Below are 56,186 nucleotides of genomic sequence, written 5' to 3'. Positions count from 1 at the left end.
GACCAGGAGCAGGGCGGCGAAGACGAGGAAGCCGGCGGTGCCGAGCGCGACCCACTGGAGCATGTTGATCGAGCCGATGATCGGCGCGATCACCTGTCTCATGTCACGCACCTGCGAGACGCCGTCGAGCCCCTCCACCGCGCTGGTGATGCCGCGGTACTCCTCGGGGTCCTCGAGCTCGATCCACATCGACTCCGGCAGGTCCTCGGCGGTGGCCGCCGGGTTGGGGCCCTCGAAGCGCTCGGGCCCGAGCAGCTCCTTGACCTTCTCGAACGCCACCTCCTTGCTCTCGAAGTGGTAGTCCGCGACCTCGGGGTTCTCCTGGACGACCGTCTCGATCTCGCTGCGCTGGGCGTCGGTGACCTCGCCGGCGCACGCCGGGTTGCCGTCGTCGGCCCGGCACAGGAAGACCGTGATCTGGAGCTGGCTGCCCCAGTGCTCGGCCGCCTTGGTGGCCTGCTGGTTGAACAGCACGCCGAGGCCGACCAGGGTCAGCGAGACGAAGAGCGTCAGCACCACCGCGAGGTGCATGGACAGGTTGCGCCGCAACCCCTGGCCGAGCTCGGAGAAGACGTAGCGAAGCTGCATTGCTCTCTTTCAGACGTTCAGACGGGCGCGCGGTGCGCGCGGGGATCAGTTCTGGATGCCGTAGACGCCCTGGACCTGGTCGCGCACCACGCGACCGTCCTCGAGCTCGATGACGCGCTTGCGCATCTGGTCGACGATCCCGGCATCGTGGGTGGCCATGATCACCGTGGTCCCGGTGCGGTTGATGCGGTCGAGCAGCTTCATGATGCCGACCGAGGTGGTGGGGTCCAGGTTGCCGGTCGGCTCGTCGGCGATGAGGATCATCGGGCGGTTGACGAAGGCTCGCGCGATCGCGACGCGCTGCTGCTCACCACCCGAGAGCTCGTCGGGCATCCGCTCGCCCTTGCTCTCGAGGCCGACCATCTCCAGCGTCTCGGGGACGAGGGTGGCGATGTCGCTGCGGGACTTGCCGATGACCTGGAGCGCGAAGGCGACGTTCTCGCTCACCGTCTTGTTGGTGAGCAGGCGGAAGTCCTGGAAGACGGTGCCGATCTCGCGACGCAGCCGCGGGACCTTCCAGCTCGCCAGCCGGTTGATCTCCTTGCCCGCGACGTACACCCGTCCCGAGGTCGGGCGGTACTCGCGCAGCACCAGCCGCAGGAAGGTCGACTTGCCCGAGCCCGACGAGCCCACGAGGAAGACGAACTCACCCTTCTCGACGTCGACCGAGACCTGGTCGAGCGCCGCGTGGGGGTGTCCGGGGTAGGTCTTGGTGACCTGGTCGAAGCGAATCACGGGTGCGAGGCTACGCGCCGTCGCCCAACCGTCCCGATTCGGCGCGCCCCGGCCCCGGCCGGCCCGACGGACGTCACATCTAGGGTGACCGGGTGAGCAGCAGGCGCCGTACGACGCCCCGTCCGCGCCGCGGCCGGGTCACGGTCGCGCTCCTGGGAGCCGTCGCCGTCGTGGTCACCGCGCTGGCGATCGTGCTGGGCCGAGCGGTCCTCGTGGCCGACCCGCTCGAGGAGACCGCGGAGGCGCCGTCCCCCGCGCCGGTGGCGAGCGCGACCCCGCTGGCCGACTACGACCGCGAGGACCTCGCCGTCGTGCGGGCACCCTTCTGCGGGCGCATCGCGGCCGAGTCGGCGGCGCTGGCGATCGGCACGGAGACGGCCGACGACCCCGTCGCGTGGCGTCCGGGGGCGCGGGTGCCGGGCACCGACTCGGTCGCCAACGAGTGGGGCTGCTCGGTCACCGCCGGTGACACCACCGCCTCGGCCTGGGTCTTCGGCACGCCGGTGGGCCGGGACAGCGCGCGGCGGTGGGCCCGGGAGGCCGGCCGGGGCGACTGCACCCCCAAGGACGTCCCCGAGATCGGCTCCCCCGCGGTGGTCGTCACCTGCACGGACGGGCGCGACAAGCACACGACCTACCAGGGGCTCGTCGGCGACACGTGGCTCGCCTGCCGGATGACGGGCACGGGCGACGCCGAGCGCGTCGGCCGCTGGTGCGTCGTGGTGCTCGAGGCGGTCCGCACCGGCTGATCCCCGGTCCTCGCCGGACCCGCTCGGCCCGGCTCAGGACGAATTCGTGACGCTCGTTCATGGTGAAGTACATTCATCATATGACCGACCTGACCGTGGTGCTCGACCGGGTGCTCCTCCTGTCGACGCTCGTGCAAGCCGACCTCGCGCGCTTCGAGCGGGACGAGGGCCTGACCACCTCGCGGGTCCACCTGCTGTGGGTCCTGGGACAGGCAGGTCCGAGCACGCAGCAAGCGCTTGCGGTGGCGCTGGACGTCACCCCGCGCAACGTGACCGGCCTCGTCGACGGGCTCGTCACGAGCGGGCACGTCACGAGGGAACCCCACCCCGCCGACCGCCGCGCCACGCTGGTGACGCCGACCGAGAAGGGCCGCCGGGCGATCGCGGACCTCGTCCGCAGCCACGAGGACCTGGCTCAGCGGCTCTTCGACGAGGTGCCCCGCGAGCGCCTCGCCGTCTTCGCCGAGGTGCTCGAGGAGACCGCCGCGCGGTTCGCCCGACTGATGGAGGAAGCACGATGACCGCCGTACGGCGCGCGTGGGCGCTGGCACGCGACGCACTGCTGCTCGAGGTGGCGTTGTACCGGGCCCTCGCCCGCTGGGTCGCCCGGCGGCCCGACGTGCCCCGTGGCACCACGCCTGTCGGCTACGCGCGGCTCGCCGCCCCCATGATCTGGCTGTGGATCTTCGGGTCCGCGGTCGAGGTCGTCGTGCTCGACGTGGTGCTGAGCCGGTGGCTCCCCTCGCTCCGGGTGCCGCTGCTCGTCGTGGGCGTGTGGGGCCTGCTGTGGATGCTGGGCCTGTTGGCGTCCTACCGGGTGAAGCCGCACCTGCTGACCGACACCGAGCTGGTGGTGCGCAGCGGTGCCCGGACGCGTGTGGCGGTCCCTCTCGGCGCGATCACCTCGATCCGCTCGGCCGAGCACCAGCTGCCGGGGATCGTGAGGTCGGTGCACGTCGAGGACGAGGAGCCGGAGGCCCTGCTGCTGGTGGGCGTCAGCAGCCGCACCAACCTCGAGCTCGTCCTCGAGGGACCGACCGTGCTCACGACGCCCAACGGCTCGTCGACCGTGAGCCGCGTGGGCCTCTGGGTCGACGAGCCGCGCGAGGTGGCCGAGCTGCTCAGGCGCCGGCGGTCTGCACCCGCTCGCTGATCGCGGCCGCAGTCATGGAGATCAGTCGCCGGGGCGTCGGATGCTCATGACGTCCGGCGCAGCGTCAGGCGTCGACCTTCTCGGCGCCGCGCCGCCAGCGGATGCCGGCCTCGAGGAAGGGGTCGATGTCACCGTCGAAGACCGCCTGCGGGTTGCCCGACTCGTGGGCGGTCCGCAGGTCCTTGACGATCTGGTAGGGGTTGAGCACGTAGTTGCGCATCTGGTCGCCCCACGAGGCCGCGACGTCGCCGCGGAGTCCGTCGAGGTGCGCCTTCTCCTCGGCCTTCTTGAGCGCGAGGAGCTTGGCCTTGAGGACGACCATCGCCGAGGCCTTGTTCTGCAGCTGCGACTTCTCGTTCTGGCAGCTGACGACCGTGCCGGTCGGGATGTGCGTGAGCCGGACCGCGGAGTCGGTGGTGTTGACCGACTGGCCGCCGGGGCCGCCCGAGCGGTAGACGTCGACGCGGATCTCCTCGTCGGGGATCTCGATGTCGTCGGTCTGCTCGAGGACGGGCACCACCTCGACCGCGGCGAACGACGTCTGCCGGCGGCCCTGGTTGTCGAAGGGGCTGATCCGCACGAGGCGGTGGGTGCCGGCCTCGACGGACAGGGTGCCGTAGGCGTAGGGAGCGTGGATCGCGAAGGTGGCGGACTTGAGGCCGGCCTCCTCGGCGTACGACGTCTCGAAGACCTCGACGGGATACTTGTGCTGCTCGGCCCAGCGCGTGTACATCCGCATCAGCATCTCGGCGAAGTCGGCGGCGTCGACGCCACCGGCGCCCGAGCGGATGGTCACGAGCGCCTCGCGGGCGTCGTACTCGCCGGAGAGCAGGGTGCGGATCTCGAGGGACTCCACGGACTTCTTGATGCGGGCCAGCTCGCGCTCGGACTCGGCGAGGGTGTCGGCGTCGCCCTCCTCGGTGGCCATCTCGACCATCAGCTCGAGGTCGTCGACGCGGGTCTCGAGCGAGGTGAAGCGGTCGAGCTCGCCCTGCAGCATCGAGAGGCGCCCGGTGACGCGCGTGGCGTTCTCCTGGTCGTCCCACAGGTCGGGAGCGGCCACCTGCTCCCCCAGCTCGGCGATCTCCTTGCGCATCGCGTCCAGGTCGAGGACCTGGCCGATGGTCTTCATGGTCGCCTGGAGCTGCTTGATCTCTGCTTCGAAGTCGGTGCTCGCCACAAGGACCAACACTACGGCGCGGGCGTGAGGAGTGTCGAAAGCCAGGCGTGCGGGATCACTTGGTGCAGCGGACCTCCGGGGTGACGACGACCGGGTAGCTGGCCGGGGTCGCGTTGGAGAAGAGGTCGTAGCGCAGCACCGACGCACCGGTCAGGTCGGTGGTCGAGGCGACCACCTGGCCCTTCACGAGCACCTGGTCGACCGCCGGCACCCCGTCGAGGGCGAGCGTGATGCGGGACGACGAGCCCTCCGCCGCGCTGTCGTGCATGGCGTACGCCGTGCGCAGCTCGGTGCAGAGCCCCCTCAGCGGGTACTCGACGTACGACGGCGCACCGCGGACGAAGGGCTGGAAGGAGTAGGCGTAGGGCACGCCCGCGATGAGCGCGGTGCTGGACACGGCGATGTTCTCGAAAGGACCCCGCGGCCGCTGGGCGAGCTTCTGCCACGCGTAGACGCTGACCTCGATCGTCGGGCTGGTCCCCCTCCGCACCCCGTCGGAACGGCGCTTGACGACGCGGTACTCGAAGGTGCCCACCTCGGCGGGCTCGTCGGTGAGCAGGTAGGTCCCGTTGCGACCGATCGTCGTCCTGCTGCTGACGGCCCACCTCCCCGCGCCCTTGCGACGCTCCTGGAGGACCACCTTCTTGCCCACGGCCCGCGGTGTCACCTTGCCCCGGACCGTGACGACGCCCTCGCCGAGGTCGAGGTCGTGGGTCTTGACCGTCGCCGTGACGGTGTACGCCGCCGGCTTGCGCACGCCGTCGGGGGCGCCGTGGGCGCTCGGGGTGGCCGTCACGGACATCGGGACGACGGCCACGACCGCTGCCATCAGGGTGGTGAGACGCATCGTGGGGTCCTCCCGGTCGCTGTGACGGCCCGGACCGTTCCCTTCCTCGCATCGTAGGACCGCCGGGCGCGCCGGCGCATGACCACTTTGGTGCAGCGGACCGCGGACCGCGGACTCCCGACGACAGCACGCCGGGAGCGCCACCGACCCCCGTGGGCGGCGCTCCCGGCGTGGATCGGGGGTCACTTCGTGCAGCGGACCTCGGGGGTCGCGACGACCGGCTTGGACGCCGGAGTGGCGGTGGAGGTGAGCTCGTAGCGCAGGCGGAACGCGTCGGTCACGTCGGTGGTCGACTCGACGACCTGGCCGACGACGAGGCCCTGGTCGACCTTGGTGGCACCGTCGACGAGGAGCTTCACGGCGCCGGTCGCGCCGCTCTCGGAGCGGTCGTCGAGGGCGTAGGTGGCGCGCAGGTCGGTGCAGAGGCGACCGAGCGTGTACTCGACGTACGCCGGGGTCCCGGACTCCACCGGCATCAGGCTGGCGTCGTAGTACTCGCTACCGATCATGGCGCCGGTCAGGCCGGGGTAGGCCGGGATGTTGGCGCTCGCTCCCTTGGCCCGGTCGGCCAGCTTCTCCCACTTGTAGACGTCCACGCTGAGCACCGGGCTGGTCCCCTTCTTCAGGCCCTTGCCCGCGGGCTTGAGCACGCGGTACTCCCGGGTGCCGGCCAGGCTGGGCTTGTCCTTGAGCACGAACGTGCCGTTGCGCTTGATCGTGGCCTTGCCGCTGCCCTTCCAGCGGTTCTTGCCCTCCTTGCGCTGCTGGAGGCGGACCTCCTGGCCGGCGGCCCGGGGGGTCACCTTGCCGCGGACCTTGACGACGTCCTCACCGACGGTGACGACGTCCTTGTTGACCTTCGCGGTGACCTTGTACGTCGCAGCCTTGCGCGCGCCGGCGTCCGCGGCCTGCGCGGTGGTGGCGGTCATGGCCAGCGGTCCGGCGACCACGGCTGCCGCTGCGGCGAGCGTGGTGAGGGTGGTGGTGATGCGCTTCATCGTTCTTCTCCTGCGTCATGGCTGCCCGGTCGGGCTCGCTTCGCAGGAGGAGATGCGCGGCGGTGCGGTTTGGTTGCCGGGGAATTTCCGTCGGCCCGGACCCGGCGTCCGGCGCCGCCGTCAGAGGGTGGCGAGCAGGGCCCGGCAGGCTTCCTCGCACCGGCGGCAGGCCTCGGCGCAGATGCGGCAGTGCTCGTGCATCCCCGCGTGCTGCTCGCACTCCTCGGCGCAGGTGGCGCAGGCGGCTGCGCAGGCCTCGAGCAGCGAGCGGACCAGTGCCCCGTCGGTCCCCGTGCGCCGGGTGAGCACGCGGCCCGTGGCGGCGCAGACGTCGGCACAGTCGAGGTCGGTGGTGATGCAGCGGGTCAGCTCGGCGACCATCGGCTCGGCGAGGCAGGCGTCCGCGCAGGCCGTGCACACCTGCGCGCACTCGAAGCACGCGGCGATGCAGTCCGCGAGGGCGCTCACGTCGACGCCCTCCTGGGTCGAGGGGTGGGCCTGGAGCATCTCGGTGTGCGTCATCGGTTCCTCCCGGGTCGACAGCGGGCCACCGGGTGGCGGCCGCGTCGCGACTGTCGCCAGACCTCCGAGCGGTACCCAGAGGCGCCGTCACCATGCAGGCCCGGTCTCGCTCACCCGGGTCGCAGGCCCGTCAGCGACGCGTCGTCACCGGCCCTCCGACGGGGACGGCTGGACGTCGCTGACCCTGAGGTGCCGGACGAACCAGTCCCGGGCCAGCGTCGCCGCCTCGGACAGCGTGCCCGGCTCCTCGAACAGGTGGGTGGCTCCCTCGACGACCGCGAGCCGGCACGGCCCCCCGAGCCGCGCCAGGGCGTGCCGGTTGAGGTCGAGGACGACGTCGTCGCGACTGCCGACGATGAGGAGCGTGGGGGCCGTGACGTACTGGAGCACGGACTCCGCCAGGTCCGGCCGCCCGCCGCGCGAGACCACCGCGGCCACGTCCGCGCCGGGCGTCGCCGCCGCCGCGAGGGCCGCCGCCGCACCGGTGCTCGCGCCGAAGAGGCCGAGGGACACCGAGGCGGTCTCCGGGCGGGTGCGCAGCCAGTCGGTGGCGGCCACCAGCCGGTCGGCGAGCAGCGCGATGTCGAAGACGTTGGCGCGGACCCGCTCCTCCTCGGGGGTCAGCAGGTCCATCAGCAGCGTGCCGAGCCCCGCCTCGAAGAGGACCGAGGCGACGTACCGGTTGCGGGGGCTGTGGCGGCTGCTGCCGCTGCCGTGCGCGAAGACGACCACGCCGGTGGGGTCCTTCGGCAGGTGCAGGTGGCCCTCCACGACGACGGGGCGCCCGCGGTGGTCCACGGGGATCGCGACCTCCTCGTCGACGCCGGGGTTGCTGTGGGCCGGGCTGCCCCGCCGCCGGCGCTGGGCCGCGTCCAGGAGGACGACCACCTCGTCGTCGGTGGTCGGCGAGAAGTCGCGGTAGTGGTTGCCGACCGCGATGAAGGGTCGAGGTGTCGCCAGCGCCACCACCTCGTCGAAGCAGTCGAGGTCACGCACCGTGTCGTCGGGCGCCACCGGCACGGCGAGCACGACGCGGTCGGCGCCGAGGTGGCGGGCGACCTCGGCGGCCACCCTGGCCGTGGACCCGGTCGCCACCCCGTCGTCGACGACCACGGCGATGCGCCCGGTCAGGTCGACCCGGTCCCGCCCTCGGCGGAAGCGCCGGACCCGATTGTCGAGCTCCTCGCGCTCGCGCCGCTCGACCTCGTCGAGGTCGTACGGCGAGACGCGCGCCCGCCGGACGAGGTCGCGGTCGACGACCCGGAACCCGCCCTCGCCGATGGCCCCTATCGCCAGCTCGTGCTGGAACGGCAGGCCCAGCTTGCGGACCACGATCACGTCCAGCGGGAGTCCGAGCGCCGTCGCGACCTCGAACGCCACCGGCACCCCGCCTCGCGGGAGGCCGAGCACGACCGCGTCCTGCCCACGGAACGGCTCGAGGCGCTCGGCCAGCCGTCGTCCGCCCTCGGCCCGGTCAGCGAAGACCACCATCGCGGCCACCTCCGTACGACGTCCCTCGAAACGATCCTCACCCGGCGGGATCGCCGCCCGGCAGTGGCGTTGGTCCCGACCTTTCAGCCAGCGGGCTGGATGGTGACCGCCGCACGGCCGCTGGCCGAGACCGTGGGCCGGCTCGGCGTGCCCGGCACGCTGAGCGGCAGGTCCACGGGAGCGCTCAGGGTGACCGTCACTGCCCGGGCTGTGGGGTCGACCCGCGCGACGACCGTGATGTCGCCGTAGGTCTCGTAGGCGCCGACCCGGCGCAGGTAGTCCTGCACGGCGGCCCGGACCGCACGCTCCTCCTGGAGCAGCCTCTGGGTCGGCAACCCCTCGGCGTACACCCCCGCCGACCCGATGTCGGCCCCGTGGAGCGCGGCACCGTCGGCCAGGGTGTCGAGCGACTGACGCTGCATGAACGCCGAGGACGCGTTGACGACCACCGCGATGGCCAGCACGAGCACGCCGGCCAGGCCCACGATCAGCGGGATCGCCGACCCCTGCTCGGTACGACGCCTCACTCGCCGCTCCCTGCGTCGTCCGGCCCGCCCGCCTCGACGTACTGGCCGATCGGCACCGTGTGCCGGGCCTCGAGGTTGAAGCTGCGGCGCTCAGAGGCCAGCACGTCGGGCAGCAGCGGCATCTCGACGCGGGAGCTGACCTGCACGGTGATGACCGCGGTGCCCACGTGGCAGCTGGGGAGCCCGCCGCAGGTGACCCGGACCTTCGCGACCATGCCCTCGCCGCCCTGGTCGGCCAGCGTCCGGGCGGCCACCGCCTGCGCCCGAGCCTGGCCGGTTGCGTCGTCCGGGGCGAGCGCGAACGCCCGTGCCGCCGCGCGGGCGGCACCGTTGACCGCGAACGCGCCGCGCTGGACCTCGAAGACCGAGATCACGATCCAGGTGAGCGGGATGAAGAGGATCAGCCCCACCCAGCAGAACTCGACCAGCGCACTCCCCCGGTCGTCGCGGACCCGCCTCACGGCACCTCCTCCCGGATCGCGTTGCCGCTCACCGAGAACTCGAACGCGATGCCACCGAGCCCCAGCGTGGGGACACGGGCGTCGATCGTGAGCTCGTACGCCGCCGCGCCGTCGATGCTCACCGGCTCGATCCGCACCTCCTCGGCGTACGCCGGGTCGAGGGCGCCGGAGACCTGCTCGCGGGCCTTGGCGACGCCGTCCTGCGGCGTCGCCCCCGCCACCGCGGCGTACCGAGCACCCTCGGCGGCGGCCGAGGAGAGGGTGTTGCGCACGTGCAGCACCAGCGCGAGCTGGAGCAGCCCGATGAACAGCGGCAGCAGCACGACGAGGACCATCACGAAGTCCACGACGGCCGAGCCGCGCTCCCCGGGCTGCCGGCGGTGCCGGGCGGCGGGCACGGGCGCTACTTGACCTGGTTGAACGCGGCGCTGAGCAGTCCCTTGAGCGGCTCCTCGGCGAAGGTGAAGATCGCGATCGCCAGGCCGATGGTCATCACCGTGACCATCACCCAGCCGGGCACGTCGCCTCGCTCGTCGCGCCGCGGCGGGCCGTTGAGCGTGAGCAGGGTGCGGAGCACGAGCGCCGCGAGTGTGGTGTGCATGGGTACCCCCGTGTGAGTGGTCGGATCGATCTGGTCGTGGGTGGCGTCAGGGCACGACGAGCCGCAGGCCCAGTGCGCCGGGAAAGAAGGCGAACAGCACCGTCACCGGCAGGACGAGGAAGACGACCGGCGCCATCATGAAGACCTCCTTGCGTGCGGCGGTCTCGATGAGCGCGCGGCGCCCGGCCTCGCGCACGTCGCCCGCCTGGGCGTGCAGCACGTCGGCCAACGGGGTGCCGCGCTCGATGGACACTGCGATGCCGGTGGCGAAGCGCGCGACCATCGGCACCCCGGTGGTGGCCGCCATCCGCTCGAACGCCATGGCCACCGGCGTGCCCGTGCGGATCCGGGCCAGCACGCGGCCGAGCTCGACGGAGAGCTCGCCGCCGCTGCGTCGTACGACGCGGTCCAGCGCGGCCACGGGGCTCTCGCCGGCCGCGACGGCCAGCGCGAGCATCTCGGCGAGCGTGGGGAACTCCAGGACCATCTGCCGCTCCCGCTCGGTGGCGCGGGCGGAGAGCCGGTTGTCGCGCAGCAGCACGCCCGCGGCGAAGCCGAGGCAGCAGAGCGCCAGCGCTGCAACGGGGTTGACGCCCCCGGTCAGGCTGCGCAGCAGCTGCACGGCCGCGCAGAGCGCGAAGCCGCCCAGTCCCCAGACCACCTGCTCGATCCTGAACTCGTGCACCGTCTTGTCGCTGCCCGCCCGCACGAGCCGGCGGCGTACGGAGGCCTCGCCACCGAGCACCCGTTCGACACCGTCGGCGGCCGACCGCAGGAACGGACCGAAGATCCCCGCCGCGGCCACCGTCGGCGAGGCCGAGGCCACCTTGAGGGCCGGAGTGCGGCCGACCTGCGGCAGGTCCCGGACGTACGGCGTGACCCGCAGCGCGAGCTGCGGCCGCCGGATGGCCAGCACCCGGACGACCACCAGCAGCAGGCCGCAGGCCGCCAGGGCACCGAGGACCGCACCCCACATCGCGAGCGTCATGCCAGGATCCGCCTCTCGACGGGCAGCCGGCCGATGCGCATCATCACCCGGTAGGCGACCACGCACAGGGCGGCCCCGACCGCGAGGACGACCACGCCCGCCGGCGAGGAGAACGCCTGCACGGAGCCGGTCTGGAAGGTCATCAGGAGGAGCACCACCCACGGCGCCGACACCGCGAGCCGGGCTCCGTTGACCGTCCAGGCCTGCCGCGACTCGAGCTCGGACCGGGTGCGGGCCTCGTCGCGCAGGTAGCCCGAGAGGTTGCGCAGCAGGCGTCCGAGCTCGCCGCCGCCGACCTCCCGGGCGATCCGGAGGCCCTCGACGACGCGGTCGCCGACGGGGTCGGCGAGCCGCGCCTTGAGGAGGTCGAGCGACTCATGGAAGCGGCCGGTGACCTGGTAGTCCAGCGCGAACTGGTCGAAGGCGTCGCGCAGGGCCTCGGGGCCGTTGGTGCCCAGCGCGCCGAGCGCGTCGGGGAGCGACATGCCGGCGCGGACCGCGCTGGCCAGGTTGTCGACCGCGTCCGGCCACACCTCGGCGAACTCCCGCTGGCGCCGCGCGGCCCGCTGCCGGAGCACCAGCACGGGCGCCCAGCCGGCCATCAGCGCGAAGATCGCCGCCACCGGGACGGTGCGCGAGACCGCTTGGATGACGACGAAGGCGATGGTGGCGAGGACCACGCAGAGGAGCCCCAGGCTCGTGACCGACACGTCCCCCAGTCCCGCACGGGCGAGCAGCTGCTCCGTGCGGGTCCCGCCCGGCCGCGGCGGCCGGGGCGTGCGGGGCAGGTAGAAGGCGGACCACACGAGCAGCAGCCCGACGCCCAGCCCGAGTCCGACCAGCGCCCCCATCAGCGGCCGCCGGCCAGGATCTGGTGCACGTCGATGCCGATGCGCTGGAACCGCTCGAGCCGGGTCGGTGTCCCGGCGGCCCGTCGCAGCTCGCCGTCCCGGCGCTCGAAGAGCGGCTCGGTCTCGATGATGTCGTTCTCGACGCGGCCGGGCACGGAGACGATCTCGTTGACGCGGCGTACGCCGTGCTCGTCGATGCCCAGGTGCACCACGAGGTCGACCGAGCTGGCCACCGTGGGCACGACGAACCGCGCCGAGATGTTCTCCCCGGCCAGCAGCGGCAGGGTGCACATCTTGACCAGGGCCTCGCGCGCGCTGTTGGCGTGCAGGGTGCACATGCCGGGCAGCCCGGCGTTGAGCGCGAGGAGCAGGTCGAGGCACTCCTCGGCCCGCACCTCCCCCACGACCACGCGGCTCGGCCGCATGCGCAGCGCCTCCTTGACCAGGTCGCGCAGCGCGATCTCGCCCGTGCCCTCCAGACCGGACTGCCGGGTCTGCATCGGCACCCAGTCCGGGTGGCTGAAGCGCAGCTCGAAGACCTCCTCGGCCGAGATCACCCGGTCGCCGCCGGGGATCGCTGCCGCCAGGCAGTTGAGGAAAGTCGTCTTGCCCGCCTGGGTGCCCCCGGCGACCAGGACGTTGAGCCCCGCCCGGATGGCGGCGTCGAGGAACGTCGCCGCCTGGGACGAAAGGCTGCCGAGCTCGACCAGGTCGTCCATCCTGCTGGCGCGCACCACGAACTTGCGGATGTTGACGGCGGTGAAGCCGCGGCTGATCCCCTCGAGCACGACGTGCAGCCGGTGCCCCTCGGGCAGCATGGCGTCGACGAACGGCTGGCTGAGGTCGATGCGGCGACCGCTGGACTTGAGCATCCGCTCGACCAGCTCGTGCACCTGGGTCGCGCTCAGCATCAGGTTGGTGAGCTCGTGGCGACCGCGCCGGGCGATGAAGACGCGGCTGGGGTCGTTGATCCATATCTCCTCGACCTCGGTGTCGTCGAGGAAGGGCTGGAGCGGCCCGAAGCCGGAGACTCGCGCGATCAGCTCGCCCACGACACCGTCGGGATCGGCGATCGGCACGACGGCTCCGGTCAGGCTGCGCTCGTCGTGGCGGCGTACGACGTCCTCGGCGATGCGGCGCACCAGCCCGGCGTCGCGCTGGGGGTCGACCCCGTCGGCGCGGACGCGCTCGCGCACCTGCCCGTCGAGCGACTCGACCAGCTCGCCGTGCGAGTCCTGGCGCGTCAAGGTCATGCGATTCCCCCGTCCCGAGTGGGTTCTCTGCGCGTCAACCTACCCACGCGTGACCGCCTCACACATCGGTCTGGACCGAACCTGTGGACAACCTCCCGTGCGCGCCGTTCGACCGTGCCCGGACGGGACGTTCGGCACTGAAGATGCGCGCTGCGCGCTGGAAGGCTGGACACGCGACGACGGGCACGCGACGAGACGACAGGGCGGAGGCGGCATGGGTGCGCTGCTGATGACCGGGTTCCCCGGCTTCCTCGGGTCGGCCCTGCTCCCGCGCCTCCTGGCCAGGCGGCCGGGTGCGCGCGCGGTCTGCGTGGTCCAGCCCTCGCACCTGGCTGAGGCCCGCGACCGCCTCGACGCGATCGAGGCCGCCGAGCCGCACGTGGCGGGCCGGGTCGAGCTGGTGGAGGGCGACGTCGTGGCCCCGGGGCTCGGGCTCTCGCGCACGGACGAGGAGCTGCTCGAGGACGTCACCGAGGTGTGGCACCTCGCGGCCGTCTACGACCTGGCGGTGGACGAGGAGGTGGCCCACCGGGTCAACGTGGTGGGCACCGACCGGGTGCTGGACGTGTGCCGCACCCTCCCGCGGCTCAAGCGGCTCCACCACGTCAGCACCTGCTACGTCAGCGGCCGTCACGACGGGGTGATGCGCGAGGACGAGCTGGAGATGGGCCAGGAGTTCCGCAACCACTACGAGTCCACGAAGTACGACGCCGAGCTCCTGGTGCGCCGGGCCATGGCCGCGGGCCTGCCGGCGACGATCTACCGGCCCGGCATCGTCGTGGGCGACTCCCGCACCGGAGCGACCCAGAAGCTCGACGGGCCCTACTTCCTCGCGACCTTCCTGCGCCGCCAGCCGCTCGTCGCCGTCGTCCCGTGCGTCGCCGACCCCGACCGCGTGCGCTTCGGCCTGGTCCCCCGCGACTTCGTGGTCGACGCCATGGACCAGCTGTCGGTGCTGGACGCTTCGGTGGGCCGCACCTACGCCCTCACCGACCCGGACCCGCCCACGGTGCGTGAGCTGGTCGACGTGTTCGCCGCCCGGCTGGGCAGGCGGGTCGTCTGGGTGCCGATGCCGCTGTCGCTGGCCAGGCTCGTCGTCTCGTTGCCCCTCGCCGAGCGGCTGACCGGCCTGCCTGTCGAGGCGCTCGACTACTTCGCCTCGCCCACGACCTACGACACCACCCACACGACGACCGACCTCGCCGGCACGGGCGTGACCTGCCCGCGCTTCACGGAGTACGCCGACCGGCTGCTCGACTACATGGTCGAGCACCCCGAGCTCGACTCCGCCGCCATGGTCTGACGTCCCACCGACGAGGAGAAGGAGCGACATGACACGCAAGGCACCGGTGGTCGTCAACGTCAGCCTGATGGGCCCGGAGTGGGACCACGACACGATGGTCACCTTCCTCGGCACCCGGTTCCGGCTGGTCCGCCGCGGCACGGGCGGCGACGTCGACGCCGCCTGCGCGCTGGTGCGCGAGTGGGCACCCAAGGCGGCCGCGATCGCGGTCACGGGCGTCCGCGAGGCACACGTGCCGGGCCTCCACACGGGCGAGCTGCGGGCGCGCGAGCGGGTCATGGCGGAGGCGGGCTCGACGCCGGTCACCGCCGGGACCGAGCTCCTCGAGGTGCTCCAGGAGTGGGCGGTACGCCGTGTCGAGACCGAGATGCCGGGCTACTTCACCAACGCCCGGACCGTCGTCCTCGGCGGGCGCCACCACGACCGCACCGTCCGCATCCTGCGCGAGCACACCGACAACATCGAGCACGCCGACGCGCTGCCGCGCCTGGGCCTGCCCGACCGGCTGCACGTCAACCCCGTGCTCGGGCTCGCCGGCGACGCCGTGGGCGGCGCGACCGGCCTGGCCCTGCGCCTCGTCCCGGAGGCCGTCCGGGTGCCGCTGGCCTCGCCCGCCCGGCTCACCGCGCACGCCCTGGCTCGGCGGGCCGCACGCGACAGCGACGTCCTCGTCGCGACGTACGACGAGCTGGCGGGCTTCGGGCTCGAGGACCTCGCCGGCAAGACCCTCATCACCTCCGAGACCTCGCCGGAGCGGCTGGCCGAACTGCGCGCGCGCGGCGTCGACCTCGTCGTCGACGTGACGCCGCAGCCCTTCGAGAGGGTGACGGTCAACGCAGCCACGCTGGAGGCGCTGATGGTCGCGACGGTCCACCGGGAGAGCACCCTGACCCACGACGACCTGCTCGACATGATCGTCGCTGCCGGGCTGGAGCCACGGCTGCTGCGACCCAACGGGCCGAGGCGCAAGAGCCGGTTCGCGTTCGTCATCCACCCGCTGTCGCAGGAGCACCTCGGCAACGTCGAGCCGCTGCACACGCTCGCGCGCATCGCGCCGGCACCGGTCATGTCCCTGGTCGAGAAGGCGGTGGCCTACAGCCCGCCCTTCACCTACAGCCACGTCACCGGCATCACCTCCCCCACCGGCGCCGAGGCCGAGGGCTGGCTGATATCCGTGGGTGGGACCCCGCACGAGATGCTGGCGCACAGCCCCGAGTTCACCTACAAGCGGCTCCTCACCGCCGCGGAGACCGCCCGCAAGCTGGGGGCCCAGATCATGGGGCTGGGTGCCTTCACCAAGGTCGTCGGCGACGCCGGGGTGACGGTCGCCCGGCAGGCGCCCCTTCCGGTGACGACCGGCAACAGCTACAGCGCCTCGGGGGCGCTGTGGGCGGCCCACGACGCGCTGCGCCAGCTCGGGCTCGCCGAGGTCGACGAGGACGGCGCGCTGCGGGGCAACGCCATGGTGGTCGGGGCCACGGGCGCCATCGGGTCGGTCTGCGCGCGGCTGCTCGCGGTCGCCGAGGCCCGCCTGTGGCTGGTGTCCCCGGAGTCGGCCAAGCTGCTGGCGCTCAAGGCGCTCATCGAGCGGGAGCACCCGGGCACGGAGGTGCACGTCGCGGCCACCCCCGACGAGGCGCTGCCCGAGATGGACCTGATCGTCACGGCCACGTCGGGGGCCGGCAAGCGGGTCCTCGACATCATGGCGGTCAAGCCCGGCTGCGTGATCACCGACGTCGCCCGACCGCTCGACCTGTCGGCCGAGGACGTCGCCAAGCGCCCCGACGTGCTGGTGATCGAGTCGGGCGAGATCGAGCTGCCCGGCGACGTGCAGATGCGGGACATCGGGCTGCCCAAGAACGTCGCCTACGCCTGCCTCGCCGAGACCGTCGTCCTGGCCCTGGAGGGCAGGTTCGAGAGCTTCACCGTCGGCCGCAACATCGAGTGGGAGAAGGTCAAGGAGATCTACCGCCTCGGCCTCAAGCACGGCATGCGGCTGGCCACCATCTCGGGCGTCAACGGTGTCTACACCCCCGCCGACGTCGACCGGATCCGCTCCCTCGCGCTGGCGGCCCGGTCGCAGCCGGCCCCCCGTCGGGCAGGAGCGGGGTCATGAGCACCGGGACCCGCCGCACCATGGGCGGCGCCGATGCCATGTGGCTGCACGCCGACCGGCCCAACCACCTGATGGTGATCGACGGCATCATGTGGACCGAGCAGCCCGTGGACTGGGACCGGTTCCGCAGGACCATCCAGGAACGACTGGTCGACGTCTACCCGGTCTTCCACGAGCGCCCGGTCGAGCCGACCCGTCCGTGGGACCTGCCCGCCTGGGAGGACGACCCGAGCTTCTCCCTCACCCATCACCTGCACCGGGCACGGCTGCGCAGGCCGGGAGGCGACAAGCAGCTGCGCGACTTCCTGCAGAAGCGGGTGAGCCGACCCCTGGACCGCAGCCGCCCCCTGTGGGAGGCATGGCTGGTCGACGGGTACGGCGAGGGGTCCGTCCTCTTCACCCGCCTCCACCACGCCATGGCCGACGGCATGGCGCTGGCCGAGGTCATGCTCACGCTGACCGACCCCTCACCGGGTGGCCACGACGCTCCCAGGGAGGCGGGCGCGCCCGAGGGCCGACGCGGGATCCTCGTCCCGGCGGCCGCGGGCCTGGTGCGCGGCGCCATGCGCCTGCCGACCGTCCCGGTCACGGCGTGGAAGGCGGTCGGCGTCACGCGCAAGCTGCTCCTCGACGTCCTGCCCGGAAGCCTGTTCAGCGGTGAGCCGGGTGTCGACAAGCAGCTCACGTGGTCCGACCCGCACCCGCTGCCCGACATCAAGGCCATCGGGAGGGCCACCGGCACCACGGTCAACGACGTGCTCATCGCCGCCCTCTCAGGCGCGCTCACCCGCTACCTGGAGACGTTCGAGGAGTCGGTCGACCACCTGACGACGATGGTGCCGGTGAACATCCGGCCGCCTGACCAGCCGCTCCCCCGCGAGCTCGGCAACAAGTTCGCGCTGGTCATGCTCCACCTGCCCACGGCCCCGATGGCGGTGGGCGAACGGCTCGCCGAGGTGCACCGCCGCATGGAGCGGATCAAGCACTCCCCCGAGGCGTTCATCACCACGGCCGTCGCCGAGGGCATCGGTCACCTGCACACCCCCCTGGACAAGCCGCTGGTCGACTTCTTCGCCGGCAAGGCCATCGGGGTCACCACCAACGTGGTGGGCCCGAGGGAGCCGCGCTACCTCGCGGGCGTCGAGATCGCCGGCATCCTCGGCTGGGTGCCCGGGTCCGGGGGGCAGACCCTGGGCGTGTCGATCTTCAGCTACGCCGACACGGTCCGGATCGGGTTCAAGGTCGACGCCGCCACGGTGCCGCGCCCGGAGCGGCTCGTCGCGTTCTTCGAGGCCGAGCTCGACGCGCTGCGGCTCGCCACGCTCGAGGACGCGTGACCGCCCGACGCCCGTGGGTAGTTTGGGACGATCTGGGTGGAAATCCGGGCTCGGACCAACGAGTTCGTCCCAAACTACCCAGGGAAGGGGGCAGGGACCGCGGGTCCGGCCTCAGCGGCGGGGCAGCAGGATCTCGAGCTGGTCGACGGTCGCGTCGCCGGTGTAGCGCCCGCCCAGCACCTCGGTGATGGTGCGGGCAGCGTCCGCGTTGGCGCGGACGGCCGGCACGGTCGGCGCCGTCGCCAGGGCGACCGGGCCGGGCCCGGGCGTGAAGCGGCCCGTCGAGCCGCTGCGCACGGTGACCTTGACGTGCTCGTCCTTGCCGGCGAAGCGGAGCACGACCGGCCCGTTGCTCGCCTCGGTCACGTCGCGCAGCACGCTGTCGAGGAGCTGCTCCACCGGCCCGGGGGTCAGCAGGACGTCGGGGCCGCTGTCGATGAACGCCTTGACCTCGCGGCTCTCCGGCAGCACCCCGCGCCAGCGCCGCGCGATCTGCGAGCCGAGCGCGAGCAGGCTGACCTCCGCCCCCTCGACCAGCGCGCGGCCCCGGGCGAACTCGAGGAGCTCGGCGATGGTGCAGTCGAGCCGCTCGACGTCGGAGAGGCAGCGCGACGTCGTACGCCGCACGTCGTCGTCGAGGTCCGGGCGCAGCGTGAGCTCCTCGAGCTCGAGCCGCATGCCGGTCAGCGGGGTGCGCAGCACGTGCGAGGCGTGGTGGAAGAAGTCGCGGTCGCGGCGCAGGGACTTCTGGAGCCGCTGCGAGCTCGCCCGGAGCGACTCCGAGATCGACACGACCTCCGGGATGCGCGAGCGCGGCGGCTCGATGTCGAAGCGACCGCGACCCAGCGCGGCGGCGGACTCGGCGAGGTCGCGGAAGGGCCGGGACAGCGCCGAGGCGAGGGCGAACCCGATCACGCCGGCCAGGACCACGAGGCCGATCATCAGCGCGAGCAGCGGCCCGCGCGCCCGGGCCATGACGTCGTCGGCCACGGTCGCGTCCTGGACCAGGGTGACCGTCGTGCCGTCGACGGTGCTGGAGGCCCGGACGTCCGCCTCGCCCTCCACGTAGTCGGGGCCGTCCAGCAGCAGCGCCGGCTCCCCGGCGCGCTCCACCTCGAGGCGGACGTGCGGCGCGACGAGCCCGGCCAGCGCGTCGGCGTCGACCGGACGGCCTGACTGCTCGAGCCCGTCCACGACCCGGCCGACCATCACCGCCTGCTGCTGCAGGTCCTCGGTCTCCGAGGCGTGGACGATGTCCCCCAGCGTCATCGCGCGGACCAGCCCGGCGACGACGACGATCACCAGTGCGAGGCCCACGAAGGCGAGAGTGAGCCTCTCACGCATGTCAGTCCCCGGCCTCGAGCCGGAAGCCGACGCCCCGGACGGCGATCACCTTGTCGGAGGACCCGGCCTCCTCGAGCTTGTTGCGCAGCCGCCCGATGGTGACATCGAGCGTCTTGGTGGAGCCGAACCAGTTCTCGTCCCACACCTCGCTCATCAGCTGCTCGCGCGGCACGACCTTGTCGCGGTGGGCGGCCAGCAGGGCCAGCACGTCGAACTCCTTGGCCGTGAGCGCGACCTCGTTGTCGGCCAGCATGACCCGGCGCGCGTCGGTGTCGATGCGCAGCCCGCTGGGGTCGACGGACTCCTGCTCGGCCGGGACCGCGGCGGCCTGGCTGCGGCGCAGCAGCGCGCGGACGCGGGCCTGGAGCTCAGCCAGCCCGAAGGGCTTGGAGAGGTAGTCGTCGGCCCCGAAGTCGAGTCCGACCACCCGGTCGAGCTCGCCGGCGCGGGCGGTGACGATCATGATGCCGCCGTCGAAGCCGCCGTCCCGGGCGGCCCGGCACACGTCCAGCCCGTCCATGTCGGGCAGGCCGAGGTCGAGGATCATGATGTCCGCCGAGGACTTCTGCAGGTGGGCGAGAGCCTCGCGACCGCTGGGGACCCAGGTGACGGTGTATCCCTCGCGCTCCAACGTGCGGACGAGCGGGAAGGCGATGTCTTCTTCGTCCTCGACGACCAGTACCTGTGCCATGGGCGCGAGCATAGTTCCGAGGGGCTCCTCGAGAGTGGCACTCTGCATGACCGCTGTCCTCCGCACCCGGACCGGGTGTCGTTCGTGGGCAACCGCGACGGGTGAGTTGGATGGCCCGGCCGACGAAGGGGGTACGTCGGCCGGGCAGTCCCAACCCACCACGGTTGTCTGGGTGTCGACCGAGGCCGACAGGACAAACCTAGGATCGGCGTCTGCTCACCGGTCCCACCACGGGCACACATCTGCTCCACCGTTCGGTAACAGCAGTCTCAGGGGTCCCAGGACGCCCGGCGAGGACCCCGTTCAGCCCGTCGGCACGTCGACGAGGAGGCGGCGTACGGCCGCCCGCGACAGCAGGAGCGCGACCACGAGCAGGGTCACCGAGACGAAGCCTCCCAGCTGCACCGCGCTCCCGAAGACGACGTCGACCAGCCACAGCACGACGAGCTTGCTGCCGGCCGCCACCACCCACAGCGCCAGCGCCGCGACGGCCCTGCCGCGACGCGTCGTCGCGGCCCGCAGGTGCCCGAGCACGACGTTCTTGACCCGGACCACCACCTCCAGGCTCAGCTTGAGGAGCACCGCGGTGAGCAGCGAGAGCGTGAACCCCTCGCTGATCACCGCGGGAAGGTGCTCGATCGCGAGGTTGAGGACGACGACGTAGACGAACACGTCGATCACGTCGGCCGGCCGCGCGCGCATCCAGCGGCGCACGGGACCACGTCCACGCGACTCCCCCGGGTCCGACGGGGCATCCGGCTGAGGTGCGTCCGTCGTCACCCGGCCATGGTGGCACCGCGCTCAGGCGTGGAACAGGTCCCCGTGCTCCCGGACCCGCTCGAGGACCTCCTCGAAGCGGAACTGGTCCAGACCGACCGGGTCCTCGGCCCCCTCCTCGACCTCGTCCCACGTGATGGGTGTCGCGACGGTGGGCACGGCCCGCCCGCGCAGCGAGTAGGGCGAGATCGTGGTCTTGGAGCCGGAGTTCTGCGACCAGTCGAGGAAGACCTTGCCCGGCCGCTTAGCCTTGGTCATCGCGGCGGTGACCAGCGCCGGGTGGGACGCCTGGAGCTCCTCGGCGACCTCCTTGGCCAGCGCCGTCGTGCCGTCGCTGTCCAGGCGCCCCGGCAGGGCGGCGTACAGGTGCAGGCCCTTGCTGCCGCTCGTGACCGGACTGCAGTCCAGGTCCCGCTCGGCGAGGGCGTCGCGCACCATCAGGGCGACCTGGCAGCACTCGTGCAGGCCGGCGGGCTCGCCGGGGTCGAGGTCGATGACGAGGCGGTCGGGCTTGCGCGGCCGTCCCGCCTTGGTCACCCGCCACTGGTGCACGTGCAGCTCGAGCGCGGCGAGGTTGGCCAGCCAGGTGAGCGTCGCGAGGTCGTCGCAGACCGGGAAGTCGATCGTGTCGCGGTCCGGCTCCCCGCCGGTACGCCGCGCGCGCGAGCCCGTCGTCGGCACGCTGGCGGTGCGCACCCAGGACGGGGTGCCCGCGGGCTTGTTCTTCTCGAAGAAGCTCTCGCCCTCCACCCCGTGCGGCCAGCGGATGCGCGTCACCGCCCGGTCCCTGAGGTGCGGGAGCAGCACGCCGGCGATCTCCGCGTAGTAGTGGAGCACCTCGCCCTTGGTCGTGCCGGTCCGCGGGTAGAGCACCTTGTCGAGGTTGCTGATCGACAGGGTCCGCCCCTCGACGTCGACCTGCACGTCACCGGGGCTCATCAGCGGCCGATCGGGATCACCGGCGCGGCCGCCGGGTCGAGTCGTCGTACGAGCGCACGGAGGAACGGGCGCGGCGCCGACACGCACCCGGCCGTGGCCCCGCGGCCGCTGACGTGCAGGAAGATCCCGGCGCCGCGGCGGCGTACCTGCTCGTGGTTGAAGGAGGTGACGATCGACCACTCGTACTGCCGCCGGTAGTCGGTCAGCCGCTCCGAGGAGTCGGGGTGCGACGCGGGGAGCCACCAGCGGAACCCGCCCTGCCGCTGGTTGCGGTAGCGGTTGTAGTGCGGCGACGCGTTGTCCTGGACCCAGTGGTCGCCGCGGCGGATGCGGCGGTAGTCCAGCGCCCCCGCGTCGCTCGCCGGGTGGGTGCCGAAGACGGACATCAGGCCGTAGGTGCCCAGCGGCGTGGTGCCGGTGCCCTGCACCCGACGTTCCCCGGCGACCAGTCCGCCGTACCCGATGCGCCCGTCCGTGGTGCTCATCCGCGCCCTCCACTCCCCGCGAACGAGCCGCCAGTAGGTGACCCGGGCCCGGTGGCCGCCGGTGTGGTCGACGGTCACCACCTGGGTCGTGGTGGGGCCGGCGTCGACGCGCACGCCGCCCAGGACGAGCGCCTCCTCCGCCGGTGCAAACGCTGCGGCCGGCAACGCCAGGGTCGGCAGCAGGCACGCGATCAGGGCGGCCAGCAGGGTCCTCACGTCAGGTCCTCCGGGGTCAGGTCGGATCGCACACCGCGGTACGACGGCTGGCGCAGGCGCTTGCCCGGCGTGCGGCTGTGGGTGTCGACGTCCACGACGACCCGCGGCTCCACCCAGCGGGTGCCGGTGGCGTCGACGCGCGGCACTTCGTCGGCGAACGGGCTGTCGTCCCGCTCGGTGCCCGCAAGGAGATCGGTGAGCAGCCGGCTCGCAGCGCCGCCGATGCCGCTGCCGACGCGGCCGCGGTACATCAGCCCCTCGGGCGTGGGCTCCCCCACCAGCAGCGCGGCCAGTCGGTCGCTGGTCCCCTCCTGGGGCCGCCAGCCCGCGACGACGTAGGAGAACCGGTGCCGGTGCGCCAGCTTGACCCAATGGGGGCTGCGGGCGTCGAAGGTGTAGCGCGAGGAGAGCCGCTTGCTCACGACTCCCTCGAGACCCTGCTGCCGGGTGGCGTCGAGCAGCATCGCGCCGTCGTCGTACGACGCGGGGACCTGCCAGGTTCCCGACAGACCGAGCCCGTCGAGCAGCTCGCGCCGCTCCGACAGCGGGCGCCCGGTCAGGTCCTCGCCGTCGAGGCGGAGAAGGTCGAAGACCATGTACGTCGCCGGGACCCGCTCCGCGAGCCGGGCCGCGGTCGTCGCGGAGCGGACGTGCATCCGCTCCTGGAGGACGGAGAAGTCGGGCAGGCCCTCGGCGTTGAGCCCGATGATCTCACCGTCGACGAGCAGGTCGCGGTCCCCGAGCGGGCTGCCGTGCACGTCGGGCCACGCGACCGACGCGTCGTTGCCGTTGCGGGTCCACAGGCGGGCCCGTCCGCCGCTCCCCTCGCGGACGTCGGCGAGGATCCGGACGCCGTCCCACTTCACCTCGTGCGACCACCCCTCGCCGGTGGGGAGGCGGTCCGCCTTGGTGGCGAGCATGGGACGCATGGGACATGCTTACCCCATGCGAGCGATCTGGAAGGGCGCGGTCTCCTTCGGCCTGGTGAGCGTGCCGGTCAAGCTCTACGCCGCCACCGAGTCCCACGACGTGTCCTTCCGCCAGGTGCACGCCAAGGACGGCGGACGCATCAAGTACCAGCGCGTCTGCTCCCTCGACGGCGAGGAGGTGCCCTACTCCGACATCGCCAAGGGCTACGAGACCGAGGACGGCGAGATGGTCATCCTCAGCGACGAGGACATGGCCGAGCTGCCGGCGACCTCGTCGCGCGAGATCGCGGTCGAGAAGTTCGTGCCCAGCGACCAGATCGACCCGATGCTGTTCGAGAAGTCCTACTACCTCGAGCCGGAGAAGTCCGGCGCCAAGCCCTACGCGCTCCTGCGCCAGGCGCTCAAGGACGCGGACCGGATGGCCGTGGTGACCGTGGCCCTGCGGCAGCGGACGTCGGTGGCCGTGCTCCGGGTGCGCAGCACCGACCGCGGCGACGTGATCGTGCTGCAGACGATGATGTGGCCCGACGAGGTCCGGGTCCCCGACTTCGACGTGGAGGTCGGCGACGTCAAGGACCAGGAGGTCAAGATGGCGCACATGCTCGTCGAGACCCTCGCCGGCGACTTCGACGCCACGGAGTTCGAGGACGACTACGCCGGCGCCGTCGAGGCGCTGGTCAAGGCCAAGATCGAGGGCGGCGAGGTCAAGCGGACCGCCACCTCCACCAAGACCTCCGGCGAGGTGGTCGACCTGCTCGCCGCTCTCCAGAAGTCGGTCGCGGCCGCCAAGACCGCGCGGGGCGAGGCGCCGGCCGATTCCGACGAGGACGCTGACGAGGAGAAGCCGGCGAGGAAGACCGCCGCCAAGAAGTCCGGGTCGTCCTCGACGGCGAAGAAGTCGACGACCAAGAAGGCCGCGGCCAAGAAGGCGCCCGCCAAGAAGACGGCCAAGAAGGCCCCGGCGAAGAAGGCCGCCGCCAAGAAGGCGAGCTGACCCCTCCGTCCCACTGGCGCGCGGCCTCGCGCGGCCGGCGCCTGCTCAGGCGGAGTCGCGGACGCGCGGCTCGCCCCGCGCCGCCGCGGAGTCGGGCATCCGACGCGAGAGCTCGGCGGCGAGGAAGTCCGACAGCCGGGGCGCCACCAGGTTGAGCACCTCGGCGGTCGAGCCGATGAGGCCGTTGACCGTGACGGGCCGGTCCTCCAGCGCGCGGACGAGCCGCTCGGCGCAGTGCTCAGGGGACTCGGCCCGGCGGCCGGCGTAGGCGTCGGTGGGGCCGATCATCGGAGTGCGGACCAGCGCCACGCGCATGTTGGTGCAGGTGACGTTGTCGAAGAACGCCTCGCGCCCCATGATCCGGCCGAAGACGTCCAGCGCGCTCTTGGCGGCGATGTAGGCCGCGAACTTCGGGGCCTTGACCTGGTTGCCCCACGTGACGACGTTGACCACGTGCCCGAACCGCTGCGCGCGCATCGCCGGCAGCAGTCCCATGGTCAGCCGCACGGGCCCGAAGAAGTTGACCGCCATCATCCGCTCGAAGTCGTGGAACCGGTCGTAGGACAGGTCCAGCGAGCGGCGGATCGAGCGACCGGCATTGTTGACGAGGTAGTCGACGGCGCTGTGCCGCTCGAGCACCTCGGCCACCAGGGCATCGATCGCGTCGCCGTCGGTGAGGTCCACGGTGTACGCCGTCGCGCGGCCGCCGTCCGCCACGATCGCCGCCCGCACCCGCTCGAGCTCGTCGGCGCGCCGGGCGACCAGGAGGACGTGCGCACCGCGTCGGGCCACGGCGTACGACGTCGCCTCGCCGATCCCGGACGAGGCGCCGGTGACCATCACGGTCGCCCCCATCAGCGGGCTGTGGGCACCGGTGACGCGACGGACGAGGCGGCCGACGCGGGCGCGCGGGGTCTGGAGGAGCAGGCTCACGGCGCCGACCCTAGACGCAGGCCGTCGAGCGTCCGACGGGGCGGCCGCCGGACCGTCGGACGCTGGTCGGGACGTCCGACGAAGTGGCTCCCCCCGCCACCGGTCCGTCGGACGTCCCGGCGGACGCCCGACGAGGCGGCTGCCACCGTCAGGTGGACTCCCACCGGAACAGCCGCGCGGCGAGCAGCGTGACGACGACGGCGAACGCCGCGAGGATCGCCATCGGGACGAGGGCCGCGGTCCAGGGCTGGTCGCGCACCATCACGTCGAGCATCCCGTCGTTGAGGTGGCGCAGCGGCAGCACCTGCGACAGGCCCTGCAGCCAGTCCGGGGCGCCCTCGAGCGGGAAGAACGAGCCGGACAGGAAGGCCATCGGCAGGACGATGAAGTTGGCCATGTTGACCGCCCCCTCCGTCGTCTTGGCGACGGCGCCGGCGAGCAGCCCGATCGCCATGAAGCACAGGGTCCCGACGACGAGGAGCGGGATCGCCGCCGGCCAGGCGCCGGTCAGGACCAGGTCGAAGAAGGCGACGCCGAGCCCCAGGAAGACCGCCATCTGCACCAGCGCGATGCCCAGCGTCACCGCCACCCGCGCGGAGACGAGCGTGCGGGTGCTCACCGGCGCGAGCTGGAGGCGGCGGAGCAGGCGGGACTGCCGCCAGCCGTTGAGGGTGGCCGCCGCCCCGAACGCCGCGCTCATCGCCACCGCCCAGCCGAGCAGGCCGGGCGTCACGTAGGCGATCGCCTTGAGCGAGTCGTCCTCGACCGCCTCGGTGCGCAGCGAGTAGGTCGGCGGCTGCCCGGACAGGGCGACGTTGGTCCCGTCGACGAAGGCGCGCAGCGACCCCTGCACGATGGCCGACCCCACCTGGTCGGTGCGCGTGTAGTGGGCGACCAGCTCGTCCCCCTGCATCTGGACCGCGACGTCGGCGTCGCCGGTGCGCACCTCGCCGATCGCCGCGTCGAGGTCGTCGCTGGTCTCGACGGCGAAGGTCGCGTCGAAGGCGGCACGCGCCTGCTCGGGCATGTCGTCCAGCAGCGGCACCGCGCCCACCTGGACCATGTCGAGCCGGGACTGCTCCTGGTCGCCGAAGATGCCGCCGAAGAGCACCAGGAACATCAGCGGGAAGACGAGCGCGAAGAAGACCGAGGCCTTGTCGCGGAGGAAGCCCTTGAGGATCGCCGAGCTGAGGCTGACGAAGGGGCCGAGGGAGGGCGTCACGCGCGGTACTCCCGCCCGGTGACCTCGAGGAAGACGTCCTCCAGCGTGCCGCCGGCCACCGCGATGCCGTGCAGCCGGTCCAGGCGCGCCAGCGCGTCGAGCACCGCCGCCGGCCGCGCGGTGGTCAGCTCGACCCCATCCGGGGTCTGCTCGAGGTGCTCGAGGTCCGGTACGCCGTCCAGCCCGGCGAGGTCGCCCGGGACGGTGATGCGGGTCGGTCGCTCGAGCCCCCGGATCAGCGCCCGCGGCGAGTCGAGCTCGAGCAGCCGGCCGTGGTCCAGGATCGCGACCCGGTCGCACAGGACCTCGGCCTCGTCCATGTAGTGGGTGGTGAGCACCACCGTGCGTCCCGACTCGTTGAGCCCGGACAGCAGGTCCCACAGGTTGCGCCGGGCCTGGGGGTCCAGCGCCGCGGTCGGCTCGTCGAGGAAGACCACCTCGGGGTCGTGGACCAGCGCGCACGCGATGGACAGGCGCTTGTTCTGCCCGCCGGACAGGTCCTCCACACGCGTGTCCGCCTTGTCGACGAGCCCGACCCGTTCGAGCCACTCGTCGGCCGTCGCGCCCGGGACGGCGTACAAGGAGGCGAAGGTGTGGATCTGCTCGCGGGCGGTGAGCCGCTCGAAGAACGAGGATGCCTGGAGCTGCACGCCGATGCGCGGCAGCAGCCGCGGGTTGCGCGGCCACGGGCGCTCGCCGAGCAGCACCACGTCGCCGGAGTCCGGACGGCGCAGCCCCTCGATGATCTCCAGCGTGGTCGTCTTGCCCGCCCCGTTGGGCCCGATGATCCCGAAGAACTCGCCGTCGGGCACCTCGAAGGAGACGCCGTCGACGGCCCGCACGTCCCCGTAGGACTTCGAGAGGTCACGGACCTCGATCGCCGCCATGCCGGAGAGGCTAGCGGTCCGCGACGTCAGCGTCCGAGCAGCGCGCGCACCACCCTCAGTCCCACCGAGAGCCGGGCGAGGTCGGCCTCGTCGCGGCAGATCTGGTCCAGCGTGTGGGCCGTGCGAGCGATCCGCTCGGTGTCGGCGTCCTCCCACTCGGCGACCCGCCCGGTCGCGGAGTCCTCCGCCGAGGTCGTCGACAGCACCGCCGCGGTGAGCTGCTGGTGCACGGCGTAGAGGTCGTCGCGCAGCGTCGCGCGGGCCATCGTCTGCCACCTGTCCTCGCGGGGCAGCGCGAAGATGCGGTCGACCAGAGCCGGCAGGCCGAGCCGCTCGCCGAGCGCGAAGTGCACCCGCGCCACCTCCACCGGCGACACCGACTGCTCCTCCGCCGTCTCGACGATGCCGAGCAGGGCGTAGGCCGGGGCGAGCACCGCCACCCGGGTGGCCAGGTCCTCGGGGACCCCCTGGCTGCTGAGCCGCTCGCGGCGGGCGGTGAACCCGTCGGCCTCGCGGCCGCTCATGATGCCGGGCAGCTCGGCCATCACCTCCTGCACGCGCCCGCGGAAGAACTCCACGGTCGCCTGCGAGTCGAGCGGGGGCCTGCGGTTGTTGATCAGCCACCGCGATGCGCGCTCCACGAGGGTGCGCATCTCGATCCGCATCCGGGTCTGCCGCTCGGCCGGGACCACGTTGTCGTACGACGCGATCTCCTTGCGCAGCGGCAGCGAGCCGAAGATCTCGCGGGCCACGAAGTTGGCCCGGGTCAGGTCGGCCGGCGATGCTCCGGTCTCGCCCGCCAGCCGCGGCCAGAAGGTCATGCCGGCGCCGTTGACGAGGTCGTTGACGACCTGGGTCACGATGATCTCGCGCCGCAGCGGGTGCTGCTCCATGGCGCCGACGTGCTCGGGGTGCATCCGCTGGGGGAAGTAGGCCAGCAGGTCCTCGCGCAGGTAGGGGTCGTCGGGCAGGTCGGAGGCCAGCAGCTCGTCGGCGAGCACGATCTTGGTCCAGGCGAGCAGCACCGAGAGCTCCGGCACGGACAGGCCCTGCTCCCGGTCGAGGCGGCGGCGCACCTGGCGGGAGGTGGGCAGGCCCTCGAGCTCGCGGTTGAGCACCCCGCGCTGCTCGAGCTGCTTCATCCAGTCCTCGTGCACATGCAGCAGGGGCTTCGCGTGGGCGGCGGCGTTGGCCAGTGCGAGGTTCTGCTCGTAGTTGTCGCGCAGCACGAGCTCGGCGACCTCGTCGGTCATCTCCGCCAGCAGGACGTTGCGCTGCTTGCCGGTCATGTCGCCGTCGGCGACCACCTTGTCGAGCAGCACCTTGATGTTGACCTCGTGGTCGGAGGTGTCCACGCCGGCGGAGTTGTCGATGAAGTCGGTGTTGATGCGCCCGCCGTCCCCGTCGGCGCCGAACCGGGCGTACTCGATGCGGCCGAGCTGGGTCAGGCCCAGGTTGCCGCCCTCGCCGACGCACTTGGCCCGCAGGTCCTCGCCGTTGACGCGGATCGCGTCGTTGGCCTTGTCGCCGGCGTCGGAGTGCGTCTCCTCCGAGGACTTCACGTAGGTGCCGATCCCGCCGTTCCACAGCAGGTCGACGGGCGCGAGCAGGATCGCCTTCATCAGCTCGGCGGGCGTGAGGGCCTTGACCCCTTCGGCGAGGCCGAGCGCGCGGCGTACGGCGTCGTGGACGGGGATCGACTTGAGCGAGCGCGACCAGACCCCGCCGCCCTCGGAGATGAGCGTCTCGTCGTAGTCCTGCCAGCTCGACCGGGGCATCTCGAAGAGCCGCTTGCGCTCGGCGTACGACGACGCGGCGTCCGGGTCGGGATCGATGAAGATGTCGCGGTGGTCGAAGGCCGCGACCAGGCGGGTGTGCTCGGAGCAGAGCATGCCGTTGCCGAAGACGTCGCCGGACATGTCGCCGATGCCCACGGCGGTGAAGTCCTCGGCCTGGCAGTCGATGCCGCGCTCGCGGAAGTGGCGCTGCACCGAGACCCAGGCGCCGCGGGCGGTGATGCCCATCGCCTTGTGGTCGTAGCCCACCGACCCGCCGGAGGCGAAGGCGTCGCCGAGCCAGAAGCCGTAGTCCTTGGCGACGCCGTTGGCGATGTCGGAGAAGGTCGCGGTGCCCTTGTCGGCGGCGACGACGAGGTAGGAGTCGTCGCCGTCGTGGCGCACGACGTCCTCGGGCGGCACCGTCCGCCCCTCGACCAGGTTGTCCGTGATGTCGAGCAGCCCGGAGATGAAGGTCGTGTAGCAGGCGACACCCTCGGCAAGCCAGGCGTCGCGGTCGCTGCTGTCGGGCAGCTGCTTGCAGAAGAAGCCGCCCTTGGCGCCGACCGGGACGATGACGGTGTTCTTGACCATCTGCGCCTTGACCAGGCCCAGCACCTCGGTGCGGAAGTCGTCGCGACGGTCCGACCAACGCAGGCCTCCGCGCGCGACGGCGCCGAAGCGCAGGTGCACGCCCTCGACGCGTGGGGAGTAGACGAAGATCTCGTACTTCGGCCGCGGCTCGGGGAGCTCGGGGATGGACGACGGCTCGAGCTTGAAGCTCATGTAGGGGTGTAGCCCGCCGTCCTTCCCTGTCTGGAAGTAGTTGGTGCGCAGCGTGGCGCGGATGTGGGTCAGGTAGGACCGGAGGATGCGGTCGTGGTCGAGGCTGACCACGTCGTCCAGCGCCCGGCCCAGCCGCTCCTCGACCTTGGCGACGCGCGCGGCGCGCTGGCCGTCGTCGGCGGGGACCCCGCCGACGGGGTCGAAGCGCGCCTCGAAGAGCTGGACCAGCAGACGGGTGATGTCGACGTTGCTGGCCAGCGCACCTTCGATGTAGTCGAGCGCGAACGGGGTGTTGCCCTGGCGCATGTACTTGGCGTAGGCGCGCAGGACCGTGGCCTGGCGCCACGTCAACCCGGCGCCGAGCACGAGCGAGTTGAAGCCGTCGGTCTCGTTGCGGCCGTCCCACACGGCGCGCAGGGCGTCGGAGAAGAGGTCGCGGGCGGCCACGGGGAGCTGGCGGCCGTAGCGCAGGCCGAACTCGTAGACGTAGGACTCCCGCCCCAGTCCCTCGAGCGTGTAGGGGCGCTCGTCGACGACCTCGACGCCCATCGAGGAGAGCATCGGCAGCACGCCGCTCAGCGACAGCGGGGGGCCGATGCGGAACACCTTGAGCCGGGCCTCGCCGCGACCGGCGTCGACCTGCTCGAAGAGGGCCAGGTCGATGCCCTCCTCGCCCTCGATCGCCTCGATCCGGCCGAGGTCGGCGGCGCCCTGGCGGGGGTTGAAGTCCTCCTTGTAGGCCTCGGGGAACGCGTTGACCCAGCGGCGGGCCAGCCGCGAGCCGCGCTCCTCGCCGTACTCGGTGACGACGGCGGCCGTGAAGTCGTCGCGCCACGAGCGGGACGCCTCCACCATCCGCCGCTCGAGGTCGGCCACGTCGACGTCCGGCACGACCTCGCCCTTGCGCGGGTGGACGACGAAGTGGACGCGCGCCGTCGTGGCCTCGTTGACGCGGGCGGTGAACTCGACGCTGTCCCCGCGGAGCCGGTCCTTGAGGATCTGGGAGAAGCGCTCGCGGACCGTGGTGTTGTAGCGGTCGCGGGGCAGGTAGACGAGCACCGAGACGTAGCGGCCGTAGGTGTCACGGCGGACGAAGAGGCGCAGCTGGCGGCGCTCGCGGGCGTACATGACCGCCTGTGCGGTCTGCGCCAGCTCGTCGGCCGGCGTGTGGAAGAGCTCGTCGCGCGGGTAGTTCTCCAAGGTGTCCATCAGGGCCTTGCCGGCGTGGCTGCGCGGGTCGAACCCGACGTGGCGCATGACCGTGTCGACCTTGTCGCGCAGCAGCGGGACCCGCGCCACCGACTCGGTGTAGGCGGCGCTCGAGAAGAGGCCGAGGAAGCGCCGCTCCCCCACCACCTCGCCCTGCGCGTCGAAGGTCTTGACGCCCACGTAGTCGAGGTAGGCCGGACGGTGCACCGTGGCCCGCGAGTTGGCCTTGGCCAGGACCAGCAGCGTCTTCTCGCGCGCCTTCTCGCGCACGAGCGCGGGCAGCTTGCCGAAGGACTCCGACATGTCCTGGTCGGCGCGCAGGATGCCGAGGCCGGTGCCGGGGAGCGCACGCAGCAGGAGGTCCTCGCCGTCCTCCTCGAGGCGGTACTCGCGGTAGCCGAGGAAGGTGAAGTGGTCGTCGGCGAGCCAGCGGATGAACTCCGCCCCCTCGCTGAGCTCGGTCTCCTCGAGCGGCGGCGGGTCGGCGGCGAGCTCGTCGATGACGCCCAGGGCGCGGTCGCGCATCTTGCCCCAGTCCTCCACCGCCTCGCGCACGTCGCGGAGGACCTGCTGCAGGCACTGCTCGATCTGCGCCACGTCGTCCTCGTCGACGACGCGGTCGATCTCCACGTGCATCCACGACTCGTTGATCGTGTCGGAGGACGCGTCCTCGACCACGCCCTCCTCCAGGGCGCACACGGTCTGCAGGGCGCCCGTGATGTCGCGCGTCACCTGGAACTGCGGGTGGATCACCACGTGCACGTCGTGCTCGAGCCGGGCCAGCTCCATCGTCACCGAGTCGACGAGGAAGGGCATGTCGTCGGTGACGACCTCCACGACCGAGTGGCCCGCCGCCGACCAGCCGGAGTCGACGAGCGTCGGGGTCACGACCCGCACGGCCGAGGTGCCCTGCGGCCGTGCCTGGGCGAGGCGGTGGTGGGAGGCCAGCGCGCCGTAGAGGTCCTCGGGACCGCGGTCCACGATGTCCTCGGCGGCGACGTGCCGGTAGTAGGCCACGAGGAGGTCCTCGACCTGGTCGTGGGAGGGCCCTCCCGTGCCCTTGGAGTGACGTGCCGCGTCGGCGGCCCGGGTGAGCAGTTCGGCTTTGTCGTCCTCGAGCGTGGTGAGCACGCTCTGACACTAGGACCCGGCTGTGACGGGGACAACACGGGGTCGGCCGCGCGTGTCTCGCCGGCGAGACGTGTCGCTCCGGGCAACGCTCGCCCGTCGGCGGCCGCGTCACTCGGGCGCGAGGAGACCGCCCGCGACGAGGTCCGAGGCGGCCGCGTCCAGCCGGGCGAAGTCCAGGCCGGCCCGCTCCGCGATGTCGAGCAGGGAGGTGCTGCCGTCGGAGCAGGCCAGCGTCCACAGCATCGCCATCACGGCGTCCGACGCGGCCCGGCCCCCGGTGGTCGGGTAGAGACCACGCTTGCCCAGCTGCGGCTCTCCGTACGGGCTCAGGTTGCGGTAGGCGCGGTCGCGCTCGAGGACGTCGATGATCGCCAGCGTGGCGTCGTACGCCTCCACGAGCTGGTCGTCGGTGACGAACGCCAGGTCGTCGGCCGAGGTGTGGTACTCGGGGTACTCCCCGTGCGGCGTGCGCGACAGCCGCCCGACGGCGAGGTCGAAGCCGAGGGCGTTGTACTGCCGCTCGTCATAGCCGTACGGCGAGTAGTCGCGGACCTCGCCCTCCCGGCGGGTCACCACGTGGGCGGCCGCCCGGTCGACCGGCCGGTCGCCGCGCCGGGTGCGCTTGTAGACCAGCCCTCCCGGGCCACCCAGCCCGGTCAGCACGAGACCGTGCCGGACCGAGGGGACCCGGTCCGGGTTCTGGCTGAGCCAGGTGATCGAGCCGATCGTGCCCGGCGCGAAGAGGAACCGGTAGGTCCAGCGTCGGTGCGGCCTGGCCGCGAGCGTCGCGGCGAGCTCGGTGGCCACGGTGATGCCGGACAAGTTGTCGTTGGCCAGCGACGGGTGGCACACGTGGGCGCTGACCAGGACCTCGTCCGTGGACTCCCCCGGGATGACCAGCTCGCCCCAGGTGAGCTCGCCGGGCTCGAGGGTGGTGTCGACGACCACCTCGTAGGACGCCTCGTCGCCGGCCTCGGCCATCGCGTCGAGCCGGCGCTGGGCCAGGCAGAAGCCCCACGTCCGGTGGTAGTAGGTGGTCCGGTAGGGGATCCAGTCCGGGTGCTCGGGCAGCGTGTGCAGGTGCGGCCGCAGCTCGGCGAGGGTCATCGTCGTCCTCACGGGGACGCTGTAGCTCACCAGGTGCAGGTTGTGCGCCCGGAAGTCGACGACCCGGCGCCCGGTGGCGTCGGCGATCCACGCGTCGCGCACGGTCCACTCGTCGTTGACCGTCCAGTCGTGGGCCTGCGTGCCCGAGGGCACCGCGTGCCGCTCCAGCAGCACCGTCTCGGCGACCACGTCGAGCGTGCGTCGTACGCCCTCCCCCGTGATGCTGCGGCACAGGGGGTAGAGCCGCTCCATGCGCGCGCGCATGCGCGCGGCCAGGTCGGACGTCACTCAGCGCCTCGCGACGAGCAGGTCGTCGAGCTCGCCCCGGGACCGCAGCTGGTTGACCTTCTCGAGCCGGACGAACCGCGGACCCTCGAAGTCCTCCGCCACGAGCCCGAAGCGCTCCATGTCCCCGGCGAGCTCGTCGATGCCGTCGGGCACGGTCCACCCCGGCCGGAACCCCGGCAGCAGCCGGCCGATCTTGCCGAAGTCCACGCGGTAGTCCCGCTTGTCCGGGGCCGCGCCCTCGGCGAAGGTCACCGGCGCGCCCATCCGCTCGGACACCGCCAGGGCGATCGTTCGGATCTGGACGACGTCCTCGTCCCGGCCCACGTTGAACGCCTCGTCGTGCACGCTCTCCCGATCGGCCTCGAGAGCGGCGAGGAAGGCCGCGGAGATGTCCCGCACGTGCACGAGCGGACGCCAGGGCGACCCGTCGCTCTGCAGCCGCACCTCTCCCCGCGTGAACGCCGTCCCCGTCAGGTTGTTGACGACGATGTCGGCACGCAGCCGTGGCGAGGAGCCGTACGCCGTGGCGTTGCGGAGGTAGGTCGGACTGAAGTCGTCGTCGGCGAGCCGGGAGATCAGCTGCTCGGCCATCACCTTGCTCTCGCCGTAGGGCGTCACCGGGTTGAACGCGCTGTCCTCCGTGACGGGCGCCTCCCCGGCGGCGCCGTACAGGGAGCACGAGGAGGAGAAGAGGAAGCGCGGCACGCCGGCGGCCTTCGCGACCTCGGCCATGTGCGCCGCACCGTGGGCGTTGACCGAGTAGGTCGCTTCCGGGTTGAGGTGGCCCACCGGGTCGTTCGAGATCGCGGCGAGGTGCACGACCGCGTCGAAGCCCTCGAGGTCCTCGGGCTTCTGGTCGCGGATGTCGCCGGTGCGCGACTCGTACCCGTCCGGCATCGGGCCGAAGTCGCAGCCGTCGTACCAGCCTGCGTCGAGCCCGACCACGTCGTGGCCCGCCTCGAGCAGCACCGGGACCAGCACCGCGCCGATGTAACCGCGGTCTCCGTCGACCAGGACCAACATGTTGACCTCCTTGGGCTGTCAGTCGATGCGGCGCGGGGCCGCGTGGGAACGCAGGGCAGGGGCCACCGGGCGGCCGACGAGGAGCCCCTCGACCGACCCGGCCTCGACCGCGCGGCGGTAGACCACGAGCGCCTCCCCCACCGCCCGCACCGTCCTGGCGACGTCGTCCTCGGTGTGGGCGGCCGAGACCACGAACGACTGGCCCAGGACCCCGTTCCGGATGAGCTCCTGGAGGAACAGCGTCCGGTAGGCCTGGGACGGGCGGCGCTCGGCGTCGAGCGTGGTGAAGACCAGGCAGCTCGGTCTCCCGAGGACCTGCACGTGGTCCGCCATCCCCGCGGCGGCGACCTCGTCCGTGACGGCACGCGCCAGGGCGGTCCCCGCCTCCTCCATCTCGCCCACCACGTCGCGCTCGCGGTAGGCCCGGGCCACCGCCAAGTAGGCCGCGAGACCGGACGTCTCCGGCCCGTGGGTGGTGGAGAGCAGGAAGACCCGGGCCGCGTCCGTCCGGAGGCCTCCGAGCTCCATCAGCTCACGTCGTCCCGCCAGGGCGGAGACCGGGAACCCGTTGCCGAGCGCCTTGCCCCACGTCGAGAGGTCCGGGCGTACGCCGTAGACGTGCTGCGCCCCGTGCGGGGACCAGCGCATGCCGGTGATCATCTCGTCGAACACGAGCACGAACCCGTCGCGGTCGGCCAGCTCGCGCAGCCCCTCCAGGAAACCGGGTGCCGGCTCGGCGAGCGCGGTCGCGGCCTCCAGGACCACGCACGCGACGTCTCCCGGGTGGGCGTCCAGCACGGCACGCACCGAGTCGAGGTCGTTGTAGTCGAAGGTGACCGTCAGCCTCCGGTCCTCCTCGAGCGTCCCGGCCGACATGGGCGTGGTGCCGATGAACCAGTCGTCGGTGGAGAAGAACGGTTGGCTGCGGCAGATGGCCACCCGCCGGCGACCGGTGGCCGCGCGGGCGAGCCGGACGGCCGCGGTGGTGGCGTCCGACCCGTTCTTGGCGAACTTGACCATGTCGGCGCCGGGAACCTGCTCGAGGAAGGTCTCGGCGGCCTCCAGCTCCAGCACTCCCGGTCGGGAGAAGCTGGTGCCCTCGGCGATCGCGGCGGACACCGCGGCGACCACGGGCTCGTAGCCGTGGCCGAGGGTCACCGAGCGCAGTCCCATGCCGTACTCGACGTACTCGTTGCCGTCGAGGTCGACGACGCGGGCACCATGGCCCCGGGCGATGACGGGGGCCATGCCCTCCGGGTACTGGTCGGAGCCGCGGGCGTAGGTGTGGGCACCGCCCGGGACCAGCTCGTGCAGGCGCCGCTGCGCGTCCGTGGACCTCTCGAACCGCGGCCCGGTCCGGCTGGTCAGGTGGTCGGCCAGCGTCACGGCGCCTCCCCACCCAGCTCGAGGAGCACCTTGCCGGTGAAGAAGCCCTCGGCGTACGGCGCCCGGGCCTCCATGCCGCGGACCCGCATCAGGCCCAGGAAGAGCTCGTCGTCCCACCAGTCGCGTCCCACCTGGGTCCGGTAGTGGGTGTTGAGGAGCTTGACCTTGTGACGCGCCTGCTCCTCGGTGAGCGGCACGAAGTGGCTGGGGGCGCCGGTGTCGCCGTCCCACTTGGGGATCTCGTAGTGCAGGACCAGGGCGTCGCGCCACACCGTCCGGACCAGCGAGCCGACCAGGCGGTGGTCCTGGTGCGCGTCGTCCGTGCGCGGCGCGAGCAGCAGGTGGGGACGGCAGGTCCCGGCCACCTGCTCCAGCGCCTCCTTCACCTCGCCCCAGTGCGCCGGCAGGCGGCCGTCGGGGAGGTCGAAGGACTGCAGCGTCGCGCCGGGCGCGAAGGCGTCGAGGGCCGCCGTCGCCTCGGCGACCCGCTCCGTCGCACCGGTCATCACCACCCCGCGCACCGTCGTACCAGGACGGTCGGCCAGTCGCAGCAGGGTCCCCCCGCACCCGATCTCGACGTCGTCGGGGTGCGCCCCGAGGCAGAGCACGTCGAGGGCGCCGGTGGGTAGGCCGAGGCGAATCACTCATAGCCCCCTCTCACGCGGTCGTCCAGCCCGGCGACCGGGGTCGCCGAGGCGCGTCGGACGGCCACGATGCCAAGGACGTTGCGGGGGTCGCCCCCGCGAACGGGACAACACACCCAGTCTTGGGTAAGGGCGCCGCTCCCCTGCCCGCGCGTCGCCGAGGAGTGCGAGATTCGTGGTCGTTCGTGCAAGGGGCACGCGAGCGGGGAGCTGCACGCCATGACAACCAACGCCGGACGGGCGGATCGGCTGGTCGAGCCGACGGTGCTGGGTGCCATGCGCCGGCACTGGCTCCTGCTGGGCGTGATCGTCTTCGCTTGCGTCGACCTGGCCCTGGCCTACGGGGTCCTCAAGCAGGACGAGTTCCGCGCCACCGCGACGATCTCGGCCCCTCGACCGGCCGGCTCCGCGCTGCAATCCGACGCGCAGTACCTCGACAGCCAGGTCCTGCTGCTGAACTCACGCCGGGTCGGGGACCGGGCGTTCGAGATCGTCAAGGCCACCCCTGCAGGCGGCGGCATCAAGCGCGCCGAGCTCGCCCCCACCGTCGGCAAGGTGGAGATCATCCCGCCCACGACGGGTTCCTCAGGGAGCTACGGCACCACCCTCGTCACCATCCAGTTCACCGCACCCGGAGCCGAGGAGGCCCAGGCTGGTGTCAACGCCCTGGCCACGGCGTACGACGAAGTGCGGTCGCAGGAGATCGCGGACAGCGCGACGGCGCGGCTCGCGGGTATCGAGCGGGCGATCGCGACGGCGGACTCACCCAGTGACGAGGCAGCCCTGCGCGAGGAGCGGGTGCAGGCGCTGATCGACCAGGGGCGGGACCTCGCACAGACGGCCTCGATCTCCGCAGCCTCGAAGCCTGCGACCCCGGCGAACTCGGGTCTGCTCAGCCTGCTCGTCGTAGGACTCTGTCTCGGCGTCGTGGCGGGAGGTGCCGCCGCGTTCATCAGGGCCAACCGCCTGAGGCACGTGGGCGAGCCCCGTGTCGCCGAGGGGGTGTACGGCGCACCGCTGCTGTACGAGCGCCCGCACGCGGATCGCCGTTCGCACGACGTGGAGCTCACCGAGACGAACAGGTTGATGGGGCGCGCCGTGGCACATCGTCTCAGGGCACGCGGCGGGCCGGCCGTCCTCGCCGTCGTGGCCGCACCGGGCAACGTCGAGCGGGCCCTGACGTCCGCCAACCTTGCGCTCGCCCTGACCGAGGGTAACGAGCGGGTGCTGGCCGTTGATGGGGGTGAGGGCACCATGGCCGCGATGCTCCGTGCCGGTCGACCCGCGGGGGCGCCCGAAGGGGCAGCACAGTCTGCGACGGCGAGTCCCCTCCACGACTCCTTGACCGTCCTCGACCTCAGCGACAGCCCGGCGGGGTGGGACGCGGGGGCTCACCGAGCAGAGGGGCGGATCGTGGTGGTCGACTGTCCTCCGATGGCGTCCTCCGCACGAGCCGTCGACCTGCTGTCTGCCTGCGACGCAGTGCTGGTCCTCGTCCAGGCGGACGAGCCGGTCGACGAGCACGTCGAGGTCGCCCGCTGGCTCGAGCTCACCGGGACGGCCGTGCTCGGCTACGTGTTCACGCCGTACGGCCGTGGCGGCCCCAGCGATCGGTGGACAGCCCGTCGGGCCAGGGCCCGCACTCCCAGCCACAGCCCGGCAAGGCCCCTCGCCGCGCGAGGCCCGACGACGCAGCGGACCCCGGAGCGGGTGGGTCCGTCACGCCCCGCATACCCGCCGCAGGGTCGACCGGCACCCACCGGCGAGTGGGCGCCGTGAGCACAGCCACGGAAGTGGCGACCCGGACGGACCCGTTCGTCAGGTACGGCTTCGTCCTGGGTGGGGTGCTGCTCGGCTACGTGCTGTTCGACCGGGCATTCGCCTACCTCCACCTACCCGGTGTCCCGCTGTTCGTGGGCGAGCTGCTGCTGCTCCTCGGCGCCGCGGCAGCGCTGCGCTCCACCGGCGTGTTCGTGCGGTCGGTCGCTGCGGAACCGGTCCTGGCGCTGCTCGTCGCGTTCGTGCTCTGGGGAGCTGTCCGCACGCTGCCCGGAGTGCCGACGTACGGCCTGGACGCCGTCCGGGACGCCGCGCTCTGGTACTACGCGTTGTTCGCCCTGCTGGCCTGCGCCGCCGTCGCCGTGAACCCAGGTCTTCCCCACCTGCTTGCCGCCCAGCTGGCGCGGTGGTCGCCGTTGATCTTGGTCTGGCTGGCTGCCAGCGTCATCCTGGGGCCCTGGGCCGACCGGGTCCCCCGTGTGCCGTTCAGCGACGTCTCGATGCTCTCGCACAAGCCTGGCAGCGCCGCGACTGCGGCGATGCTCGTCCTGGCCGTTCTCTGGTTGGTGCCGGGGCAGGAGCCACGGAAGGGCCGGGTGCCGCTGAGCTTCCTGGCTCTGACCGTCATCGCACTGGTCGCGACGCAGAACCGCGGGTCGCTGCTCGGCATCGTGCTCGCCGGGACCGTCGCATTGGCCTTCCTCGCCGACCGCGTCCGGGTCGTGTCGTGGATGTCGGCGGCTGTCGGGATCACCCTGACCCTCATGCTTCTGTTGTCGATCAAGGTTCCCTTTCCGGGAGTGCAGGGAAGGGACTACTCGGCCCAGCAGTTCGTCGCCAACGTCGTCAGCCTCACCGGCAGGGAGACGGGCGGAAACCTCGGCGGGACCGTGGACGGGCGCAAGGAGCTCTGGAGCCGCGTGCTCGCCAAGCAGGTGAGTGAGCACCGCGTGCTCTCCGGTGCCGGGTTCGGCCCCAACCTGGCCGCCGAGGTGGGTGTCTTCGACGACGGCGAGGACTCGCTGCGCAACCCCCACAACACCCACATCTCGGTCGTCGCGCGGATGGGTGCCTTCGGGATGCTGCTGTGGGTGGGTCTGTGGGGTGCCTGGTACTGGCGGATGATCGGCGCGGCACGTCGCCTCCGCCACACGGCGCGACATGCGGACGCCCAGCTCGGTGGTGTCTGCCTCGCGGTCGCCACCACCGTGCTGGTCGCGTCGGTCTTCGACCCGCAGCTGGAGGGGCCGCAGGTGGCGATCCTGCTGTGGACGATCGTCGGCATGGGCCTGGCGGTCACGGGACGGCGTGCGTGACCGGGCGGGCGACGACTCCGCCGGTGCTGATCGCCCTGGTGCTCGTGCTGGCCGGCCTCGGCGCCATCCTGGTCACGGGTCGGGAGGGACGCGTCCTCGACGAGCGTTCCCGAGCCCAGGCGGCCGAGACCTCGACTACGACGACGACCGGTTCCGCCAGGATCGCGGCCGGGCGGTGCCGTGGAGTGGGAATCCCGATCGACGTCGATCCGCACCGCGTCCTACGACGTCACGCGGCCGGCACCACGTTCTGCCTCGCCGCGGGCGTCCATCGCCTGTCCAGGCCGCTGCGGCCGCAGTCCGGGGACGCGTTGGTGGGTAGGCCGGGCGCGGTGCTCAACGGTTCCGCCGTGCTGACCGGCTGGCAGGAGGAGGACGGTAGATGGACCACGTCCGGACGTCTGCCCCCCGAACCGTCCGACCACGGCGAGTGCCTTACTGAACGTCCCGGGTGCACGTTGTCCGAGGACGTCTTCATCGACGGGCAGAGGTTGGCGCGGGTCCTCGGCGTCGAGGAGGTGGCCACAGGCTCCTTCTACGCCGACTACGACCGCAACACGATCACCGTGGGCGACGACCCCGAGGGACGGCTCGTGGAGCAGGCCGTCGCGCCTGCGCTGGTCCGGTCGGCCGGCGACAGGGTCACCGTCCGAGGCCTGATCATCGAGAAAGCCGCCAACGAGGCCCAGGCAGCCGCGGTGGACGGAAGGACGGTCTCGCCGCGCACCGGGTCTGGCTGGAGGGTGGTGGGCAACGTCGTCCGCCTCAACCACGGCGTCGGGATCGGCGTCGGCAGTGCCGGGGTGGTGCGGGGCAACGAGGTCCGGGACCAGGGCCAGCTGGGGGTCTCGGTCTGGGAGAAGGGTGCTCTCATCACCGGCAACGTCCTGGCCGGCAATGGCGTCGCCGGGTACGACTCGGAGTGGGAGGCCGGAGGGCTCAAGGCGTGGGAGACCGAGAACGTCAAGCTGGTCGGGAACGACGTGCACGACAACCGGGGGCCGGGCTTGTGGAGCGACGGGGGCTGCCACCGCACCACTTACCGACGCAACGTGGTGACGGCGAACTGGGGAGCCGGCATCCAGCACGAGATCAGCTACGACGCGCTCATCGTGCGCAACCGTCTCGTGGACAACGGTCGCCGGCACAAGGGCTGGGCCTGGGAAGCAGGCATCCAGATCCAGTCCTCGGGTGGACTGGGGATCATCGCGGTCAAGCGGAACGTGGTGGACGGGAATGCCAACGGCATCATGGTCATCCAGAGCGGGGACCGGCGGACCGAGTGGCCCGCTCCCCATGGACCGCACGTGGTGCGCAACGTGCTGGTCCGGCGCAACCGGGTCAGCATGCACGCCGACCAGTGGACCGGGCTCGTCCACGACATCGGGAACCACGACGTGTTCGGCCGGGCCATCCGGTTCCGGGCGAACACCTACGAGGTGGACACCGGATCGGCCAGGCACTTCGCATGGAAGGACGACGTGCTCACGTTCGGCGAGTGGCAGGGACCGCGCGCGGACCAGGACCGGGACGGCACGCTCGTGGTCCGCTGACTCACCCCCAGATGTCGCGGTGGACGTTGAAGATGACGCGCGATCCGGAGGGCTCGATCTTGATCGGGAGCTCCTTGAGGTGCGCGAGCTCGTCCCGGACGTTCGCGTGGTGCTCGACCGGGCAGGACACCAGGACGAACCCCCCACCCCCGGCGCCGGCCACCTTGGCTCCGGTCGCCCCCGCCTTGAGCGCTCGTTCCACCGACTCGTCGAGCCAGTCGTTCGACACCCCGGACGCCAGCTCGCGCTTCGCCTGCCAGCTCTGGGCGAGGGCTTCGCCCACGCCGCGCGTGTCCCCGCCGCGCAGGCCCTCGACCGCCACGCCTGCCAGGTCCCGCAGCCGGTGGAGCTGCACGAGACGGTCGTCGACGTTGGCGGTCTGCTCCTTGAGGATCGTGTCCGCGCTACGGGTGATGCCGGTGTAGAACAGGAGCAGCTCGTCCTGCAGGCGGTGGTGGTCGCGACGGCCCAGGTGGATCCGGTCGACCGTCACCCGGTCGCCGGGGCCGAATCGCATGTCGCACACGCCCCCGAAGGCGGCCGCGTACTGGTCCTGCTTGCCGATGGGCTTCCCGCACCTGTCCAGCTCGATGGTGCACGCGCGTTCCGCCAGCTCCTCGGCGGTCACCTGGCGGCCCTGGTAGGCGAACAAGGCGTGCAGCAGTCCGACGGTGACGGCGGACGAGGAGCCCAGTCCCGATCCGGCAGAGGGGATGTCCGCCAAGGTCGTGATCTCGACGCCGGAGCGGATCCCGGCCATGTGCATCGCCTCCCGCACGAGGTCGTGCTGGACGTCCTCGACGCGGGACACGATCTCCTTCTGGGAGTAGTTGATGTAGATGTCGTCGTCGAACCGCTGCTTGACGATCACGTAGACGTACTTGTCGATCGCGGTGTTGAGGACCCTGCCGCCGTGTTCGCGGTAGTAGGTCGGCAGGTCGGTCCCACCGCCGACCAGACCGATCCTCAGCGGCGTCTGCGTGATGATCATCCGAGCTCCACCGCCCCCCACTCGCGCGTCGCCCGGACCAGGGCCTCCGGCGTGCCCACGTCCAGGAAGTAGGCGTCGCCGATGTCGACGGCCCGCGCCTCCCCCACCAGCCCGGGAAGCAGGTCGAAGCCGATGTCTCGCGGCACGCCGGGCCGCACACGGTCGATGACGTCGGGGACGAACGCGTACAGCCCCGCGTTGGCCAGGTCGCCGCGAGGCTCCTGCGGCTTCTCCTGGAACCCGGTGACCCAGCCGTCGACCACCTCGACGATGCCGCACTCACGAGGACGGGGGGTTCGGAACACGCTGAGCGTCGCCACCGCGCCGCCAGAGCGGTGCGCGTCCACGAGGTCCCGGAGGTCGAAGTCGGTCAGGTTGTCGCCGTTCACCACGAGGAACATCTCCTCCCCTGCCAGCCAGTCCCGCTGGGCTCGCAGCGTCCCGGCGCTCCCGAGCAGCGTGGGCTCGTACGCCGTCACGACGCGTGGCCCTCCGTGACGGGAGGCGAGGTGACCGCGCACGAGGTCGGGGAAGTGGTGCAGGTTGATCAGGACCTCGTCCACGCCGGCTGACGTGAAGCTGTCGAGCCAGATGTCGAGCAAGGCCTTTCCACGGACGGGAACGAGGCACTTGGGGACGTGGTCGGTGAGCGGGCGGAGCCGGGTCCCCAGGCCCGCCGCCAGCAGGACCGCCTTCACACCAGCACCTTCCTCACGACACCCAGTGACCTCATCCGGGTGTCCGCATCCGCGAGGATCCGGTCGAGGTCGGGTGTGCCCTCCAGCCAGGCGGCGTACTCCGCCACCGAGTCGGCCGGCGTCCGGGTCGGGGCCCACCCCAGGCCGCTGAGCCGGTCGATGTCGGAGACGATGTGGCGGGTGTCCCCGAAACGGAACTCGCCGCTGACCCGGGGTTCGAGGTCCGAACCGTGCTGTCGTCGGACGACCTCTGCGAACTCGGCCGTGGTGTAGGCGACTCCTCCGCCCACGTTGTACACCCTGCCCACCGCCCGGTCGTCGGTGAGGACGAGCACGTTGGCGTCGACGACGTCGTGGATGTTCACGTAGTCGCGGATCGCCTGACCGTCCTCGTACAACACCGGCGCGCTCCCGAGCAGGTAGTGCAGGTTGAAGATCCGGCAGGCGCCCGAGTAGGCGTTGTACACCGACTGCCGCGGACCCTGGACGATGCTGTAGCGCAGCGCGGTCGTGGGGATGTCGTACCGCCGTCCCAGGTTGACCGCGACCATCTCCTCGCCGAACTTGGACATGCCATAGGCGTTCTGTGGGTTGGAGACGCGTTCGGGGGTGCGCTGCAGCACCATGTCACCGCCGCACTCGGGGCACCGCAGCTCCCACCGGCCGCGAGCCAGGTCCGCCTCTGAACGCATGTCCGGGACCTGCTCCCCGTCTCGCGCGCAGAGGTACAACCCCTCGCCCATCGCCGACTGGGACGAGGCGACGACCACCCGGTGGAGCGACAGGCCCTCCTCGAGGACGAGCTCGTACAGCAGTGAGGTCGAACCCACGTTGACGTCGGTGAACCGCGCGAAGTCGGGAAGGTAGTCCTGGTAGGCAGCCAAGTGGTAGACGGCATCGGTGCGTCGGAGCAGCCGGCGGACCAGGTCGCGATCCCGCACGTCGCCCACCACCATCTCGGCCCCGGGGGTCACGTAGTCGGGTCTCCCGTCGCGGTGCACTGGCGCGGTGAGGGCGTCGAGGATCGTGACCTCGTGCCCGAGCTGCACGAGCCGGTCGCAGGTGTGGGACCCGATGAAGCCCGCCCCACCGGTGACGAGGATCCTCATGAGCTGCTCCGACGTGCCTCGTGGACCTCGCGGTAGACCGCCAGCGTGCGCTCCGCGGTGACCGCCCAGGTGAACTGGGCGGCCCGCTCGCGACCGAGCTTGCGCGCCAGCTCGCCCTCCTCGCCGCATGCGGAGAGGATCGCTGCCCCGATGGCGGGCGGGTCGTCGGGGTCGGCGAGCAGAGCAGCACCACCTGCCGTCTCGGGCATCGCGCTGCGGTCGGACGTGACCACCGGGCACCCGCACGCCATCGCCTCCAGGATGGGCAGCCCGAAGGTCTCGTTGAAGGACGGGTACACGAACACCGAGGCCGCCCGGTAGAAGTCGACGGTGTGCTCCAGGGGCACACCGCCCACCCAGACGACGTCCTCCTCGACACCCAACGTGCGAGCCAGCGCGTGGAGGCTCGACACGTACTCGTGGTCGCGTCCGGGCCCCACGATCGCGAGCTGGTGCCCGTCGAGGTCGTGGCGCACCGCGGCGAACGCCCGCAGCACGCCCTCGCAGTTCTTGTACGGCCACAGGGACGACACGAACAGGACGAAGGGACGAGTCACCCCGTGGTCGTCGCGAAGTCGCCGGCGTGCCTCCTCGGGGTCGCCCGGGGTGAACAGGTCGTGGTCGACGGCCTCGGGGATCAGGCGCAGCTTGTCGGGGTCGACATCGAGGTGGCGGTGCACCTCGGCACGGAGGCTCTCGGAGTTGATGATGATCGCGTCGGCGGTCCTCGCCGTCCTGGGGTAGCCCAGCCGCCGGTAGAGGCGCACCTCGGGTCGGATGGCGCTGGGCGCGGTGAAGGCGTGCATGGTCTTGAAGTGGGCCACGACTGCCGGCGCGGGCCTGACGAGGGGGGCGATCAGCGTGCTGAAGACGTCGATCCCACCTCGTGGCAGCCGGATCGGCGCCCAGACCTGCTCCGAGAGGGTGCGCAAACGCGGGTGCTCGTTGGACCAGGGAAACGCGAGCTGGTGCACCCCCGGGCCGTAGTCGGCGTGCATGGCGCCGCTGCGCGGGCTCACGACCAGGTGGATCTCCTCGCCGGGGCGTAGGAGGCGCGCCATCTCGGGGATCACTCGAGTCCAGAACCAATGGGCACCGGACGGGTGTGCGGGGTCGTCTGTCAGCAGGTTGATGGCGACGCGCATCGACTCAGAAGGTCTGGGCGGCGACGTCACGTGACGACATCCTCGACTGTCGGACGTACTGGGCCAGAAGGTGCATGCAGGTCTGGTGGGCGTCCTCGACCACCCCGTAGTTCTGGGAGTCGACGTGGATCGCCACGGTGGAGACATCACGCGCGGGCCCTCCCTCGAAGCCGGTCAGGGAGATGGTCCGCATCCCGTTCGCCTCCGCCCACTCGAGCGCGCGGATGATGTTGGGAGAGCGTCCCGAGGACGAGACCGCCACCAGCAGGTCGCCCGGTCGTCCCTGTGACTGCAGCTGGTACTCGAACACGGACTCGTAGCCGATGTCATTGGCGATCGCGCTCAACAGCTCGGCGTGCGCGCTGAGGCTCACGACCCGGGTACGCAGCTCCGTGCCGTTGCGGACTCCCTTGCTGTGGTCGCACTGGAGGTGGTTGGCGATGGAGGCCGACCCGCCGTTGCCGCAGGCGAAGACCACCGCGTCACGGTCGTAGGCCTCGTTGAGCATCGCAGCCGCCCGCTCGACCTGGGCCAGGTCGACCGTCGCCAGGGCCTTGGCCAGCTCGGCGGCGTAGTCCCTCGCAAAGGTGTCCGCGGACTCGTACCGAGCCACGGGGAACCGGCTCTCCAGGAAGCCCGCGAGGGGCTCGGTGCCGATCTGCGGTTCCTCCGCGTGCAGGATCCTCTCGACGGCCGCGACGAGGTCGGGCACGGACTCCACGGTCGGGTCGCCCGTCGCCGTGCCGATGAACAGCGGCCGAGCACCGACGGCGCGGGCCAGGCCGACGTCCGAGGGAGCATCGCCCACCACCCAGGAGGCGCTGAGGTCCAGGTCCAGCGCCGCCGCCGCCGCGATGGCCATGCCGGGCGCCGGCTTCCGGTCCTCGCTGACCCGGGCGAACGCCTGGACCGTCCCGTCCGGGTGGTAGGGGCAGAACAGCCACATGTCGATGTGAGCCCCAGCGGCCGCCAGCCTCTCGTCGATGTGGTCGTGCACCCGGCGTACGTCGTCCAGAGTGTAGTGCCCCCGGGCCACGCCCGCCTGGTTGGTGACCACGACGACGGGGAGGCCCGCCGCGTTGAGGGCGGCGATCGCCTCGATCGCGCCCGCGATGAAGGTGACGCGATCGACCGTCCCAACGTAGCCGCTGTCGACGATGATCGTGCCGTCCCTGTCCAGCAACACCCCTGCTCTGCCCATCAGGTGATCTCCCTCGTCCCGGCTCTCCTGGTCCTCGAGCTCCTGGTCCTCGAGCGCATGGCCGTCAGCCGAGGGCGGGTTCGTCGACGGCGTACACGGGACGCCCGACGAGCACTGGTCGGTCCCGCCACAGGGCCCACGGACTGATGCCGTGCTTGTACTGGTTCTCGAGCGCCGTCCGCTCCTTGAGCGTGTCCATCGGAGCCCAGAACCCCGGGTAGCGCACGGCCCGGATCTTGCCGTCCCGCGCCGCCTTGACGCAGCCGTCCATGACCAGGTCGTCACCCTCGTCGAGGTAGTCGAAGATCCCTTGGCGCAGCACGAAGTAGCCCCCGTTGATGCACAGCGACATGTCGGCCACGGGCACCAGCCCGGTGACGGTCCCGTCCTCGGTGATGTCCACCACGTGGAAGGAGTCCTGCGGCTTCACGGCGAGGAACTGGCCGACGGCGTCCGTCTGCACGAACTCCTCGACCAGGGAGTTCATCGGCGCATCGGTGAGGACATCACCGTAGTTGGCCAGGAACACCTCGTCGTCCTCGAGGTAGGGACGGACCCGACGCAGGCGTTCGCCGATCGCGGTGTCCATGCCGGTATCGATGAACGTGATGGTCCAGTCGCTGATGTCAGTCTCGAGCATCTGGATGTGCCCGCCGCCCTTGGTGATGACGAAGTCGTTGGACGCGGTCTCGCGGTAGTTCAGGAAGTAGTCCTTCACGGCCTCCGCGCCGTAGCCGAGGCAGAGGATGAACTCGGTGTGCCCGAAGTGGGCGTAGTAGCGCATCACGTGCCACAGGACCGGTCTGCTGCCGATCGGCATCATCGGCTTGGGCAGGGACTGGTTGTCGGCACGCATGCGCATGCCGAGCCCCCCGCAGAACAGCACTACCTTCATGTCACGCCTCCAGGTCGTCAGAAGACTTCGAGCTCGGGCAGGGCGACGACGAGGCGGCCACCCCACTCACGGACGTACTCGAGCTGGGAGGCGATCTCTCGCCGCAGGTTCCACGGCATGACCAGGACGTAGTCGGGCCGGGCCTCGGCGAGAGCCTCCACAGGATGGATCGGGATGTGGGTGCCCGGCAGGAACCTGCCGTGCTTGAACGGGTTGCGGTCGACGCTGAACTCGACCAGGTCGCTGCGGATGCCGCAGTGGTTGAGGAGGGTGTTGCCCTTGCCGGGCGCCCCGTAGGCCACGACGCGCTTGCCGTCCCGCGAGCAGCCGACGAGGAACTCGAGGAGGTCGTTGCGGACCTTCGCCACCGAGGCCGCGAAACCCGCGTGGCCCTCCAAGGTGTCCAACCCCGCCTCCGCTTCCTCGGCGAGCACCCGGGCCACGGCAGCACTGGCCGGCACTGCGGTCCCGACCGGCATCGACCACGTACGCAGGGAGCCACCGTGCGTCGGCAGCTCCTCGACGTCGACGACCGTCAGGCCGGCCGTCGCCAGCACGCGCTGCGTGGTGAGCAGGGAGACGTAGGAGAAGTGCTCGTGGTAGATCGTGTCGTACTCGTGGCCCTCGATGAGCCGCAGCAGGTGCGGGATCTCGATGCTGAGGGTGCCGTGGTCCGCCATCAGGGCTCGCAACCCCTTGCTGAAGTCCACGATGTCGGGGACGTGCGCGAAGACGTTGTTGGCCACCACGAGGTCGGCCGCACCGTGCTCGGCGGCGACCTTGGCGCCGGTCTCCTCGCCGAGGAACAGCACCTCGGTCGGCACACCCCGGGCCTCGGCGGCCTCCGCCACGTTGGCGGCGGGCTCGATGCCGAGGGCGCGGATGCCGCGCGCGACGACGTGCTGCAGGAGGTAACCGTCGTTGCTGGCCACCTCGACGACGAAGGACTCGTCGCCCAGGCCCAGCCGGGCCGTCGCCTGCTCGACGAAGTGCTCAGCGTGCCGGACCCACGAGTCCGAGTAAGACGAGAAGTAGGCGTAGTGCCCGAAGATCTCCTCGGGCGGGATGTAGGCAGGAAGCTGGACGAGCAGGCACTGCTCACAGACGCGCACGTGCAGCGGGTAGAAGGTCTCACCCTGGTCGAGCTGGTCCGCGGTCAGGTAGCTCTCGCATGGGGGCGACATCCCCAGATCGACGAAGGTGTGCGTGAGCTCCGAGCCACACAGCCGGCAACTTCTCATCAGATGATCCCTGCCCCGCTCTCCTGCCCCCGTGGCCGATTCCTTGCCTCCCAGTCTTGGCACGGTCGCTGGAGGTTTCCCGGGCCGGTCGGCCACAGTTACCGCAATTCGGGGAACGCCCCACCTGCCGGGGCGCGGGACGCGGCGGATGGCTGCGACGATGCGGGCAGGGACGTCCCTCGAGCAAGGTGGAACGATGCGCTTCTCCCCCACGGCCATCCCCGGTCTGGTCGAGTTCACCCCCACGCCGCACCGTGACGAGCGGGGGTTCTTCAGTCGGACGTTCGACGCCGACACAGCGCGCCGGGCGGGGCTCGATCCGCATTCGTTCGTGCAGGACAGCCAGTCCCGCAGCGTGCACCGGGTGGTGCGAGGGCTCCACCTGCGGCTCGGTCGGGGTGAGGGCAAGCTCGTCAGGTGCGCCCACGGGCGCGTCTTCGACGTCGTCGTGGACCTCCGCCCGGGATCCCCGACGTACCGGACCTGGCTGTCCTTCACGCTCGACGGTGATGCCCAGAACTCCGTCTTCATCCCCCCGGGCTGCGCCCACGGGTTCCAGGTGCTGAGCGAGACCGCGGACACCGCCTACCGCATCGATCGCGAGCACGACCCCGCGGAGGACCTCACCATCGCCCATGACGACCCGGAGCTGGCCATCCCCTGGCCACTCCCCGTGGGCGTCATGTCCGCGGCCGATCGCTCCGCCCTGCCCCTCAAGCGACTCGACGACCAGCTCGACCGGGTCGAGGCGGCCGGCGGGCGGACCCGGGAGTCATGACCAGCTCCCGGAGGAGCTGGTCGACGACGGTGGTGGCCCTCGTCGGGTTCGCCCTGCTGACCGTCCTCGTCGTCGTGGGCGCGACCCGAGGTTTCGACGTCGCAGTCCGGGACCTGATGCGTCCCCAGGACCAGTGGGGCGAGAGGCAGGTGGCCGCCGACGTCGTGGTCGAGGGCCTGCGTCCGGAGGTGTTGCTGATGGTGCTGCTCGTGGTCGGGGCAACGTCGTCCGCACGGTCCCGGTCGTGGTACCCGTTCGCGTACGTCGTGCTCCTCTCCGGGGGTGCCGCCCTTCCGGCACTGGCGGTGAAGGTGACCGTGGCCAGGACCGACCCCCACGACCAGATGAGCTCGATCGGGAGCTTTCCGTCGGGACACGTGCTGTTCGTCCTGGTGGTCCTGGGGGGGATCGCCGCGGTGGGGGTCGCGGACCGTCTGTGGTGGGTGCGGCTGCTGGTCGGGGGCACCACGGCGTTGATGGGGGTGGCTCTGCTCCTCCAGGCTGCCCACTGGGCGACCGACGTCATCGGGGGCGTGCTCCTCGGGACGGCAGTCCTCGGTGCGGCGTACCACTCCCCGCTCAGGCCCCCGGGACACCGCTGCACGTCTACGGCAGCGTCAGCAGGAAGTACGCATACCGCTGGTCCAGCCGGTTCCGGGGAACGAGCTCGACGACCCGAGGCCTGAGGCCCGCGGCGGCGGCGAGCTCCCAGAACTCGGGAACTGCGAAGGTGGTCATGCTGGCGAGATCGCGACGGTAGGCCCTGCGCCGGGACCACGTGGAGACGTCGTTCGTCGAGTACTTGACCTGGATGATGGCCAGGCCACCCGGGGCCAGCAGGTCTCGAGCGATCTCCAGCACCCGTGCCGCGTACTCCTGGCTCGGCAGCAGCTCGAAGACGTAGAAGCACAGGAAGAGGTCACAGCTGTCCTCACCCACCTGCTCGACGACCGCCTCCGGCTCGGCAAGATCGATGAGGACGGGACGCACGGGTGTGCTGCACACACGTGCGACCTGCCGCGCACACTCGTCGAGGCTGGAGGCGACGACGTCGACCGCCACGAACTCCTCGCACGCCGGCGCGAACTCGACGGCGTTCGCCCCTCCACCTGCGCCCCACTCGAGCGTGCGGCCGGCGGGAAGACCGTCGCCGAGGACCCGGGCGAGCCTTTCCGAGATCGCCAGGCTCTCCCTGCCCACGGCGTGCCACAGCTCGCCGAGCCCGTCCTCCCAGTGGGAGTCCGACTGCCACCTCCCACCGTCAGCGCCTGTCCAGTAGGTCGTCGCCTCCGCCACGACTTCGTGATCATCCTGGCGAAGCCCGAGCCGATCCCATCTCGCCCGGACGTAGTGCACCGCCGGCCGCAGGGCCTCGAACCGACGCGCCATCACGCTCGCCCCCGCGACAGCTCGCCAAGGGTCAGCTCGCGCAGGTGCCTCTCGAGATCCCGCACGACCTGCTCGAGCGCGTCCTTCATCACCGGCTCCAGCTCGTCGCCCCTCGCCTCCACCTCCAGGCAGGCCCGCCACAGCTCGGGGGGCGCCACCTGCTCGATCCTCAGTGCGTAGTCCCCGAGCCCGAAGCGCGTCATCAGGTGCTCGCTCTTGACCGCATAGCCGATCGACACCGTGGGCCGCAGCATCTTGAGCGAGCAGACCAGGTGGTGGAACCGGGTGGCCACGACCAGGTCTGCCCCGTCCATCTCTCGCATGATGGCGTCGAGCGACGCCGCAGGGCTGACACGGACCTGTCGTCCCCCGGACGACGAGGCGTCCGAGGCACTCCTGGCGATCTCGGCCGCGAGGGGCCGATCCGCCTCGTCACCGACGACGACCACGACCTCCCTGCCGGTGGCCAGGACCTGTCGGATGAACCCGACCATGGTCGACACGTAGTCCCGGACCCGTTCGGGGCCTCGACCGGGATCGTCCGGGGCGCCCTCGTAGCGCATGACTCCCACGACCACGCGACCGCGGTACGCGTGACCGCAGGTGGGGGCGGGCAGCGAGAAGGCGAGGTCGTGGCTGGCCTCCCCACGCACGTCGCCGCTCACCACTGCCATCGCCTCACGGGACTCGGGGTCCCGGTAGCTGCAGTGGTCGGACAGCGAGACAGTGGTGCGGTACAGCCACCGGGTCGCGCGACTCCTCGGCGGGTCCGCGCCCACGCACACCAACGCGACCTTGCCTCCCCGGAGCCGACACATGAGTGTCGCCAGGAACAGCCAGTAGGGCATCCCCCAAGGCTTCACGGCGGGAGTCTTCTCGAGCACCCCGGTCCCCGGCACCACCAGCACGTCGACGCCCCGTAGCAGGATGAACGTGCGCGGGAGGTCGACAAGTCGCCCGCCGATCTTCTTGACAGTGCCGAGGCGTCCCTCGGACGACGTGCCTCGGTACGCCATCATCCGGGCGGCAGGTATGCCGTGGTCCCGCCTCACAGCCTCAGGGTCGGCAGCGATGCAGAAGAGCCGAAGGCCCGGGTGCTCCCGCCGCACGAAGGCCAGGAAGGCGGCGAGCGACCCCTCGTTGCCGAGGTTGCCGTTGCCGAAGTACCCGAAGATGCCGACCGTGGGCCCGGACACACTCGCGCTCATGCGTTGTCCAGCTCGTCCTCGAGCGAGGAGGCCCGATGCCCGGGTACCGCGGCACCGGCCACCCAGGCGGCCACCTCCCGCAGGCAGCGGGCCCGCTCCCCGGGCGAGAGCGGCGCTCGGAGGACGGCCTTGACCATGCCGCCGACGTACTCGCCGTACATGACGGGCAGCACGTGGCGCAGCCGCTGGGCCCGCTTCGGGTCGAGGGCGGCTGCGCGATCACGAGGGGCGCCTGCCCGGCTCGCCCTCCCCGGGTGGTCACGCCGGTGGTAGAGCACCTCGGGCACCTGTCGGAAGGGGCCGCGCACGACGAGTCCGGCCATGAACGTGCGGTCGGCGTTGTAGTAGCCGCGGTGCGGACCGACGCGACGCAGCACGTCGGTGCGGATGACTCCGTAGAAGTCGTTCCCGCCGGGGGTGCGGAGCAGGCTGCGCAGGCGGACGGCGGGATCCGGGTCCTCGGTGTCGAGCTCGTAGGGAACCGACCGCAAGACCCTGCCGGCATCGTCGATGACGGCGTCCCAGGCATGCGCCAGCACCACCGTGGGTTCGTCCTCGAGCACGGCCACGCACTTCTCCAGCAGCCGGGGCGCGTAGAGGTCGTCGTGGGAGGCCCACTTGAAGTAGCGGGCCGTGGCCAGGGGCACGAGGAGGTTGTGGTTGGGCGCGGCGCCGACGTTGACGGGCTGCCGGACGTAACGGATCCGGCTGTCCCGAGCCGCGTACCTCCGGCAGATGTCCGCGGTAGCGTCCGTCGAGGCGTTGTCGGAGATGACGAGCTCGAAGTCGGTCAGGGTCTGGGCGAGCAGCGCGTCGAGCGACTCCCGCAGGTAACGCTCCCCGTTGTAGACGGGCAGTCCGATCGTCACGATCGTCATGGCGACACCTCCTCGAGCGGGTCGACGACGGCGTCGTCGACCTCGAGCCGGTCCAGGTGGTCGGCGATGCCTCGTCGCAGCTGCCACCACCAGACGACGACGCTCACGGCCACGGCGGCGACCACGCCCCAGCAGGATCCGCGGGCTCCGTCGACCACCGCGCCAACCGTCCCCCCGATCGCGTAGAGCGCGGCGTTGGTGAGCTGCGCGAGCAGGCTGCGCGGTGCCGCACCCAGCGCTCGGAGCCCGGCCTGAGCTCCCACCAGGAGGCCGGCGAGCACGAGTCCCGCCATCACGAGTGGGAGCAGGGCCTCAGCGGGTGACCAGAGCTCGCCGATCAGCGCGACGCCCCACGAGTCGGGGACCAGGACGAGCACCGACAAGCCCCAGAGGAGCGCGACGCCGGCGAGCCCCGCGCCGAGCAGCAGGCAGAATCGACCCAGCCGCCGAGGTGACCGTTCGAGCACGCCGACCGCTTCGGGCACGGCCACCTGGCTCACCCCCATCAGCAGCACCATGAACGGGCCCATCAGGATCTCTGCGGCCCGCACCTCTCCGACTGCCGCCAGGCCGGCGACGGCACCCAGCGCCAGGTAGCGCACCTGACCGGCCGCCCCGATGCTGATGTTCTCCCCGAGGTAACGCGTGCCCAGGGCGCGGTGGGTGGTGACCCACGCGGCGACCGCACCCGGCCGGGGGACGATGCGGGTCTGGACCAGGCCGAAGGCAGCCGCGACCGCCGCGGTCGCGCCCAGGGCGACGACGAAGCTCACGACGTCCCCCCGGCCGCTTGCCTCGAGGCCGCCCAGCGTCACCAGCAGCAGAACGGTCCACACCAGGTCGTTGACGAGTGCCCGGGAAGGGCGGCCTGCGGCGAAGAACGCAAAACGCCAGCTGTCCTGCAGGAGCATGCCCGGGAGCAGGATCCCCAGGGCCACGAAGGCGTCGCCGACGGCGCTGTCGAGCAGCAACCCGACGACGACGCACCCCGCGCCCGCGACGACCCCGACCGACGTCGCGGTGGCGCCGGCGGCGGCCACGGCGGTGCTCCAGGCGCGGTGGCCGGCTCCGCTGAAACGAACCGTCAGCGGGTCCGTCGCGAGGCCCCGGCTGGCGCTGAGCACGAACGAGTAGGTCAGGTAGGCCAGGCTGAAGGCACCGAACCCCTCGGCTCCCAAGGATCTGGCCACGAAGATCCCGAGGACGAAGTTGGCCACGCTCGACACCGCTTGGTCGGCCACTCCCCAACCGAGCCTCTGCAACAGGCTCGCCCGCCGGCTCACGGCAACGCCCTCGGCGGTGCGGACGCGTCTGGCAGCTCCAGCGTCGTGCGCAGCTCCACCTTGCCGTGGACCTCGCCCTCCCCGACCAGGGTCGTGATCGGCACCCGTTCGCCGAACCGCGGCGAGTACCAGCCCAGGACCGGGTCGGTCTCCCCGCGGTGGGCGGTCCACGCCAGCTCGCGGGACAGGTGCAGGCCGGCGGTGACCTCGCCCGTGGGGCCGGACCACCTCAGGACTGCTTCGGTCCCCGTGGGGTCCGGGGGCAGCTCGACGGCCACGTCCGGGCCGAGGTGGAGGAAGAGGCGCACGGTGTGCCGTCCCTCGCCCTTCACGACGTCGTCGATGCTCAGGAGGCGGGTCGCCCGATCGAGGCAGACGGTCCGCTGGTGGCGAAGGCTCGGGTCGAGATGGGTGTACCCCGTGTGCCGCGCCGTCCAGTACGCCGGGTCACCGTCCGAGGAACCGAGCACGCGCGTGGACGCCTGGGTGCGCCACATGAACGGACCGCCCTCCACCGACTGGGAGGTGCCGTCCAGCTCGACCGTGTTGTGGGCGCGGGTGGAGCGGAAGTAGCTCCGCCACTCCGGCTCCCCGTGGTAGCAGTAGGTCCCCGGATCGACCAGCACCTCGGTCCCGTCGTACCTCACCTCCACCGAGAGCGCATCGGCATGGGCGTGGGCGGCGATGGAGAGGAAGCCGTGGGGCCCGCCGTCGCAGCGGCACCAGATCTCCGGCCCGTCCTCGGGCGGCGTGCGCAGCAGCTGGATGCCCGCGTCCGGGAAGCCTCGCGGTGGCGCGGTGGGCCGCCCCGCGACGCGCGGGCGGCTGGGCAGCAGGGAGGCCAGCGCACAGGAGGCGACGCCCTCGGCAGCCGGGGGCCACCAGGACCGATCACCCAGGACGGCATTGCCGAGGCCCAGCGCCAGTCCCCACGGGTCGGTCTCCGGGTCGTCGAGCACGAGGGCCCGCCCCTCGTCACCGTCCCCCTGCCGCGGTGGTCGGCCGTGCGCGTCGACGAGGGCGGCGGCGGCGTCCAGCGACGCCGCGAGCAGCGACCAGGTGGCCGGCGTGACCGGACGACCGGCCGCCGCCGTCTCCACGGCGGACACGAGTCCGAGCTCGGTGGTGAAGCGGTGGTAGTCGGTCGCGAGCTCGCGGTTGACCCCGCTGGGGAACGTGTTCGCGGCGAGGCTGTCCTGGAGCCGGCGGAGACCGAGGGTGTGCCACCGGCGGCTCTGGGCGTACCACGGGAACGCGGAGGCGGCGGCGAGCAGGCCGGCCGCCTCGGCGACGGCGTGGTTGTTGGCCGAGGAGCCGCGGCTGGGGAAGGCGGCCAGGAAGCGTTGGTGCCACCAGATCTGGCGCAGCGCGTCGTCGTTGGTCTCGAAGAGGTCGCCGACCTTCGGCCACTCGTGGAGCATCCGGCGCACCCAGACCCAGCTGGTCAGCCGCACCCCGAGCTCGATGCCGCTGGTCCAGTGGATCCCCGACAGGTGGGGGTTCTGCCGCCACCACGACCGGAGCTGGGCGTCGACGACCTCGGCGTACCGCTCGTCCCCGACCAGCCACCACGCGCTCGCCAGGACGGTGAGGTGGTGGTGGCGGGAGAGCTCCCACACCGCCTTGACGTTGCCGGTCACCTGCTCGTCGCGGTGGTCTATCCGGGACGCGAGGCGGTCCCGGGGGGCGCGCCGCCCCGTCACCGGGTCGAGGAACCAGTCCGGGTCCGCGATGTCGGACCGCGGAGTGCCGAGCAGGACCCACTCCCCCTCCAGCAACCGGTCGGCAGCGGCGACGACGCCGGCTCGCGCCCGCTCGGGCACCTGCTCGCGGACCGCATCGGGGATCGCGGGCGCGAAGGGCCGGAGCCCGTGCAGGCCACGGGGAAGGCGAGCGTCGTCCCCGGGGTGCACCTGCCGCCGCGCCCAGGCCAGGTGCCGGGCCTGGTCCATGCTCCGCCACGCCACCTCCGACGGCGACATGCGCCTGAGCCGCTGGGCGTACCAGCCGATCGAGCGGGTCATGGTCGCACCCGTTCCCCCGTCGTCACGCTCGTGCCCACCGCGATCGTGGCCCGGGTCGTCAGGACGAGCGAGTCCCAGGTGACGGGCATGGGACCACCGCCGCGCACCGCCTCGACGAAGCGCAGCAGCATCGCGCGCTGGCCCTTGTCCTGGCCGGTGAGGACCCGCTTGACGTCCTTGCCCGACGGCGTCCACACGGTCGCCCGCGTGAAGTTGTCCAGGCGGGCGCTGC

General features: G+C 71.8%; 53 protein-coding genes (2 of these 53 cut by a window edge). 12 read left to right on the top strand and 41 right to left on the bottom strand.

Annotation, left to right across the window (positions count from 1 at the left end):
- Nucleotides 1-588: the 5' portion of a permease-like cell division protein FtsX gene (ftsX, locus tag DAI17_RS02960; protein ID WP_107771373.1), read on the bottom strand. 324 nt of this gene lie to the left of the window's left edge; the window shows 588 of its 912 coding nt (coding positions 1-588); it begins with the start codon at nt 586-588; its stop codon lies off the left edge, out of view.
- A gap of 45 nt (nt 589-633) precedes the next feature.
- Entirely contained in the window at nt 634-1,323 is a 690-nt protein-coding gene (gene ftsE / locus DAI17_RS02955; protein WP_107771372.1) for a cell division ATP-binding protein FtsE, read from the bottom strand.
- A gap of 92 nt (nt 1,324-1,415) precedes the next feature.
- Between ftsE and DAI17_RS02950 the strand changes: the two genes are divergently transcribed.
- The 3 genes from DAI17_RS02950 to DAI17_RS02940 all read left to right on the top strand — a co-directional run bounded on the left by DAI17_RS02950 (nt 1,416) and on the right by DAI17_RS02940 (nt 3,225).
- A complete protein-coding gene (locus tag DAI17_RS02950) occupies nt 1,416-2,072 on the top strand; it encodes a hypothetical protein (protein ID WP_107771371.1) in 657 nt (218 codons plus the stop codon).
- Between the two features lie 80 nt (nt 2,073-2,152).
- Nucleotides 2,153-2,593, top strand: coding sequence for a MarR family winged helix-turn-helix transcriptional regulator (locus DAI17_RS02945; RefSeq protein ID WP_199904906.1), 441 nt, complete (start codon nt 2,153-2,155; stop codon nt 2,591-2,593).
- Nucleotides 2,590-3,225 carry a hypothetical protein gene (locus tag DAI17_RS02940; RefSeq protein WP_107771370.1) on the top strand — a complete coding sequence of 212 codons (636 nt, stop codon included), beginning with the start codon at nt 2,590-2,592 and terminating at the stop codon, nt 3,223-3,225. The genes DAI17_RS02945 and DAI17_RS02940 overlap by 4 nt, the downstream gene beginning before the upstream one ends.
- A 64-nt stretch (nt 3,226-3,289) precedes the next feature.
- Here DAI17_RS02940 and prfB read toward each other — a convergent pair whose 3' ends face one another.
- The 12 genes from prfB to DAI17_RS02880 all read right to left on the bottom strand — a co-directional run bounded on the left by prfB (nt 3,290) and on the right by DAI17_RS02880 (nt 12,944).
- Complete coding sequence (prfB, locus tag DAI17_RS02935) at nt 3,290-4,405, bottom strand: peptide chain release factor 2 (RefSeq protein ID WP_107771369.1); 1,116 nt, start codon at nt 4,403-4,405, stop codon at nt 3,290-3,292.
- Between the two features lie 55 nt (nt 4,406-4,460).
- Nucleotides 4,461-5,252, bottom strand: a complete 792-nt coding sequence (locus DAI17_RS02930; protein WP_107771368.1) for a hypothetical protein — start codon at nt 5,250-5,252, stop codon at nt 4,461-4,463.
- A gap of 182 nt (nt 5,253-5,434) precedes the next feature.
- Nucleotides 5,435-6,250, bottom strand: a complete 816-nt coding sequence (locus DAI17_RS02925) for a hypothetical protein (protein WP_107771367.1) — start codon at nt 6,248-6,250, stop codon at nt 5,435-5,437.
- A gap of 120 nt (nt 6,251-6,370) precedes the next feature.
- Entirely contained in the window at nt 6,371-6,772 is a 402-nt protein-coding gene (locus DAI17_RS02920; RefSeq protein ID WP_107771366.1) for a four-helix bundle copper-binding protein, read from the bottom strand.
- A gap of 144 nt (nt 6,773-6,916) precedes the next feature.
- The gene (locus tag DAI17_RS02915) at nt 6,917-8,263 is read right to left on the bottom strand and encodes a phosphoribosyltransferase family protein (protein ID WP_107771745.1); all 1,347 of its coding nucleotides are present in this window, start codon (nt 8,261-8,263) and stop codon (nt 6,917-6,919) included.
- Nucleotides 8,264-8,346: 83 nt separating this feature from the next.
- Nucleotides 8,347-8,790 (bottom strand): pilus assembly protein TadG-related protein, encoded by a 444-nt coding sequence (locus DAI17_RS02910; protein WP_107771365.1) that lies wholly within the window; start codon nt 8,788-8,790, stop codon nt 8,347-8,349.
- Entirely contained in the window at nt 8,787-9,251 is a 465-nt protein-coding gene (locus tag DAI17_RS02905; protein WP_107771364.1) for a hypothetical protein, read from the bottom strand. Before DAI17_RS02905 ends, DAI17_RS02910 begins: the two co-directional genes overlap by 4 nt.
- Nucleotides 9,248-9,649, bottom strand: a complete 402-nt coding sequence (locus tag DAI17_RS02900; RefSeq protein ID WP_234412135.1) for a TadE/TadG family type IV pilus assembly protein — start codon at nt 9,647-9,649, stop codon at nt 9,248-9,250. The genes DAI17_RS02905 and DAI17_RS02900 overlap by 4 nt, the downstream gene beginning before the upstream one ends.
- A gap of 5 nt (nt 9,650-9,654) precedes the next feature.
- Entirely contained in the window at nt 9,655-9,852 is a 198-nt protein-coding gene (locus DAI17_RS02895; protein WP_107771363.1) for a hypothetical protein, read from the bottom strand.
- Nucleotides 9,853-9,898: 46 nt separating this feature from the next.
- Nucleotides 9,899-10,840: a type II secretion system F family protein gene (locus DAI17_RS02890; RefSeq protein ID WP_107771362.1), complete on the bottom strand. Its 942-nt coding sequence runs from the start codon at nt 10,838-10,840 to the stop codon at nt 9,899-9,901.
- A complete protein-coding gene (locus DAI17_RS02885; protein WP_107771361.1) occupies nt 10,837-11,691 on the bottom strand; it encodes a type II secretion system F family protein in 855 nt (284 codons plus the stop codon). Before DAI17_RS02885 ends, DAI17_RS02890 begins: the two co-directional genes overlap by 4 nt.
- On the bottom strand, nt 11,691-12,944 hold the full coding sequence (locus tag DAI17_RS02880; RefSeq protein WP_107771360.1) for a CpaF family protein: 1,254 nt from the start codon (nt 12,942-12,944) through the stop codon (nt 11,691-11,693). Before DAI17_RS02880 ends, DAI17_RS02885 begins: the two co-directional genes overlap by 1 nt.
- Before the next feature lie 214 nt (nt 12,945-13,158).
- Between DAI17_RS02880 and DAI17_RS02875 the strand changes: the two genes are divergently transcribed.
- Genes DAI17_RS02875 through DAI17_RS02865 form a run of 3 tightly spaced genes read left to right on the top strand, consistent with a single transcriptional unit; the run spans nt 13,159 to nt 17,700 of the window.
- Nucleotides 13,159-14,247, top strand: a complete 1,089-nt coding sequence (locus DAI17_RS02875; protein ID WP_234412133.1) for an SDR family oxidoreductase — start codon at nt 13,159-13,161, stop codon at nt 14,245-14,247.
- Nucleotides 14,248-14,275: 28 nt separating this feature from the next.
- The gene (locus tag DAI17_RS02870) at nt 14,276-16,363 is read left to right on the top strand and encodes a dehydrogenase (RefSeq protein WP_107771359.1); all 2,088 of its coding nucleotides are present in this window, start codon (nt 14,276-14,278) and stop codon (nt 16,361-16,363) included.
- The gene (locus DAI17_RS02865) at nt 16,360-17,700 is read left to right on the top strand and encodes a wax ester/triacylglycerol synthase family O-acyltransferase (protein WP_199904905.1); all 1,341 of its coding nucleotides are present in this window, start codon (nt 16,360-16,362) and stop codon (nt 17,698-17,700) included. The genes DAI17_RS02870 and DAI17_RS02865 overlap by 4 nt, the downstream gene beginning before the upstream one ends.
- Before the next feature lie 111 nt (nt 17,701-17,811).
- Here DAI17_RS02865 and DAI17_RS02860 read toward each other — a convergent pair whose 3' ends face one another.
- From DAI17_RS02860 to ligD (DAI17_RS02835), 6 genes are all read right to left on the bottom strand, one after another.
- Nucleotides 17,812-19,044 (bottom strand): ATP-binding protein, encoded by a 1,233-nt coding sequence (locus DAI17_RS02860; protein WP_107771358.1) that lies wholly within the window; start codon nt 19,042-19,044, stop codon nt 17,812-17,814.
- Nucleotide 19,045: 1 nt separating this feature from the next.
- Nucleotides 19,046-19,735, bottom strand: coding sequence for a response regulator transcription factor (locus DAI17_RS02855; protein ID WP_107771741.1), 690 nt, complete (start codon nt 19,733-19,735; stop codon nt 19,046-19,048).
- Between the two features lie 303 nt (nt 19,736-20,038).
- Nucleotides 20,039-20,449: a hypothetical protein gene (locus tag DAI17_RS02850; protein WP_199904904.1), complete on the bottom strand. Its 411-nt coding sequence runs from the start codon at nt 20,447-20,449 to the stop codon at nt 20,039-20,041.
- 87 nt (nt 20,450-20,536) lie between these two features.
- A complete protein-coding gene (gene ligD / locus DAI17_RS02845) occupies nt 20,537-21,451 on the bottom strand; it encodes a non-homologous end-joining DNA ligase (RefSeq protein WP_107771357.1) in 915 nt (304 codons plus the stop codon).
- On the bottom strand, nt 21,451-22,152 hold the full coding sequence (locus DAI17_RS02840) for a L,D-transpeptidase family protein (RefSeq protein ID WP_199904903.1): 702 nt from the start codon (nt 22,150-22,152) through the stop codon (nt 21,451-21,453). Before DAI17_RS02840 ends, ligD (DAI17_RS02845) begins: the two co-directional genes overlap by 1 nt.
- Complete coding sequence (gene ligD / locus DAI17_RS02835) at nt 22,149-23,081, bottom strand: non-homologous end-joining DNA ligase (RefSeq protein WP_107771356.1); 933 nt, start codon at nt 23,079-23,081, stop codon at nt 22,149-22,151. The genes DAI17_RS02840 and ligD (DAI17_RS02835) overlap by 4 nt, the downstream gene beginning before the upstream one ends.
- 16 nt (nt 23,082-23,097) lie before the next feature.
- On the opposite strand from ligD (DAI17_RS02835), the gene ku reads away from it, so the two are divergent.
- Nucleotides 23,098-24,075 carry a non-homologous end joining protein Ku gene (gene ku / locus DAI17_RS02830; protein ID WP_107771355.1) on the top strand — a complete coding sequence of 326 codons (978 nt, stop codon included), beginning with the start codon at nt 23,098-23,100 and terminating at the stop codon, nt 24,073-24,075.
- Between the two features lie 45 nt (nt 24,076-24,120).
- Here ku and DAI17_RS02825 read toward each other — a convergent pair whose 3' ends face one another.
- From DAI17_RS02825 to DAI17_RS02790, 8 genes are all read right to left on the bottom strand, one after another.
- The gene (locus tag DAI17_RS02825) at nt 24,121-25,008 is read right to left on the bottom strand and encodes an SDR family NAD(P)-dependent oxidoreductase (protein WP_234412131.1); all 888 of its coding nucleotides are present in this window, start codon (nt 25,006-25,008) and stop codon (nt 24,121-24,123) included.
- 148 nt (nt 25,009-25,156) lie between these two features.
- On the bottom strand, nt 25,157-26,230 hold the full coding sequence (locus DAI17_RS02820; RefSeq protein ID WP_199904902.1) for an ABC transporter permease: 1,074 nt from the start codon (nt 26,228-26,230) through the stop codon (nt 25,157-25,159).
- Complete coding sequence (locus DAI17_RS02815) at nt 26,227-27,117, bottom strand: ABC transporter ATP-binding protein (RefSeq protein WP_107771354.1); 891 nt, start codon at nt 27,115-27,117, stop codon at nt 26,227-26,229. The genes DAI17_RS02820 and DAI17_RS02815 overlap by 4 nt, the downstream gene beginning before the upstream one ends.
- A 26-nt stretch (nt 27,118-27,143) precedes the next feature.
- Nucleotides 27,144-32,018: an NAD-glutamate dehydrogenase gene (locus DAI17_RS02810; RefSeq protein WP_107771353.1), complete on the bottom strand. Its 4,875-nt coding sequence runs from the start codon at nt 32,016-32,018 to the stop codon at nt 27,144-27,146.
- A 108-nt stretch (nt 32,019-32,126) separates the two neighbouring features.
- The gene (locus DAI17_RS02805; RefSeq protein WP_234412121.1) at nt 32,127-33,413 is read right to left on the bottom strand and encodes a DUF4910 domain-containing protein; all 1,287 of its coding nucleotides are present in this window, start codon (nt 33,411-33,413) and stop codon (nt 32,127-32,129) included.
- On the bottom strand, nt 33,414-34,436 hold the full coding sequence (locus DAI17_RS02800) for an NAD-dependent epimerase/dehydratase family protein (protein ID WP_107771352.1): 1,023 nt from the start codon (nt 34,434-34,436) through the stop codon (nt 33,414-33,416).
- An 18-nt stretch (nt 34,437-34,454) separates the two neighbouring features.
- Nucleotides 34,455-35,822 (bottom strand): glutamate-1-semialdehyde 2,1-aminomutase, encoded by a 1,368-nt coding sequence (locus DAI17_RS02795; RefSeq protein ID WP_199904901.1) that lies wholly within the window; start codon nt 35,820-35,822, stop codon nt 34,455-34,457.
- Nucleotides 35,819-36,466, bottom strand: a complete 648-nt coding sequence (locus DAI17_RS02790) for a PIG-L deacetylase family protein (RefSeq protein ID WP_107771351.1) — start codon at nt 36,464-36,466, stop codon at nt 35,819-35,821. The genes DAI17_RS02795 and DAI17_RS02790 overlap by 4 nt, the downstream gene beginning before the upstream one ends.
- A gap of 219 nt (nt 36,467-36,685) precedes the next feature.
- Between DAI17_RS02790 and DAI17_RS02785 the strand changes: the two genes are divergently transcribed.
- Genes DAI17_RS02785 through DAI17_RS02775 form a run of 3 tightly spaced genes read left to right on the top strand, consistent with a single transcriptional unit; the run spans nt 36,686 to nt 41,114 of the window.
- On the top strand, nt 36,686-38,245 hold the full coding sequence (locus DAI17_RS02785; RefSeq protein ID WP_107771350.1) for a hypothetical protein: 1,560 nt from the start codon (nt 36,686-36,688) through the stop codon (nt 38,243-38,245).
- A complete protein-coding gene (locus DAI17_RS02780; RefSeq protein ID WP_159081321.1) occupies nt 38,242-39,561 on the top strand; it encodes an O-antigen ligase family protein in 1,320 nt (439 codons plus the stop codon). The genes DAI17_RS02785 and DAI17_RS02780 overlap by 4 nt, the downstream gene beginning before the upstream one ends.
- A 23-nt stretch (nt 39,562-39,584) precedes the next feature.
- Nucleotides 39,585-41,114, top strand: coding sequence for a right-handed parallel beta-helix repeat-containing protein (locus DAI17_RS02775; protein ID WP_159081320.1), 1,530 nt, complete (start codon nt 39,585-39,587; stop codon nt 41,112-41,114).
- A 1-nt stretch (nt 41,115) separates the two neighbouring features.
- Here DAI17_RS02775 and DAI17_RS02770 read toward each other — a convergent pair whose 3' ends face one another.
- The 7 genes from DAI17_RS02770 to DAI17_RS02740 form a co-directional block, all read right to left on the bottom strand.
- Complete coding sequence (locus tag DAI17_RS02770; protein WP_107771347.1) at nt 41,116-42,105, bottom strand: GHMP family kinase ATP-binding protein; 990 nt, start codon at nt 42,103-42,105, stop codon at nt 41,116-41,118.
- Nucleotides 42,102-42,803 (bottom strand): nucleotidyltransferase family protein, encoded by a 702-nt coding sequence (locus DAI17_RS02765; protein WP_107771346.1) that lies wholly within the window; start codon nt 42,801-42,803, stop codon nt 42,102-42,104. The genes DAI17_RS02770 and DAI17_RS02765 overlap by 4 nt, the downstream gene beginning before the upstream one ends.
- Entirely contained in the window at nt 42,800-43,912 is a 1,113-nt protein-coding gene (locus DAI17_RS02760; RefSeq protein WP_107771345.1) for an NAD-dependent epimerase/dehydratase family protein, read from the bottom strand. The genes DAI17_RS02765 and DAI17_RS02760 overlap by 4 nt, the downstream gene beginning before the upstream one ends.
- Nucleotides 43,909-45,087 carry a glycosyltransferase family 4 protein gene (locus tag DAI17_RS02755; RefSeq protein WP_199904900.1) on the bottom strand — a complete coding sequence of 393 codons (1,179 nt, stop codon included), beginning with the start codon at nt 45,085-45,087 and terminating at the stop codon, nt 43,909-43,911. The genes DAI17_RS02760 and DAI17_RS02755 overlap by 4 nt, the downstream gene beginning before the upstream one ends.
- The gene (locus tag DAI17_RS02750; RefSeq protein WP_107771343.1) at nt 45,062-46,258 is read right to left on the bottom strand and encodes an HAD-IIIA family hydrolase; all 1,197 of its coding nucleotides are present in this window, start codon (nt 46,256-46,258) and stop codon (nt 45,062-45,064) included. The genes DAI17_RS02755 and DAI17_RS02750 overlap by 26 nt, the downstream gene beginning before the upstream one ends.
- Before the next feature lie 64 nt (nt 46,259-46,322).
- Nucleotides 46,323-47,153 (bottom strand): sugar phosphate nucleotidyltransferase, encoded by an 831-nt coding sequence (locus DAI17_RS02745; RefSeq protein WP_107771342.1) that lies wholly within the window; start codon nt 47,151-47,153, stop codon nt 46,323-46,325.
- 17 nt (nt 47,154-47,170) lie between these two features.
- Nucleotides 47,171-48,394, bottom strand: a complete 1,224-nt coding sequence (locus DAI17_RS02740; RefSeq protein WP_107771341.1) for a class I SAM-dependent methyltransferase — start codon at nt 48,392-48,394, stop codon at nt 47,171-47,173.
- Nucleotides 48,395-48,590: 196 nt separating this feature from the next.
- Here DAI17_RS02740 and rfbC point away from each other — a divergent pair, with 196 nt between their 5' ends.
- Both rfbC and DAI17_RS02730 read left to right on the top strand, forming a co-directional pair.
- Nucleotides 48,591-49,172, top strand: coding sequence for a dTDP-4-dehydrorhamnose 3,5-epimerase (gene rfbC / locus DAI17_RS02735; RefSeq protein ID WP_107771340.1), 582 nt, complete (start codon nt 48,591-48,593; stop codon nt 49,170-49,172).
- Nucleotides 49,169-49,858: a phosphatase PAP2 family protein gene (locus DAI17_RS02730; protein WP_107771339.1), complete on the top strand. Its 690-nt coding sequence runs from the start codon at nt 49,169-49,171 to the stop codon at nt 49,856-49,858. The genes rfbC and DAI17_RS02730 overlap by 4 nt, the downstream gene beginning before the upstream one ends.
- Here the strand turns inward: DAI17_RS02730 and DAI17_RS02725 are convergent.
- The 6 genes from DAI17_RS02725 to DAI17_RS02700 all read right to left on the bottom strand — a co-directional run.
- Nucleotides 49,779-50,468 carry a class I SAM-dependent methyltransferase gene (locus tag DAI17_RS02725; protein ID WP_159081319.1) on the bottom strand — a complete coding sequence of 230 codons (690 nt, stop codon included), beginning with the start codon at nt 50,466-50,468 and terminating at the stop codon, nt 49,779-49,781. The two genes, DAI17_RS02730 and DAI17_RS02725, sit on opposite strands and share 80 nt — an antisense overlap.
- Nucleotides 50,469-50,560: 92 nt before the next feature.
- Nucleotides 50,561-51,769, bottom strand: a complete 1,209-nt coding sequence (locus tag DAI17_RS02720) for a polysaccharide pyruvyl transferase family protein (protein ID WP_107771337.1) — start codon at nt 51,767-51,769, stop codon at nt 50,561-50,563.
- Complete coding sequence (locus DAI17_RS02715) at nt 51,766-52,647, bottom strand: glycosyltransferase family 2 protein (protein WP_107771336.1); 882 nt, start codon at nt 52,645-52,647, stop codon at nt 51,766-51,768. Before DAI17_RS02715 ends, DAI17_RS02720 begins: the two co-directional genes overlap by 4 nt.
- Complete coding sequence (locus DAI17_RS02710) at nt 52,644-53,888, bottom strand: MATE family efflux transporter (RefSeq protein ID WP_234412107.1); 1,245 nt, start codon at nt 53,886-53,888, stop codon at nt 52,644-52,646. The genes DAI17_RS02715 and DAI17_RS02710 overlap by 4 nt, the downstream gene beginning before the upstream one ends.
- A gap of 38 nt (nt 53,889-53,926) precedes the next feature.
- Nucleotides 53,927-55,954 carry an alginate lyase family protein gene (locus tag DAI17_RS02705; protein ID WP_199904899.1) on the bottom strand — a complete coding sequence of 676 codons (2,028 nt, stop codon included), beginning with the start codon at nt 55,952-55,954 and terminating at the stop codon, nt 53,927-53,929.
- Nucleotides 55,951-56,186, bottom strand: partial view of a bi-domain-containing oxidoreductase gene (locus DAI17_RS02700; RefSeq protein ID WP_107771335.1) — the final stretch only. It continues 1,951 nt past the right edge of the window; only the last 236 of its 2,187 coding nucleotides appear in the window; its start codon lies off the right edge, out of view; it ends in the stop codon at nt 55,951-55,953. Before DAI17_RS02700 ends, DAI17_RS02705 begins: the two co-directional genes overlap by 4 nt.

This window comes from Nocardioides sediminis, assembly GCF_003047295.1.
Taxonomy (GTDB): Bacteria; Actinomycetota; Actinomycetes; order Propionibacteriales; family Nocardioidaceae; genus Nocardioides; species Nocardioides sediminis.
This window is presented reverse-complemented; position numbering and strand designations above follow the sequence as displayed.

What these genes read in the sequence shown, in the direction of transcription:
- DAI17_RS02945 (WP_199904906.1), top strand. Translation starts at nt 2,153, where the DNA reads ATGACCGACCTGACCGTGGTGCTCGACCGGGTGCTCCTCCTGTCGACG.
- DAI17_RS02940 (WP_107771370.1), top strand. Translation starts at nt 2,590, where the DNA reads ATGACCGCCGTACGGCGCGCGTGGGCGCTGGCACGCGACGCACTGCTG.
- DAI17_RS02930 (WP_107771368.1), bottom strand. Translation starts at nt 5,252, where the DNA reads ATGCGTCTCACCACCCTGATGGCAGCGGTCGTGGCCGTCGTCCCGATG.
- DAI17_RS02925 (WP_107771367.1), bottom strand. Translation starts at nt 6,250, where the DNA reads ATGAAGCGCATCACCACCACCCTCACCACGCTCGCCGCAGCGGCAGCC.
- DAI17_RS02920 (WP_107771366.1), bottom strand. Translation starts at nt 6,772, where the DNA reads ATGACGCACACCGAGATGCTCCAGGCCCACCCCTCGACCCAGGAGGGC.
- DAI17_RS02915 (WP_107771745.1), bottom strand. Translation starts at nt 8,263, where the DNA reads ATGGTGGTCTTCGCTGACCGGGCCGAGGGCGGACGACGGCTGGCCGAG.
- DAI17_RS02895 (WP_107771363.1), bottom strand. Translation starts at nt 9,852, where the DNA reads ATGCACACCACACTCGCGGCGCTCGTGCTCCGCACCCTGCTCACGCTC.
- DAI17_RS02890 (WP_107771362.1), bottom strand. Translation starts at nt 10,840, where the DNA reads ATGACGCTCGCGATGTGGGGTGCGGTCCTCGGTGCCCTGGCGGCCTGC.
- DAI17_RS02885 (WP_107771361.1), bottom strand. Translation starts at nt 11,691, where the DNA reads ATGGGGGCGCTGGTCGGACTCGGGCTGGGCGTCGGGCTGCTGCTCGTG.
- DAI17_RS02880 (WP_107771360.1), bottom strand. Translation starts at nt 12,944, where the DNA reads ATGACCTTGACGCGCCAGGACTCGCACGGCGAGCTGGTCGAGTCGCTC.
- DAI17_RS02875 (WP_234412133.1), top strand. Translation starts at nt 13,159, where the DNA reads ATGGGTGCGCTGCTGATGACCGGGTTCCCCGGCTTCCTCGGGTCGGCC.
- DAI17_RS02870 (WP_107771359.1), top strand. Translation starts at nt 14,276, where the DNA reads ATGACACGCAAGGCACCGGTGGTCGTCAACGTCAGCCTGATGGGCCCG.
- DAI17_RS02865 (WP_199904905.1), top strand. Translation starts at nt 16,360, where the DNA reads ATGAGCACCGGGACCCGCCGCACCATGGGCGGCGCCGATGCCATGTGG.
- DAI17_RS02860 (WP_107771358.1), bottom strand. Translation starts at nt 19,044, where the DNA reads ATGCGTGAGAGGCTCACTCTCGCCTTCGTGGGCCTCGCACTGGTGATC.
- DAI17_RS02855 (WP_107771741.1), bottom strand. Translation starts at nt 19,735, where the DNA reads ATGGCACAGGTACTGGTCGTCGAGGACGAAGAAGACATCGCCTTCCCG.
- ligD (WP_107771357.1), bottom strand. Translation starts at nt 21,451, where the DNA reads ATGAGCCCCGGTGACGTGCAGGTCGACGTCGAGGGGCGGACCCTGTCG.
- ligD (WP_107771356.1), bottom strand. Translation starts at nt 23,081, where the DNA reads ATGCGTCCCATGCTCGCCACCAAGGCGGACCGCCTCCCCACCGGCGAG.
- ku (WP_107771355.1), top strand. Translation starts at nt 23,098, where the DNA reads ATGCGAGCGATCTGGAAGGGCGCGGTCTCCTTCGGCCTGGTGAGCGTG.
- DAI17_RS02815 (WP_107771354.1), bottom strand. Translation starts at nt 27,117, where the DNA reads ATGGCGGCGATCGAGGTCCGTGACCTCTCGAAGTCCTACGGGGACGTG.
- DAI17_RS02800 (WP_107771352.1), bottom strand. Translation starts at nt 34,436, where the DNA reads ATGTTGGTCCTGGTCGACGGAGACCGCGGTTACATCGGCGCGGTGCTG.
- DAI17_RS02785 (WP_107771350.1), top strand. Translation starts at nt 36,686, where the DNA reads ATGACAACCAACGCCGGACGGGCGGATCGGCTGGTCGAGCCGACGGTG.
- DAI17_RS02770 (WP_107771347.1), bottom strand. Translation starts at nt 42,105, where the DNA reads ATGATCATCACGCAGACGCCGCTGAGGATCGGTCTGGTCGGCGGTGGG.
- DAI17_RS02760 (WP_107771345.1), bottom strand. Translation starts at nt 43,912, where the DNA reads ATGAGGATCCTCGTCACCGGTGGGGCGGGCTTCATCGGGTCCCACACC.
- DAI17_RS02750 (WP_107771343.1), bottom strand. Translation starts at nt 46,258, where the DNA reads ATGGGCAGAGCAGGGGTGTTGCTGGACAGGGACGGCACGATCATCGTC.
- DAI17_RS02745 (WP_107771342.1), bottom strand. Translation starts at nt 47,153, where the DNA reads ATGAAGGTAGTGCTGTTCTGCGGGGGGCTCGGCATGCGCATGCGTGCC.
- DAI17_RS02740 (WP_107771341.1), bottom strand. Translation starts at nt 48,394, where the DNA reads ATGAGAAGTTGCCGGCTGTGTGGCTCGGAGCTCACGCACACCTTCGTC.
- rfbC (WP_107771340.1), top strand. Translation starts at nt 48,591, where the DNA reads ATGCGCTTCTCCCCCACGGCCATCCCCGGTCTGGTCGAGTTCACCCCC.
- DAI17_RS02730 (WP_107771339.1), top strand. Translation starts at nt 49,169, where the DNA reads ATGACCAGCTCCCGGAGGAGCTGGTCGACGACGGTGGTGGCCCTCGTC.
- DAI17_RS02720 (WP_107771337.1), bottom strand. Translation starts at nt 51,769, where the DNA reads ATGAGCGCGAGTGTGTCCGGGCCCACGGTCGGCATCTTCGGGTACTTC.
- DAI17_RS02715 (WP_107771336.1), bottom strand. Translation starts at nt 52,647, where the DNA reads ATGACGATCGTGACGATCGGACTGCCCGTCTACAACGGGGAGCGTTAC.
- DAI17_RS02705 (WP_199904899.1), bottom strand. Translation starts at nt 55,954, where the DNA reads ATGACCCGCTCGATCGGCTGGTACGCCCAGCGGCTCAGGCGCATGTCG.